Origin of the sequence: Pseudomonas sp. Tri1, assembly GCF_017968885.1 — a bacterium.
Taxonomy (GTDB): Bacteria; Pseudomonadota; Gammaproteobacteria; order Pseudomonadales; family Pseudomonadaceae; genus Aquipseudomonas.
In genome coordinates this window covers 1,533,039-1,590,709 of sequence record NZ_CP072913.1, presented here as the reverse complement: position 1 = coordinate 1,590,709, position 57,671 = coordinate 1,533,039, and the positions used below count along the sequence as shown (strand labels likewise).

At 58.1% G+C, this 57,671-nt stretch carries 52 protein-coding genes, 1 tRNA gene and 2 pseudogenes (2 of these 55 cut by a window edge); 31 read left to right on the top strand and 24 right to left on the bottom strand.

All coding sequences use genetic code 11. The features are described 5' to 3' along the window. From J9870_RS07080 to J9870_RS07015, 14 genes and pseudogenes are all read left to right on the top strand, one after another. Window positions 1–67, top strand: the end of a protein-coding gene (locus J9870_RS07080) for an urea amidolyase associated protein UAAP2 (RefSeq protein ID WP_210643279.1). Its footprint begins 575 nt before the window's first position; 67 of the gene's 642 nt are visible here — the last part of the coding sequence; its start codon lies beyond the left edge, outside the window; its stop codon occupies window positions 65–67. Between the two features lie 293 nt (window positions 68–360). Beyond that, window positions 361–4,002 (top strand): urea carboxylase, encoded by a 3,642-nt coding sequence (gene uca, locus J9870_RS07075; RefSeq protein WP_210643278.1) that lies wholly within the window; start codon window positions 361–363, stop codon window positions 4,000–4,002. 22 nt (window positions 4,003–4,024) lie between these two features. Further along, window positions 4,025–5,802, top strand: a pseudogene (atzF, locus tag J9870_RS07070) (allophanate hydrolase). A 251-nt stretch (window positions 5,803–6,053) separates the two neighbouring features. Beyond that, window positions 6,054–6,671 (top strand): annotated as a pseudogene (locus tag J9870_RS07065) (GGDEF domain-containing protein); the annotation flags it as partial. After that, a complete protein-coding gene (locus J9870_RS07060) occupies window positions 6,664–6,882 on the top strand; it encodes a cysteine-rich CWC family protein (protein WP_210643276.1) in 219 nt (72 codons plus the stop codon). The pseudogene J9870_RS07065 and the gene J9870_RS07060, both read left to right, overlap by 8 nt. A gap of 35 nt (window positions 6,883–6,917) precedes the next feature. Then, window positions 6,918–7,610 (top strand): pseudouridine synthase, encoded by a 693-nt coding sequence (locus tag J9870_RS07055; RefSeq protein WP_210643275.1) that lies wholly within the window; start codon window positions 6,918–6,920, stop codon window positions 7,608–7,610. A gap of 308 nt (window positions 7,611–7,918) precedes the next feature. Beyond that, window positions 7,919–8,803, top strand: coding sequence for an alpha/beta hydrolase (locus J9870_RS07050; protein WP_210643274.1), 885 nt, complete (start codon window positions 7,919–7,921; stop codon window positions 8,801–8,803). 162 nt (window positions 8,804–8,965) lie between these two features. Further along, window positions 8,966–9,039, top strand: a tRNA-Gly gene (locus tag J9870_RS07045). Window positions 9,040–9,427: 388 nt separating this feature from the next. Continuing rightward, complete coding sequence (locus tag J9870_RS07040) at window positions 9,428–9,706, top strand: hypothetical protein (protein ID WP_246883083.1); 279 nt, start codon at window positions 9,428–9,430, stop codon at window positions 9,704–9,706. 113 nt (window positions 9,707–9,819) lie between these two features. Beyond that, window positions 9,820–10,440 carry a hypothetical protein gene (locus J9870_RS07035; protein ID WP_210643273.1) on the top strand — a complete coding sequence of 207 codons (621 nt, stop codon included), beginning with the start codon at window positions 9,820–9,822 and terminating at the stop codon, window positions 10,438–10,440. Beyond that, window positions 10,430–11,527 carry an ImmA/IrrE family metallo-endopeptidase gene (locus J9870_RS07030; protein ID WP_210643272.1) on the top strand — a complete coding sequence of 366 codons (1,098 nt, stop codon included), beginning with the start codon at window positions 10,430–10,432 and terminating at the stop codon, window positions 11,525–11,527. Before J9870_RS07035 ends, J9870_RS07030 begins: the two co-directional genes overlap by 11 nt. A 475-nt stretch (window positions 11,528–12,002) precedes the next feature. Then, window positions 12,003–12,824: a hypothetical protein gene (locus J9870_RS07025; protein ID WP_210643271.1), complete on the top strand. Its 822-nt coding sequence runs from the start codon at window positions 12,003–12,005 to the stop codon at window positions 12,822–12,824. 545 nt (window positions 12,825–13,369) lie between these two features. After that, a complete protein-coding gene (locus tag J9870_RS07020; RefSeq protein ID WP_210643270.1) occupies window positions 13,370–15,088 on the top strand; it encodes an AAA family ATPase in 1,719 nt (572 codons plus the stop codon). Further along, entirely contained in the window at window positions 15,075–16,463 is a 1,389-nt protein-coding gene (locus tag J9870_RS07015; RefSeq protein ID WP_210643269.1) for a UvrD-helicase domain-containing protein, read from the top strand. Before J9870_RS07020 ends, J9870_RS07015 begins: the two co-directional genes overlap by 14 nt. A gap of 331 nt (window positions 16,464–16,794) precedes the next feature. Here J9870_RS07015 and J9870_RS07010 read toward each other — a convergent pair whose 3' ends face one another. From J9870_RS07010 to J9870_RS07000, 3 genes are all read right to left on the bottom strand, one after another. Then, window positions 16,795–17,637: a hypothetical protein gene (locus J9870_RS07010; protein ID WP_210643268.1), complete on the bottom strand. Its 843-nt coding sequence runs from the start codon at window positions 17,635–17,637 to the stop codon at window positions 16,795–16,797. Continuing rightward, on the bottom strand, window positions 17,634–19,148 hold the full coding sequence (locus tag J9870_RS07005) for an AAA family ATPase (RefSeq protein ID WP_246883082.1): 1,515 nt from the start codon (window positions 19,146–19,148) through the stop codon (window positions 17,634–17,636). The genes J9870_RS07010 and J9870_RS07005 overlap by 4 nt, the downstream gene beginning before the upstream one ends. Window positions 19,149–19,346: 198 nt before the next feature. Continuing rightward, complete coding sequence (locus J9870_RS07000) at window positions 19,347–20,204, bottom strand: hypothetical protein (RefSeq protein ID WP_210643267.1); 858 nt, start codon at window positions 20,202–20,204, stop codon at window positions 19,347–19,349. 1,232 nt (window positions 20,205–21,436) lie between these two features. Here J9870_RS07000 and J9870_RS06995 point away from each other — a divergent pair. Then, window positions 21,437–21,736 carry a DUF3077 domain-containing protein gene (locus tag J9870_RS06995; protein ID WP_210643266.1) on the top strand — a complete coding sequence of 100 codons (300 nt, stop codon included), beginning with the start codon at window positions 21,437–21,439 and terminating at the stop codon, window positions 21,734–21,736. A 116-nt stretch (window positions 21,737–21,852) separates the two neighbouring features. Here J9870_RS06995 and J9870_RS06990 read toward each other — a convergent pair whose 3' ends face one another. Beyond that, a complete protein-coding gene (locus J9870_RS06990) occupies window positions 21,853–22,335 on the bottom strand; it encodes an Lrp/AsnC family transcriptional regulator (RefSeq protein WP_134923166.1) in 483 nt (160 codons plus the stop codon). 143 nt (window positions 22,336–22,478) lie between these two features. On the opposite strand from J9870_RS06990, the gene J9870_RS06985 reads away from it, so the two are divergent. The 3 genes from J9870_RS06985 (at window position 22,479) to J9870_RS06975 (ending at window position 24,018) form a co-directional block, all read left to right on the top strand. Next, window positions 22,479–23,108, top strand: a complete 630-nt coding sequence (locus J9870_RS06985) for a LysE family translocator (protein ID WP_210643265.1) — start codon at window positions 22,479–22,481, stop codon at window positions 23,106–23,108. Window positions 23,109–23,390: 282 nt separating this feature from the next. Next, complete coding sequence (locus J9870_RS06980; RefSeq protein ID WP_210643264.1) at window positions 23,391–23,606, top strand: type II toxin-antitoxin system HicA family toxin; 216 nt, start codon at window positions 23,391–23,393, stop codon at window positions 23,604–23,606. Window position 23,607: 1 nt separating this feature from the next. Then, window positions 23,608–24,018: a type II toxin-antitoxin system HicB family antitoxin gene (locus tag J9870_RS06975; RefSeq protein WP_210643263.1), complete on the top strand. Its 411-nt coding sequence runs from the start codon at window positions 23,608–23,610 to the stop codon at window positions 24,016–24,018. 120 nt (window positions 24,019–24,138) lie between these two features. Here J9870_RS06975 and J9870_RS06970 read toward each other — a convergent pair whose 3' ends face one another. Further along, window positions 24,139–24,285 (bottom strand): hypothetical protein, encoded by a 147-nt coding sequence (locus J9870_RS06970; RefSeq protein ID WP_210643262.1) that lies wholly within the window; start codon window positions 24,283–24,285, stop codon window positions 24,139–24,141. A 174-nt stretch (window positions 24,286–24,459) separates the two neighbouring features. On the opposite strand from J9870_RS06970, the gene J9870_RS06965 reads away from it, so the two are divergent. Further along, window positions 24,460–24,864 (top strand): low affinity iron permease family protein, encoded by a 405-nt coding sequence (locus J9870_RS06965; protein ID WP_210643261.1) that lies wholly within the window; start codon window positions 24,460–24,462, stop codon window positions 24,862–24,864. A gap of 48 nt (window positions 24,865–24,912) precedes the next feature. Here J9870_RS06965 and J9870_RS06960 read toward each other — a convergent pair whose 3' ends face one another. The 4 genes from J9870_RS06960 to J9870_RS06945 all read right to left on the bottom strand — a co-directional run bounded on the left by J9870_RS06960 (window position 24,913) and on the right by J9870_RS06945 (window position 28,615). Beyond that, on the bottom strand, window positions 24,913–25,821 hold the full coding sequence (locus J9870_RS06960) for an SDR family oxidoreductase (RefSeq protein WP_210643260.1): 909 nt from the start codon (window positions 25,819–25,821) through the stop codon (window positions 24,913–24,915). 76 nt (window positions 25,822–25,897) lie between these two features. Continuing rightward, window positions 25,898–26,401 carry a DUF4142 domain-containing protein gene (locus J9870_RS06955; protein WP_210643259.1) on the bottom strand — a complete coding sequence of 168 codons (504 nt, stop codon included), beginning with the start codon at window positions 26,399–26,401 and terminating at the stop codon, window positions 25,898–25,900. 277 nt (window positions 26,402–26,678) lie between these two features. Then, window positions 26,679–28,028, bottom strand: coding sequence for a diguanylate cyclase (locus J9870_RS06950; RefSeq protein ID WP_210643258.1), 1,350 nt, complete (start codon window positions 28,026–28,028; stop codon window positions 26,679–26,681). A gap of 170 nt (window positions 28,029–28,198) precedes the next feature. Further along, complete coding sequence (locus tag J9870_RS06945) at window positions 28,199–28,615, bottom strand: VOC family protein (protein WP_210643257.1); 417 nt, start codon at window positions 28,613–28,615, stop codon at window positions 28,199–28,201. A 305-nt stretch (window positions 28,616–28,920) separates the two neighbouring features. On the opposite strand from J9870_RS06945, the gene J9870_RS06940 reads away from it, so the two are divergent. Together J9870_RS06940 and J9870_RS06935 are read left to right on the top strand one after the other, a co-directional pair. After that, complete coding sequence (locus tag J9870_RS06940; RefSeq protein WP_210643256.1) at window positions 28,921–30,156, top strand: aminotransferase class I/II-fold pyridoxal phosphate-dependent enzyme; 1,236 nt, start codon at window positions 28,921–28,923, stop codon at window positions 30,154–30,156. A gap of 13 nt (window positions 30,157–30,169) precedes the next feature. Then, window positions 30,170–31,333, top strand: a complete 1,164-nt coding sequence (locus J9870_RS06935; protein ID WP_210643255.1) for an MFS transporter — start codon at window positions 30,170–30,172, stop codon at window positions 31,331–31,333. Here J9870_RS06935 and yiaY read toward each other — a convergent pair. Further along, on the bottom strand, window positions 31,330–32,478 hold the full coding sequence (gene yiaY, locus J9870_RS06930; RefSeq protein WP_210643254.1) for an L-threonine dehydrogenase: 1,149 nt from the start codon (window positions 32,476–32,478) through the stop codon (window positions 31,330–31,332). The genes J9870_RS06935 and yiaY overlap by 4 nt on opposite strands. A gap of 140 nt (window positions 32,479–32,618) precedes the next feature. Here yiaY and J9870_RS06925 point away from each other — a divergent pair, with 140 nt between their 5' ends. Then, on the top strand, window positions 32,619–33,638 hold the full coding sequence (locus tag J9870_RS06925; protein ID WP_210643253.1) for a DUF4917 family protein: 1,020 nt from the start codon (window positions 32,619–32,621) through the stop codon (window positions 33,636–33,638). Window positions 33,639–33,800: 162 nt separating this feature from the next. Here the strand turns inward: J9870_RS06925 and J9870_RS06920 are convergent, their stop codons facing one another. The 6 genes from J9870_RS06920 to J9870_RS06895 form a co-directional block, all read right to left on the bottom strand. Continuing rightward, window positions 33,801–34,145, bottom strand: a complete 345-nt coding sequence (locus J9870_RS06920; RefSeq protein ID WP_210643252.1) for a YegP family protein — start codon at window positions 34,143–34,145, stop codon at window positions 33,801–33,803. Between the two features lie 81 nt (window positions 34,146–34,226). Beyond that, window positions 34,227–34,808 (bottom strand): DJ-1/PfpI family protein, encoded by a 582-nt coding sequence (locus J9870_RS06915; RefSeq protein ID WP_210643251.1) that lies wholly within the window; start codon window positions 34,806–34,808, stop codon window positions 34,227–34,229. A gap of 232 nt (window positions 34,809–35,040) precedes the next feature. Further along, a complete protein-coding gene (locus J9870_RS06910; protein WP_210643250.1) occupies window positions 35,041–36,258 on the bottom strand; it encodes an SAM-dependent methyltransferase in 1,218 nt (405 codons plus the stop codon). A gap of 196 nt (window positions 36,259–36,454) precedes the next feature. Then, entirely contained in the window at window positions 36,455–37,072 is a 618-nt protein-coding gene (locus J9870_RS06905; protein WP_210643249.1) for a TPM domain-containing protein, read from the bottom strand. 28 nt (window positions 37,073–37,100) lie between these two features. Continuing rightward, the gene (locus J9870_RS06900) at window positions 37,101–37,853 is read right to left on the bottom strand and encodes a TPM domain-containing protein (RefSeq protein WP_210643248.1); all 753 of its coding nucleotides are present in this window, start codon (window positions 37,851–37,853) and stop codon (window positions 37,101–37,103) included. Window positions 37,854–37,896: 43 nt separating this feature from the next. Then, entirely contained in the window at window positions 37,897–38,505 is a 609-nt protein-coding gene (locus J9870_RS06895) for a LemA family protein (RefSeq protein ID WP_210643247.1), read from the bottom strand. Between the two features lie 251 nt (window positions 38,506–38,756). Between J9870_RS06895 and bglX the strand changes: the two genes are divergently transcribed. Beyond that, complete coding sequence (gene bglX / locus J9870_RS06890; protein ID WP_210643246.1) at window positions 38,757–41,048, top strand: beta-glucosidase BglX; 2,292 nt, start codon at window positions 38,757–38,759, stop codon at window positions 41,046–41,048. A gap of 33 nt (window positions 41,049–41,081) precedes the next feature. Here bglX and J9870_RS06885 read toward each other — a convergent pair whose 3' ends face one another. The 6 genes from J9870_RS06885 to J9870_RS06860 all read right to left on the bottom strand — a co-directional run bounded on the left by J9870_RS06885 (window position 41,082) and on the right by J9870_RS06860 (window position 46,690). Beyond that, entirely contained in the window at window positions 41,082–42,044 is a 963-nt protein-coding gene (locus J9870_RS06885) for a transposase (RefSeq protein WP_210639263.1), read from the bottom strand. Window positions 42,045–42,349: 305 nt separating this feature from the next. Then, on the bottom strand, window positions 42,350–43,507 hold the full coding sequence (locus J9870_RS06880; RefSeq protein ID WP_210643245.1) for a phosphatidylserine/phosphatidylglycerophosphate/cardiolipin synthase family protein: 1,158 nt from the start codon (window positions 43,505–43,507) through the stop codon (window positions 42,350–42,352). 1 nt (window position 43,508) lies between these two features. Then, on the bottom strand, window positions 43,509–44,099 hold the full coding sequence (locus J9870_RS06875; protein WP_210643244.1) for a YceI family protein: 591 nt from the start codon (window positions 44,097–44,099) through the stop codon (window positions 43,509–43,511). Window positions 44,100–44,240: 141 nt separating this feature from the next. Next, window positions 44,241–44,549, bottom strand: coding sequence for an amidase (locus J9870_RS06870; RefSeq protein WP_210643243.1), 309 nt, complete (start codon window positions 44,547–44,549; stop codon window positions 44,241–44,243). Further along, complete coding sequence (locus J9870_RS06865; RefSeq protein ID WP_210643242.1) at window positions 44,546–45,640, bottom strand: serine hydrolase; 1,095 nt, start codon at window positions 45,638–45,640, stop codon at window positions 44,546–44,548. Before J9870_RS06865 ends, J9870_RS06870 begins: the two co-directional genes overlap by 4 nt. Before the next feature lie 165 nt (window positions 45,641–45,805). Continuing rightward, window positions 45,806–46,690, bottom strand: a complete 885-nt coding sequence (locus J9870_RS06860) for an acyl-CoA dehydrogenase (RefSeq protein ID WP_210643241.1) — start codon at window positions 46,688–46,690, stop codon at window positions 45,806–45,808. A 142-nt stretch (window positions 46,691–46,832) separates the two neighbouring features. On the opposite strand from J9870_RS06860, the gene olsB reads away from it, so the two are divergent. Then, complete coding sequence (gene olsB, locus J9870_RS06855; RefSeq protein ID WP_210643240.1) at window positions 46,833–47,588, top strand: L-ornithine N(alpha)-acyltransferase; 756 nt, start codon at window positions 46,833–46,835, stop codon at window positions 47,586–47,588. After that, window positions 47,588–48,382, top strand: coding sequence for a lysophospholipid acyltransferase family protein (locus J9870_RS06850; protein ID WP_210643239.1), 795 nt, complete (start codon window positions 47,588–47,590; stop codon window positions 48,380–48,382). The genes olsB and J9870_RS06850 overlap by 1 nt, the downstream gene beginning before the upstream one ends. Before the next feature lie 115 nt (window positions 48,383–48,497). Here the strand turns inward: J9870_RS06850 and J9870_RS06845 are convergent, their stop codons facing one another. After that, on the bottom strand, window positions 48,498–49,082 hold the full coding sequence (locus J9870_RS06845) for an ACP phosphodiesterase (protein ID WP_210643238.1): 585 nt from the start codon (window positions 49,080–49,082) through the stop codon (window positions 48,498–48,500). Between the two features lie 156 nt (window positions 49,083–49,238). Here J9870_RS06845 and J9870_RS06840 point away from each other — a divergent pair, with 156 nt between their 5' ends. The 4 genes from J9870_RS06840 (at window position 49,239) to J9870_RS06825 (ending at window position 52,624) form a co-directional block, all read left to right on the top strand. After that, window positions 49,239–49,541, top strand: coding sequence for a metalloregulator ArsR/SmtB family transcription factor (locus tag J9870_RS06840; RefSeq protein WP_030138446.1), 303 nt, complete (start codon window positions 49,239–49,241; stop codon window positions 49,539–49,541). A gap of 18 nt (window positions 49,542–49,559) precedes the next feature. Next, entirely contained in the window at window positions 49,560–50,726 is a 1,167-nt protein-coding gene (locus J9870_RS06835; RefSeq protein WP_210643237.1) for an MFS transporter, read from the top strand. 38 nt (window positions 50,727–50,764) lie between these two features. Next, window positions 50,765–51,814, top strand: coding sequence for an alkene reductase (locus J9870_RS06830; protein ID WP_210643236.1), 1,050 nt, complete (start codon window positions 50,765–50,767; stop codon window positions 51,812–51,814). Between the two features lie 183 nt (window positions 51,815–51,997). After that, a complete protein-coding gene (locus J9870_RS06825; protein ID WP_210643235.1) occupies window positions 51,998–52,624 on the top strand; it encodes a hypothetical protein in 627 nt (208 codons plus the stop codon). A 198-nt stretch (window positions 52,625–52,822) separates the two neighbouring features. On the opposite strand, the gene J9870_RS06820 is transcribed toward J9870_RS06825, so the two are convergent. Further along, window positions 52,823–53,455: a TetR family transcriptional regulator gene (locus J9870_RS06820; RefSeq protein ID WP_210643234.1), complete on the bottom strand. Its 633-nt coding sequence runs from the start codon at window positions 53,453–53,455 to the stop codon at window positions 52,823–52,825. Window positions 53,456–53,719: 264 nt separating this feature from the next. On the opposite strand from J9870_RS06820, the gene J9870_RS06815 reads away from it, so the two are divergent. Then, window positions 53,720–54,877 (top strand): efflux RND transporter periplasmic adaptor subunit, encoded by a 1,158-nt coding sequence (locus J9870_RS06815; protein WP_210643233.1) that lies wholly within the window; start codon window positions 53,720–53,722, stop codon window positions 54,875–54,877. A 3-nt stretch (window positions 54,878–54,880) separates the two neighbouring features. Continuing rightward, window positions 54,881–57,671, top strand: partial view of an efflux RND transporter permease subunit EmhB gene (gene emhB / locus J9870_RS06810; protein ID WP_210643232.1) — the 5' portion only. The gene runs 374 nt beyond the window's last position; only the first 2,791 of its 3,165 coding nucleotides appear in the window; it begins with the start codon at window positions 54,881–54,883; its stop codon lies beyond the right edge, outside the window.

Here is a 57,671-nt window from a genome sequence, read left to right as displayed (position 1 = left end):
CCCGCAACTGAACAACCCATGCAACGCCTACAACCCCACGCCAGCGGAGCTCTTGATATGGAACTGAAACTCAGCCGCCTGCGACGCTGGCTGTTTGTGTTGTGCCAGAGCCGGTCGGGGCAGTGCATTAAATAGCTTTTATCAACGCCCACGATCCATGTGGGAGCGAGCTTGCTCGCGATTGCGGTCTGTCAGTTACATCAATGTTGGATGTGCCGCCGCTATCGCGAGCAAGCTCGCTCCCACAGGGAAGAAGGTGTTTGGAGGTTTGCCGCCAGGGACGACCCCGGCGGCCATCGAAAACTGCGGGACGGCCCGCATCCCAGTTCAGGCAGCGCTCATGCCTGAGGGGGCAATGCCATGTTCGAAAAAATCCTCATCGCCAACCGTGGCGCCATCGCCTGCCGCATCCTGCGGACCTTGGGCGAACTTAAGGTCCAAGGCGTCGCGGTGTACTCCCAAGCCGATGCCGCCAGCCTGCATATCCTGCAAGCCGATGAAGCCCACTGCCTGGGCGAAGGCGCAGCGGCCACTACCTATCTGGCGGTGGACAAGCTCCTGGCCGTCGCCAAAAGCAGCGGCGCGACGGCGATTCATCCCGGCTATGGCTTTCTCTCGGAAAACGCCGCTTTCGCCGAAGCCTGCGTGGCTGCTGGTATCGCCTTCATCGGTCCGACGCCAGAACAATTGCGGGTGTTCGGCCTCAAGCACACCGCCCGCGACCTGGCGCGCCGACACGGCGTGCCGCTGCTCGAAGGCACCGAACTGCTCGACAGCCTCGACGCCGCGCTGTTGGCCGCTACCCAGATCGGTTATCCGGTGATGCTCAAAAGTACCGCCGGCGGTGGCGGCATCGGCATGCGCGTATGCCGCACTGCCGGCGAGCTGAGCGAATCCTTCGAAGCCGTGAAGCGCCTGGGCCAGAACAACTTCAGCGATGCCGGGGTGTTCATCGAGAAGTACATCGAGCGCGCCCGGCACCTTGAGGTGCAGGTGTTCGGCGACGGCCAGGGCCAGGTGATCGCCCTGGGCGTGCGCGACTGTTCGGTGCAGCGGCGCAATCAGAAAGTCCTCGAGGAAACCCCGGCGCCGAACCTGCCCGAGGGCATGGCCGACGAACTCTGCGCCGCGGCGATCCAACTGGCCAAGGCCGTGAACTACCGCAGCGCCGGCACCGTGGAGTTCGTGTTCGACAGTGATGCCGGACGCTTCTATTTCCTGGAGGTGAACACTCGACTGCAAGTCGAGCATGGTGTCACCGAACAGGTATGGGGCGTGGACCTGGTGCGCTGGATGGTGCAACTGGCCGCCGGAGACCTGCCGCCACTGAGCGAGTTGAGCCAGGGTTTGAAGGCCGAGGGTCACGCGATTCAGGCACGGTTGTATGCCGAAGATCCGGGCCGGGATTTCCAGCCGAGCCCAGGGCTGCTGACGGCGGTGCAACTCCCGCAATGCGATGGTAAACAACTGCGCATCGACACCTGGGTCGAGGCCGGTTGCCAGATCCCGCCTTACTTCGATCCGATGATCGCCAAAGTCATTCGTTGGGCACCCACTCGCGAGCAGGCGCGCCTGGGCTTGCATCAAGCACTGGATGAAAGCCTGCTGTACGGCGTGGAAACCAACCGCCAATACCTGCAACAGATTCTCCTCGACGCACCGTTCGCCAGCGGCCGGCCTTGGACGCGTTGCCTGGAGTCGCTGGTCTACCGCGCCAACACTTTTGAAGTCCTCAGCCCTGGCACCCAGACCAGCGTCCAGGACTATCCCGGTCGCCTCGGTTATTGGGCGGTGGGTGTACCGCCGTCGGGACCGATGGACAGCCGCTCGCTGCGCCTGGGCAATCGCCTGCTGGGCAACGAAGAAGGCGCAGCAGCGTTGGAAATCACCATGAGCGGGCCGCTGTTGCGCTTCAACTGCGCTGCCCGGGTGGCCGTGACCGGTGCGGTGATTGCCCTGGCTCTGGACGGTGAAGCCGTGCCGATGAATACAGTGTTATCGATTGGGGCCGGCGCCACCCTGGCGATCGGCACCATCACTGGGGCCGGGGCGCGCAGTTACCTGTGCCTGCAAGGCGGCGTGCAGGTGCCGGACTACCTGGGCAGTAAAAGCACCTTCACCCTCGGCCAATTCGGCGGTCACGGCGGACGGGCATTGTGTACCGGCGATGTACTGCATCTGACTGAACTGGATGAACACGCCGCGCTGCCACAACAGAGCGCGCCGATCCTGGAGTTGCCGCCGCAACGGCAGATCCGGGTGATTTATGGCCCTCACGGCGCACCGGAATATTTTACCGAGCGCTACATCCAGACCTTCTTCGACACTGCATGGGAAGTGCATTTCAATTCCAGCCGCACCGGCGTACGCCTGATCGGGCCAAAACCCGAATGGGTACGCGCCGACGGTGGCGAGGCCGGCCTGCATCCTTCCAACATCCATGACAACCCCTACGCCATCGGTGCCGTGGACTTTACCGGCGACATGCCCGTCATCCTCGGCCCCGACGGTCCGAGCCTGGGCGGCTTCGTTTGCCCGGTGACGGTGATCGAGGCGGATCTTTGGCAACTGGGGCAACTCAAGGCGGGGGACAAGGTGCGGTTTGTACCGGTGGATGTATCGACCGCCCGATCTCTGGCCTTGAAATGGGATCAATGTGGGAGCGAGCTTGCCCGCGATAGCGGTCTGTCAGTGTCATCACGGTTGGATGTGCCGCCGCTATCGCGAGCAAGCTCGCTCCCACAGGGGATGGGGTCGCCTGTGGTGTTGGATATCGGGCAGGACGCTACCCGCCTGGTGGCGAGATTGGCCGGCGATACCCATCTGCTGCTGGAAATCGGCGCCCCCGAACTGGACCTTGTGCTGCGCTTTCGCGCCCACGCCTTGATGCAAGCCCTGGAACACAAAGAGCTACACGGGGTGATCGACCTCACGCCGGGCATTCGCTCGCTGCAAGTGCATTATCAACCCGAGCAAATGCCCCTGGTCGACCTTCTGACAATCGTCGCCGGTGAATGGGACGCGGTGTGCGCCGCACAGGATCTGCAAGTGCCGTCGCGCATCGTCCACCTGCCGCTGTCCTGGGATGACCCGGCGTGCCAGCTGGCCATCGAAAAATACATGACCACGGTGCGCAAGGACGCGCCCTGGTGCCCGAGCAACTTGGAGTTCATCCGGCGTATCAACGACCTGCCCAACCTCGACGAAGTGCAACGCACCGTGTTCGACGCCAGCTACCTGGTGATGGGCCTGGGGGACGTCTACCTCGGCGCGCCGGTGGCCACGCCGCTGGACCCACGGCATCGGCTGGTGACCACCAAATACAACCCGGCCCGCACCTGGACTGCGGAAAACTCGGTGGGCATCGGCGGCGCCTATATGTGCGTGTACGGCATGGAAGGTCCGGGTGGCTATCAGTTCGTCGGGCGCACTTTGCAGATGTGGAATCGTTATCGGGACGTCGCGGCCTTCGACGGCAAGCCTTGGCTGCTTAGGTTTTTCGACCAGATCCGCTTCTATCCAGTCAGTGCCGATGAACTGCTGCGCATCCGCCGGGATTTCCCCCTGGGCCGCTTCGATCTGAACATCGAACACAGCCAGCTCAACCTCGCGGATTACCAGCATTTTCTGGCGCAGGAGGCGAACAGCATCGCCGCATTCCGACAGCAGCAACAAGGCGCCTTCAATGCCGAGCGCGAGCGCTGGATCGCCAGCGGCCAGGCTCACTTCGACAGCGAAGAACCGACACCCGCGCCAAGCGAAGACTCATTGCTGGACGAACATCAACTGAGCGTCGACAGCCACATTGCCGGCAACCTCTGGCAGGTCCAGGTGGAGCTGGGCACTCGGGTCGCCGTCGGTGATGTGCTGGTGATTCTGGAGTCGATGAAGATGGAAATCCCGGTACTGGCGCCCGTGGCCGGGGTGGTGCGCGAAGTTCGCGTCCAGCCAGGTTCGGCGGTGCGCGCCGGACAGCGCGTCGTGGTGCTGGAACGTGACTGAACTCAATCAAAGGATCAATGCCATGAAGCTCTCTTTACGCCTGGACGACCTGCGCGACGCCTACCGCAGCGGTGAACTGACGCCCCGCCAATTGCTGTTGGACCTGCGGGAAAAAGCCGCCGCACTCAACCCGGACTATCACCTGTTCATCCACCTGCTGACGCCCGAAGAGCTGGAACCCTACCTGATCGCACTGCAAGACCAGGACTTGGAAAGCCTACCGCTGTACGGCGTACCTTTCGCCATCAAGGACAACATCGACCTGGCCGGTATTCCTACCACCGCCGCCTGCCCGGCATTTGCCTACGTACCGCAGCGCTCGGCCACCATTGTCGAGCAGCTATTGGCGTTGGGGGCGATTCCGCTAGGCAAGACCAACCTCGATCAGTTCGCCACCGGGCTCAATGGCACCCGCTCGCCGTATGGCGCCTGCCGCAACAGCGTGCTGTCCGACTATCCGGCGGGCGGTTCGAGCGCCGGTTCGTCACTGGCGGTGGCCCTGGGCGTGGCCAGTTTTGCCTTGGGCACCGACACCGCAGGTTCGGGTCGAGTGCCAGCGGCATTGAACAATCTGCTGGGATTGAAAGCGACCAAGGGCTTGATCTCCACCGCTGGCGTGGTACCGGCCTGTCGCACGCTGGACTGCGTCACGACCTTTACCGCAACGGCGCGGGAAGCCAGCCAGTTGCTGGCGCTGACGGCCCGTCTCGACCCTCGCGACGAATACAGCCGCAGCAACCCACTGTGGAACGACGGCTCAGCGTTCGGCGCCCCCCGACGCTTTCGCTTCGGCGTGCCTCGTCCTCAGGACCTGGCCTTTTTCGGCTGCGACGAAGGTCCGCAACTGTTTCTGGATGCCATCGAGCGGCTCGAACGCATCGGTGGCGAAGCGGTGGAACTGGACCTGTCGCCGTTCCTGGAAGCCGCACGCCTGCTTTATGAAGGGCCTTGGGTCGCCGAGCGCTACAGCGTCGCCGGCCAATTGATGGAGCGCGAGCCTGACGCCGTATTACCGGTGATCCGCGCCGTATTGGCGAAAGCGCCTAGCGTGGACGGCGTACAGACGTTCCGCGCCCAGTACCGTTTGCAAGCACTCAAAGCCCAATGCGACCGCATCATGGAAACGCTCGATTGCGTCCTCACACCCACCATCGGTCGGCCGGTGACCCTCGCCGAGTTGGCCGCCGAACCGGTGTTGCGCAATTCCGAGCTGGGTTACTACACCAATTTCATGAACCTGCTGGACTATGCCGCCGTCGCCGTTCCCAGCGCGTTCATGGCCAACGGACTGCCTTGGGGGGTGACGCTGTTCGGTCGAGCCTTCACTGATCAATACCTGCTCGGCGTGGCCGATGCCTTGCAGCGCCAGCAGGATCCGGCGTTGCCAACGCCAGCCAACCCGGCACGCCACGACCGGGCACGGCTGGTGGTGTGTGGTGCGCACCTGGACGGATTGGCGCTCAATTGGCAGCTCAAACGACGCGGTGCCCATCTGGTCGAAGCCACCCACAGTTCAGCCGACTACCGCCTCTACGCTTTGGCCGGCGGCCCACCCTTGCGCCCCGGCATGCTTCGGGTCAGTGACGGCGGCGTGGCGATTGAGGTAGAGGTCTGGGAACTGCCGAGCAGTGAACTGGGCTCGTTCCTGACCGGCATCCCCGCACCGTTGGGGCTGGGCAAGGTGCAATTGGCCGATGGTCGTTGGGAAAGCGGATTCATTTGCGAGGCGTATGGTTTGGAAGGCGCACGGGAGATCAGCCATTTGGGGGATGGCGGGCTTATCTGCGTAGCCTGGAATAAGGCCGACCCCGTGGCGAGGGAGCAAGCTCCTTCGCCACGGTCCTACAAACCTGCAAATTCGACTGTCTTTTCCCACAAGGCCACTAAACTGACTCCATTGGGTCTGTGCCAGGGGAATCGCCATGTCGCTCCGCTCACCGTTGTATGCCCAACGTTCACTGCTGCTGATGCTGGCGATTTTACTCGGTGTCGGTTTCCTGGTGACCTCACTACTGGGGTATTACGCCGCTGGCACTTCGATGCGCGAGAACGTCATCAAGGCGCTATACCTGAACCTGCTGATCGGCCTGCTCGTGACACTGGCCGCGCTGGCACTCCTTTATCGACTGATCGACAACTATGAACGGCGCATCGACGCCCAGACCATCCTCGACGGCCTGACCGAACTGCCGAACCGTCGCGGCTTCGATCTGTTGGCTGCGCAGGCCCTGCACGAAGCCCAGCGCGAGCCCAAACCCTTGACCGCGCTGTTGCTGGAGCTGGACGACTTCAAGACACTGGATGCCACCCACGGTCACATCGCCAGTGATCAACTGCTGACCGGGCTCGCACGCGACCTGACTGAAAGCCTGCGGCAATCAGACATTGTGTGTCGCTGGAGTACAGATGCCTTTGTCATACTGCTCAAGGACACCGATGGCCAGACTGGTCTGAAAATCGCTGAGAAAATTCGTCAGCACATCGAAAATCAGCGCTATTTCTGCAGTGGCAAACAATTGCTGGTGACCGTCAGCATTGGCCTCACCACCTTGCAAGACGAAGACGTCTTGCACAGCCTGCTATTGCGGACCGATCATGCGCTGCAACGCGCCCGGCAGACTGGGTGCAACCGAACCTGCGTGGAACTGCCTCACTCCAGCTATGAATAAACCCCAGCTTTGTCCAGCCTGCGGTGCCACCAACGATTGCACTTTGGCCAACCCGAAAACCGCCGACCATGCCTGCTGGTGTTTCGGCGTGAGTATCGACCCAGCTGTGCTTGAAGCATTGCCGGCCGAGTGGCGAGATCAATCCTGTCTGTGCCCGCGCTGCGCCCAGGTCGAAGCACAGTTGCAAGCCAAGCCCCGGCCGATCACGTAAGATGCGCGCCCTCCGCCCTCTTGCCTGCCCTGCCCATGCGCATTGACCGTTTCCTCAGTAATCTGCCCCGTTTCAATCGCCAACAGGTCCGACTGCTGCTGGTGGAACGTCGAGTGCGGATCGACGGCCAGGCAGTCAGCGATCCCCATGCGCAAGTGCGTGAGTTCAGCCGCGTCGAAGTCGACGACGACCTGCTGCAAGCAGGCCGAGCGGCGCGCTATTTCATGCTGCACAAACCACCCGGCTGCGTCAGCGCCACCCGCGATCCGCAGCACCCCACCGTCCTCGACTTACTGGACGAACCGGACAAGAACGACCTGCACATAGCCGGGCGCCTGGACTTCAACACCACCGGATTGATGCTGATCACCAATGATGGCAGCTGGTCGCGACGCCTGACCCAACCGCAGACCAAATTGCCCAAGGTCTATTACGTCGAGACCGAGCAACCCATCACAGCCGAATACGCCGCCACCTTCGCTCGTGGCCTGTACTTCGCTTTCGAAGACCTCACCACCCAGCCGGCGGAGTTGACGCTACTGGGCCCCAGATCGGCGCGACTGAGCATCGTTGAAGGACGCTATCATCAGGTCAAACGCATGTTCGGCCACTTCGATAACAAGGTATTGCGCCTGCACCGTGAACGCATGGGGCCATTGCTGCTGGACGCCCATCTAGAGCCAGGCCAGTACCGCGCCTTGAGCCCTGAAGAGATCCGCTTGATCTGAGCCCGCTACCGCTGGGCAGAAGTGTCGAACAATTTTCCAATCGGTACTTGCGCAACGGTCGGCCCCCTGCTTGAATCAAACCGTCGGCCGAAATGTGACCGATGAGTCACAACATACTTCCAAGAAACCTTTTGCCGGTTGGAACCCTCAGGTTCCGCCTTGCTCCCCGGCAAACTGCCCGCCTATAACAACACCCGTCGACCATTTTTCGGATCGACATGGGCCTTATCTTTCAGGCGTATGCCTACCTGTCACATTGCCCGTGCAATCTCATTGCGCGCATACCCGCTTGCCAGGAGTCTTATGACATGAGGCCAGAAATCGCTGTGCTGGATATACAGGGTCAGTATCGGGTTTACACGGAGTTCTATCGCGCAGACGCCGCACAAAAGACCATCATTTTGGTCAACGGCTCAATGGCCACGACTGCGTCGTTTGCACAGACCGCCAAAAACCTCTATCCGCAATTCAATGTCGTGCTGTACGACCAACCCTACGCGGGCAAGTCCAAAGCCCACAACCGACATGAGCAAATGCTGACGAAAGAGATCGAAGGTCAGATCCTTCTGGAACTGATCGACCACTTCGCCGCCGAGCATGTACTGTCGTTTTCCTGGGGCGGCGCCGCCACGCTGACTGCATTGGCAGAGCGTCCACGGCGCATCGAAAAAGCGGTGATCAGCTCGTTTTCACCGGTGCTCAATGCGCCGATGCGCGACTACCTGGAACGCGGTGTGGATTACCTCGGCAGCCTGGATGGCGACCGTGTCGGGCACCTGGTCAACAGCACGATTGGCAAACACCTGCCGCCGCTGTTCAAGCGCTTCAACTATCGCCACGTCAGCAGCCTGGCCGAGCATGAATACGGGCAGATGCATTTCCACATCAGCGACGTGCTCCACAGCGATCGGTTGTGCTACGTCAACGCAGCGAAAAAAATCAACGTGCCTGTCTTGTTTCTCAACGGCGAATGGGACGAATACACGGCGGCCGAAGACGCGAAGCTCTTTGCCGATCACGTGCAGCACAGCAGCTTCAGCACACTGCAAGCCACCGGGCACTTCCTGGACATGGAACACAAAGCCGCCTGCCGGGACAGCCGCAACGCCCTGCTGGATTTCCTCAAGCCGGCTCACCACGAAAGCCGACCGCGCTATAACTACGTACAGGGCTACCATGCACTGGCTATCTGAAACCGAGTCCTCGCGAGCAAGCCCCGCCCTGCGCTTTTGGCAACGGGGCTTGCCCGCGAACGACCGCTCTGGTTTGAGACTTGCGTAGACGACTGACCTCGCCGCGCGTAAAGAAAAACTTCAAATCCTTGCCCACATCTGGTACAAAGTCAGCCGCTCTGAGCGGGTGTCGTATAATGGCATTACTCCAGCTTCCCAAGCTGATAACGAGGGTTCGATTCCCTTCACCCGCTCCAAACGAATTCTGGTCTCACGTCGTGTGGTTTTGACGAGGGACGTAAAAAACCGGCTCTTGGTGGCCGGTTTTTTTTGGTCTGGTGTTTGTGAGGGTTCGCGGTGTTCTCGAATGCTGAGCTCCATCCAAGGCCTTTCTCCCTATTGGGAGTTAACTGGGCACTGAGCGTCCTTGCGTGATAGCACGACAATATTTCTTTGCACAAGAAATCTGATACCCAAGGAACGTAGCGTGCTGCTGACGGGATGTTTTGACTTCCTGTGCCCCGCGACGAGCCACGTCCTTATGAGGCTGGCGGAGAACGAGGGACACTGCGGGGCGGCAAGCGTGCCGACCAATCGGCTTTGGTGACTGTTGCCAAAGCGAGGTGTGCGACCTATGAGGATGAATTGGGTGTTGCCCACGTTCCGTTCTATGAGATCACCGAAGGGGCTCACGGGCAGATGATCGTGGTACATCAGTTCAATCAGTTGCCTTTGTTCGAGATTTTTGAGCTGCTGGCAGAGCCAGGAAACGTGGTGAATTTGGTTGCATTGGTCGATGTCGCCCTGCCGGCTGATGCAGCCGTCGAGCAGATGTCTCGCTACTTCCTAACAGTCGATGTCCGCGTACGCCAACAAGGTGAATCGACCGAAAGTCCCTTCGGCTCAGTAACCCACCTAGGGTGAAATGCTTTTTTCGGCTGAGTGGCCTCGGACCAGCCAGTTGACAAACCAATACTTCTGCACAAAAATGCCGGTTGACAGTATCAATAATTTGCACGGTTTTTGAGGTTATATCGATGCATGAAACCCAGCACCCAAGTCATTTCGCACCCGAGTTGCTCCCCGAATATCTGGATCTGGTCTGCCAGGAAGTGATCTCAGTTGCGTATCAGGCGCTGGCTGATGCATCTACACCAAACGATACCGCATACACTCGCGCGACCCTCCTCTACGGGCGTCTGCAGGGGCTCTGTAAAGCGTTGGGTACGGACGTGACCTTGCCATGGCTTGAGCTACGAAACGGCACCATGGACTTCACGATCAGCCTCAACGGCGTGCTCCTTCAGATCGTCACCGATGACCCAAATGCTCCTAAGAAGCTGCATAGGCTCAAGGCCAATCTGGTAGAGCTGCACCAACTGAGCCTCTTCGAGGCCTGCCCCGAGGTTTCCACCTGGAGACTGTTTGTTGATGGGAACAACGACCTCGAATTCCCCGAATTCAAAGCCACGATCGTGGGCTTCGATATCAACCAAAATATCCTTTGCCACTGGGCACATGAATACAAGGCCAGCGTGCCGGTCAGAACCAGCGATCTCCCTGCTCAAGTCGAGATCGAGGAACCTTTGGTGGTTCGCAGAAACAAAGACGCCGACACGAAAAACCCCGACGAACCTGGCAGCGTAGATGGACGATAGAACACAGCAACTGGCATTAGGCGACGAATTCTCCCCGGACAAGCTGCGCCTTGCGCGCTGCGCGTCCGGTTGGTCGCTTGCAGACATCGGTGACCTGCTTGGAGTTACCCGGCAGTATGCTCACAAACTGGAGGTGAATGGATTTCCCTCCGCCGTGCAGCTGGAAATGCTGAGCACGGCTCTGGGCGTCACTCAGGAGTTTTTCTTTGCGCCCAGACGCAGCTCCGTTGAACTTGAGCAATGCCATTTCCGAAGCGTGCGCGCCTCAACGGTGACGATGAAGAAATCGATTGCAGCTCAGGTTGAGCTTTTCGAACTGCTGATCGATGAGCTCGACAAAGAAGTCGCGTTTCCGGATATCAGCTTTCGGACACATGATGAACCAGTGACAAGGGTCGATACTATCGAACAGATTGCTGAGCGTTTTCGTAGAGAGCAATCGTTGGGGCTTGGCCCTCTCTCGAACGTCACCAAACTGGTCGAAAAAATTGGAGTGCTGGTCGTCAATATCGCTGAAGCGGATGATCGCATCGACGCGTTTTCCTTACACAACAAGCGCCCACTGATTGTTCGCAATACCGCGAAGCAGAACCCATGCAGGCAACGTTTCGACATCGCCCATGAGCTCGGTCACCTGGTGATGCACCAAGGTGTGGAAACGGGCTGCCGGCACACGGAAGATCAGGCCAACCAATTCGCAAGTGCCCTTTTGATGCCCAGGGCAAGCTTTGCAGGAGAATTCCCTGCAATGCGAGGCCGGTATCTCAACTGGCAAGCATTGGGTGAGCTAAAGCTGAGGTGGAAGGTTAGTTTCAAGGCTCTGATCTATCGGGCTCAGGCTCTGGATCTCATCAGCCAAGAGCAGGCCAAGTCAGGCTTCACATACCTGAATCGTAAGGGCTTCACACGGCGGGAAGATCTCGATGATCAGATCGAGATGGAGTCACCTCGACTGGTGCAGCGCGCGCTGGATTTGCTGGATCATGCGAGTTGGAGAAAGGCTCTCAAGGCTTGTGGGCTTACCCGCGAGATGGTTGAAAGCCGCTTCATGCTCACACCACCTGAGCCACCTTTGAGGCTGGTCTGAAGGATCAATTATGAGCCGGGTATAGAGCGAGAGGGAACTCGCTGTGTCCGGGTCTCGCCAGCCCCTCCAATCATCGAGGCCCAGCATGCCAAGGTTACTCAGGAGGTCTTCGACGCCAATCCGATGAAACAAGCAACGGTCCCGCGCACTATCGTCTACATCGCACTCTAGCGAGGTCACCCTCGTTGAGCTCGCTGCCGGCAGCAACTACACATCCAGTTGACCTGCTCATATCCATGAGTGCGGCAAGCCGCACCCATGCCGCTGTGGACTGTGGCATGCCACGGAGTAGTCTTGCCTAGCCTGTTTTCCCCCCTCCGTCCAAGGCGGATTCACGCCTGTAAATCTGCCTCGCTGCCTGGTTGTTTTCGGCCCTGTCTTGGCTTCTAATCTACTCTGAGGTCGTTTAGCCCTCACTTACCATCAAAAAATCAAACAGCCTCTTCAAGATGGACTGTGTATTTGAGGAATACGAATGACTGATGTTCAAACGGCGCCGCCTGACCCCTCCTTTCCGTCACTCCAAAGCTTCTGCGTTGACCTTCCGCTGTACGCCTTCTACAAAGTTACCGAGGAAAACTTCAACGACTTCTTAATGTTCACACAACGGGATGCCGTCATCGATTCATTTTGTCCTTATTGCTCAAAAGACAGCACCTTCAAACGTCAGGACAACGGCTACAATCAAGGCCGCACAACCTTAGACTCATGGTGGCAGTATTTTCCATTCATCGAATTCAGATTCAAATGCAGTCGCGATAACAATCACGCAATAAGTTACAGCTTTCAATTTGATGAAAACCAAGGCGTACAAAAAATCGGTCAATATCCATCCACTTATGACGTAGCAGCTCCAAGTGTTAAGCGCTACCGAAAAGTCTTAGGGGAAGATCGATGCCGCGAGCTGGTTAAAGCGATCGGGCTTTTTTCACATGGTGTGGGCGCCGGAAGCTTGATTTACTTAAGGCGACTCCTTGAATACTTGCTGGAAAAAGCACATTTGGAAGCCCAGCAGTCCGAGACCTGGAAGAAGACAAACAGTGTAGACTTTAGCAGGGCGTCGGTTGGAGAAAAAATTAAAGCGTTATCAGACTACCTACCAGAGTATCTAGTAAACAACAAAAAGATATATAGCGTGCTCAGCCTTGGAATTCATTCAGGCTCTGAAGAGGAATGCATGAAGCAGTTCCCGATCCTTAGAACAGCAATAGAACTTATCCTAGATCAGAAAATTGAAGATGCGAAGCGCAAAAGAAAAGAGAAAGAGATAACCACACTTCTTCACCAGCTCGGCTGACATTTCAGTTTAAAAATGCAAAATAGCTATCCGACCCATAAATAAAATATTTCGGGTAGCGCTGCACGACTATGGAATCCTCATGAGCATTGGAGAGGTTAAGAAGCCGCATTTAGTGAAAAATATAATAACAAAAAAACTCCTACTTTCAGACCAGTACTCCTTGCATTTGACCACTGGCCAACTCCAGCCTGATCTCCGATACATGAAGATCAAGAAGAGCATTAGTTAATTCTTCAAGGCACGACCGTAGCAGACCTCGAAATGCGTTTAATTATAATATGAATTTATGTAACAGGGGATATCGTAGTCTGTGAAGACAGCAGCGCTCGGCTTTCCCTAGTGGCCTCGACAGCTCCCATTGCCGCACCCTAGGCAATACCCAACGAGTACTCTATACATTTACAGGCACTTCTTTCCTAATCCTTCAAACCCAAGCGTTCTTCAACGCGCCGATACGAATCTGAAAAAATAACAAGCTAAACATTGAGTTATGTTTGAGCTCAGCTACCCTTGATTGCATTAGGCCACTTCTCGGGTGACGGATGCGCGTTGAGCAGTTGACTGTAAAGAATTTCAGGGGCATCAAGCATCTCGAATGGAAGCTGATGGGACAGTCCATTTGTTGCCTGATCGGCGTGGGCGACAGCGCGAAAACAACCGTGCTGGACGCTGTGGAGGCAGCCTTATCCCCACGGTGGATGACCTTCAACGAGGCCGACTTCCACCACGCGAACACCGCTGAAGACATCGAAGTGGAAGTCACTATCGGCGAATTGTCCCGCGCCCTGCTCTCTGATGGTCGCTTCGGTCTGTATCTTCGTGGCCTCTCCCCAACGGGCGAGCTCAACGATGAACCCGAGGACGCCGACACCCCCGTCCTGACAGTAAGGCTTTCGGTCGATGCGACCATGGAACCCGTTTGGTCTCTGGTCTGCGATCGCTATCCAGTTCCAAGAATCCTTTCGAACAGGGACAGGGCAATGTTTTGTCTTGTCAGACTGGCCGGTGACGAGGCACGCCATCTGACCTGGGCCCAAGGCTCAGTGCTTTCCAAGATGACTGAGGCCAACGATGAGACCGCGCAGATGCTGGCTCATGCTTATCGTTCTGCTCGTCAAAGTGCCAACCTGGGCTCCATCCCAGAGTTAGCCCAAGCTGCGGCCTCTGCCGAAACGGCTGCCCGCTCACTCGGCGCCTACATCAACCAAGCCTACGGCCCCGACCTTGAGCTCGGGCGAGGTGGGTTCAACTCCAGCTCGATCGCGTTGCATGACGGTTCCGTACCATTGCGGTTGGCTGGCCTTGGAACCAGGCGTTTGGCGACGTTGGCTGTTCAACGTTCTGCTATCAGCGAAGGCGCCATTGTCCTTGTTGATGAACTGGAGCAAGGCCTTGAGCCGCATCGCGTCCTTGGCGCAATGGCACAGCTCAAAAAATGGCAAAAGGAGGCAGAGAAGGCGAATCTGGCTAAAGGCCAAATTCTGATGACCACCCACTCCGATGTCGTCTTGGCTGAGTTGCCTCCACCTTCTCTATTCATAGTTTCCCGCTCGCCCGAGGCGGTTGCAGACATCAAACATGCCCTGGCAAGTGGAGATATTTCCCGAGTGTTGAAGGGGGCCCCACGGGCCCTATTCGCCCGGAAGATTTTACTCTGCGAAGGCGCAACAGAACTCGGAATGATGCTTGGATTGAGGGAGCGCTACCCCGACAGACACGATGGAGTGCCGATCGAGCAACTCGGCGCGGCCATTATTGATGGAGGGGGATCAGCAGGCCCGCCCCTGGCGCTCGCGCTCCAGGCGCTCGGGTACGAAGTGGGTCTTTTCAGAGATTCAGATAGAAAACTGGATACCCACTTCGCTGCCAAACTACAAGCTCAAAGCGTGCGCGTCATCGAGTATGGGGGTGGTCTGAACACGGAGAGGGCGGTGTTCCAATCAGCCACTGATACCCAAATAGACGGCCTACTCGACCTGGTGGCTGGCTTCATCAGCGAACCCACGTTAGTGGATCACTTAGAAAAGACCTTCGAAGGCCTTGATGTCGACGCCTGTTTTTGTGATTGGGATCTGGTCGGTGACAGCCCAAACCTTCGGCTACGCCTCAGTGATCTAGCCGCCGAAAAAAGCTGGTTCAAAAATGCTGAGCGCGGTCGCGCTATATCCGCTCTCATGATGCAAATTATCGACAACCCACATGGGTCGCCCATAGGCCTATGCCTCCGCACCGTAGAGAGCTGGCTTTATGGTAACGCCTGAGTCCATTCTCACGCTCAGCCGTCGGGCCGTCGTGGCTCCAGCGGGCCATGGGAAAACAGAACTGATCGCTAAGGTGGCCGCTCTGGGACGCCGAACCTTGGTACTGACCCACACGCATGCAGGGGTTCACGCAATCCGGGCTCGCCTCCAGCGAATGCACGTGCCCAGCGACAAGGTCGTCGTAGACACTATTGCATCGTGGGCTCGCCATTATGTACAGGCATTCCCCAGTCGTTCAGGAAGGCCTGCACTTCATCCCAACAAACCCAATTGGGATGACGTATACCTTGGTGCGGCTTCGATCTTGCAAAGCCCTGTCGTCCAGGAGGTCATCAAGGCCTCCTACGACCGCGTGCTGATAGACGAATATCAAGACTGCGAGCAGTACCAGCATTTGATCGCATGCTGGCTCTCCTGCATCGTTCCGACCGTTATTTTCGGGGATCCCATGCAGGGAATCTTTGAATTCGTCGAAACCAAAATCGGCTGGAACGACTCTGTCGCCAGTTACTTCGCCCACGCTTATGAACTTCAAATACCCCACCGTTGGGCCACAGCAAATACCGAGCTGGGTAAATGGATTGCGGAAGCTCGGAAGAAACTGATGACAGGGGAACCAATCGATCTGCGAGACGGGCCCATTAACTACATCCAGAGCAGTAACGCATTTGATATGTCGTTGTTCTTTGATGAGTTCAACTCCAGAACCGGCTCGACGGCAGCGATAAACTGCTGGAGAAACACCTGCAATGACTTAGCCAAGAGCACCAGGGGTGCTTTTCAATCCATAGAAGAAATAGCTGCAAAACGTTTGATGGATTTTGCAGAAATTTGGGATATATCAGTATCCGCGCCACAGGCACGCGCCAATGGGTTGAGATCACTAATTGATGATGCGATCACTCGTGCGCCAGCTGAGCCAGGAAAGCCATCGGATGCCAGCCTCGATATCGAAATATCCACTGCCTGGGCGCTACTGTCGATTAGTGGTTCAGCTGAAAGTGCTCTGGAGGTATTAAAACTAGAAAGGAGTCACCCCCTGTCGAGAACATTCCGAGGGGAGCTCATCGGTGATACCAGGCGGGCATTAAGTGAAATCATGGATGGCAGGCATCAGAGCCTTGTCGCTGCGTCGGAAGCAGTAAGGCAGCGTCTAAGCAGGACAGGACGAGCACCAGTGGCCAGGACAATTTCAACTCCCCTGCTCCTCAAAGGGCTGGAGTTCGACCACGTGTTGATTCCCGACGCGATCCACTACGCAAGGCAAAAATCTGCAGCTGCCAAGTCCTTCTACGTCGCCATTTCCAGAGCCAGGCATACCCTCACGATCTCTAGTAAAACTCCCATTCTGGAATTCCCTTTGCCGAACCTTTAGCGGATCCAACCATCAGCGCTATCATGATATCTAGGGAGCAATATGGAAGAAACACTATATGACGGTCGAGGTCGAGCCTCCCATGGTCGTCCGATTGGATATCATCATCCACGATTAATTTTCAGAGATCACAGCACTCTCTAACAGTTTGTTCCCCCTCATACACTTGGCCACGAAGCCAATAGGTCATCGCCGAAGATAGCGTGTTCCATTAGCAACACCTGAAAGCCCTTTGGGCTTCCCCCTCCTCGAACAGGAGCTCGACGTTCCGGCTTAGGCTAGGGTTTATCAAGTAACCAGCAACATCGCTGATAGGTCGCTGGTTACCCCCCTATCTAACGAGCCTGTTCAGACCGGGATAGTCGCTAAGCTTCAGCATTAACAAAGCAACCCAGTGGTTTTTACCCCACATAGACTGATAATCCCTTCCCGTTCTCTTGAGAAAGCCCCGAACATCAGGGTCACCACCTTCAAGATAAGCTTTCCCGCTAGCTAAAATATCTACAATCTCGTCATTGCAATATTTTGTGTATCGCTCAATCAGCTTAAGCCTTTCAAAATGCTTTTCAATTAATTTCCAGAGATTTTCGTCCATGCCTCTGGGTTTTGAAATAGAGAAAGAAGCTCCAACCCCTCTCAAAGGCGGGCGCTCCACAATCTCAACATTCAGAAATATCAAATCCGGAAGACTATCCATATAGGCATGAAGGTACTGGCGCCTCCCCTCACCACAAAGCCAATCATCATCTTTTGTAGAGTTACAACTAGAGCAACATGGAACCAGATTTAGGGGGTGAACCGAATACTCTGGAAAAATAACAGCCGGCATATAATGATCATAAGTGGTTGGGCGTGTAATACCACACATCGGGCAATTCTTAAGTCGACGTGGCGGCTGAGCAGAGTCAATGGCACCTTTCAATCTCTGCAGGGCCTTAGTTTTGATTTTATAACAAGCTCTAAGCTGGTCGCTCAGCCCAATGGCTTTATTCTTTTTTCTTATAAAAGCCAACCTATCAAACTTAAACCCCAACTCGTAAGAAGCATATCTTCTTATCAAAAAATCATGCACTGCCTCCAAGGCTGTACGAGTTGCAAGATTTTTGCTATCCCTAATCTTGATGTACCGCTCAATATATGTCGGCGCATTCGAAACCGCAACTAATTGCTTCACTTTCGCCCCGCCTTTCTAGCATACTGAGACAGGAGATAGGCTTCAGCACTTAAACTCAAACCATGTTCAAATCGAGAAGCCACTTCCTCCAACGATTCTCTGCTCGCTAGCCTTTTCAGCGTCTTACGGTAAACACTATCGACCTCAACCGTCTCGAAAACGTGCTTGGTAATCTCAGTAATACTCTCCCCAAAACTTTCGAGATTCAACGGTTCAGCATAGGTTTCATTCCCCTCTCGCTGAAAAACAACGACTCGCTTAGCCGGAATCTCTTGAATGACAACTGGAGAATGTGTTGCAACCACCGCGTATGAGTCATAGTCTTTCAGAATATTTGACAAAACAAGAAACAGATTAGCGACAGCATTGGGATGGAGATGCGTTTCAGGTTCATCAAATAAAACTATCGAGTTTGGTTGAATCCATGCAAGTATCGCAGTCACCAGGTGGGTGAGGATCGACTGCCCAGAACTCAGCCTAGTCAAGCCATATCCTTCATCCGGGGAGTACTCCCTGTCGTCATCAATATCCATAGCGGGATTAAATATATCATCATTCACATCGCCAATAACTTCCTTGACGTAATCCATCCATACATCTTCTAGATGACGATCACGTATCCTACTCAAGTTATCAAGGTACGCACTATTCAGCGAAGACCTCGACAGGCTGCCCTTGCTATTTCTGATTCCACAATATACATAACTTACACTACTATCTGCAGCTGGACGCTTAAACTGGTCAAACGCGCTATAAGAAATAGCTATTATCCTAGTGAACAAAGGCCGTCCTGTAGGAAATCTAGATTCTCTCTCTGTCAGCTTGGACTTCGAGGATTTCGATATCTGAGCCAAATCTTCACCGAGGCTTGCAAGGAATCTCGTTTTACCAACAGCATTTCGACCTATGATTGCTATAATTCTGCCAGGAACTGGATCTTCATTATCAAAATCAAAATCTACTTCTACCGCCGCATCGGCACCACGAATCGATCCGACATATGAAAAATCTAGAGACTCTTTAAACTTCCGTCCCTTCGCCAATTCACGACCGAATCGTTGCGTCCGCCGCGCACCATTTTCTCTCAGAAGCGCATTTCGATACGCAGTGCTAGACTCATACCTTTCGCCGAGCGACGGTGAGATCGCAATATCATTTAGCAATTTGAGGACCTCGACCGCCTTCCGACTACCAAACAATTTATGAAAATTCTTATAGTAATCATCACTTTGACCCAGCGAGATAAAGTTATCATCTAACGCCTCAAACTGCGCTGGAAGCTTGGTAGCCATGGACACATCCAACTTTCCATTTCCAGAAAGAACATGCTGAATAATCTTAACGGCACCAATACGAGTAATTTCGCCAGCTTCAGACACGTACTCTAAATGAAACTTAACTTTATGCCCATAATCATCCCAAGAGTCTGACTTTAGAAAAAAACCCTCTTTACCAATGGAGCGCGAAACACTCGACGAAGACTTGCTGGTAAAAATTATTTGCTCAGACAAAAAACACCTCACCACTCCATAAGTATAATTTTAAAATCAGACCCTAAACTACAGACCACTATATAACCCTTGACTTAAATCCTTATACGGAGTCAAGGTCGCATTTAGAAAATCTCTGCAATCCCTCATCACCATCGGCAAGGCCGCCCTGCCTTACTCTTCTAATCGCCACCATGAAATCTACATACTGCCCCGAAATCACCGATAATAACTATTCGACCCTTTCATAGCCGAACGGAAAGATCGAAACCTTGCTAAAGCTTCTTCGGACTGAAGCTGAGATCTTGAATAGTAGACATTATGAATCATCGTGTTAAAATCGGTATTTTGACCCATGACATTCGCAACACAACAGACTTGTATAGTAATACCATCAAAACAACCATTCGCAAGCTTACTATCAAAAAGCCCCTCATAATCTTTATACAGGTTACTGGCATTTTCATCTAATGTTGCTAAAATCTCAAGCGGATCATCTACTGCCATAGCTCCGTCATAATAGACGTGAGGCTCGAAATTCAGCGCGACAATCCCAACCCCCCTCCCCGCAATTTGAGAGGCAGCTGAGTCTAAATTTGTCTTGATGTTCTTGAGCGAATTGATGGACTTACAAGCGACAAGATAGTCACCTTGCGCAGTAGAAATAATGATATCTGGCTCACCTAGCCTCGCTTTTAATTTTCTGTGCCGCAGATACTGCAGAAACTCCAGCTCAAACACGGAGTTAAGCCCATGAGACCCACCCGGCGTTTTTGGCGCAAGAGGGGTGGCCTCGATCTGCGCAATCAGTCCCTTGAATGCTTTTCTTTCGTATACATCTGTTAAAAGCTTATAGCAGTCTACGATAGCAACGAGTATCCGCTGAGCATGGTGAACTTCAAGTCCATCAGCAACACTCAACGAATTCAGCCTTTCAGTTACGTTCTCACATAGCAGAAGATATTTATGCAAATCCGAGGAAGGTCTAATCTCCTTCTTAAACTCGGCATATATACCCGCAACCTCACTAGGTAGTTGTTCAATCCGATCATACGTCACGACAACATCTGGCTTCATGCTAACTCCTTGTAGCATTTAATTTTCCTACCGGCCATGATGATAACATCTATACCTTTCCCATCATGCGCTCGGGCAGGCCCGCCTGCTAATGTACACCTAACGTAGATGCTACCTACTTGGACGATCATGACATACGCAACAATTTGCAACAGGCCGTCGCCCTGTCACCTGCGAGGCAATGATGGTCGTAGCGTGTAAGCAGATTGCATCACCAATACGTGGCGATTTCACTCTTCGTCGCCATGCCCTGATCACAGCGTCCATTCTCGGAATCAGCATGGTTAAGGGACGCTCAAATTTGAGGTGGACACCTCGTGCACCATAGTGCACCGTGAGCAGCGCCCAGGGTCGCGAGTGATACTGCATTCGGCACCTACAGACGGCTACACGGATACACACTTTCTGGGTTTTTTGGCCAATAAAGGTTCGATTCCCTTCACCCGCTCCAATCGAATTCTGGTCCCGCGCTGTGTGTTGGCGAGGGATAAAAAAACCGGCTCTTGGTGGCCGTTTTTTTTGGTCTGGAGTTTGTAGAGTTCAGTTTGCCTGAGCGGAGGCCCGTGCAACTTTGATAGCCTCCGCTTTCTGCACAACATCACGTTGAGAGGCGTTAGCCTTGCCAATGATGCCCATCAAGGTCTCTTTTCTAGTCTCGGCGGGGGTGTTGGTGAAAAACTCAGTCAAAGCGCTGGTTTTCCTGTCCCTATCTGCACACATCGGTTTTTACCTTCTTAGCGGCTCAACGATCTGACCTCATCATGGGCTGGGAAATCAGCACAACTGACAATATCGTAGGGCTCCCATGGATATTTGTAGGCAAAATCCGAGAATTACGTAGGGGGTACGCTTACTTCGCTTTTCGGCGAGTTTTCGCCTTGTTGCCCTTGTCCTTCGGTGGCTACTCTCCCAGACGTCGCTGCAAATTCAGCGACCGGGCCTAGGAACCCGTTGAACTCAAGGCGCACAGCGCCCATAAAATTGCAGGCGCTTTTTGTGTTTGCGATGATGTTTTATGGCGGCTGTGCGTGGGACACCCTCGGGTGTGCCGGGTGCCTTGATTCCCGGTTCCTAGCCCACGTACGGCCGCCACCCGAATCTAGGAAAGGATGGCGGCGGTTTCTCAAGTCAAGGAGTGAAACTATGCGAAACGCAATTCCATCCTATTTCCGCTCTTACCGAACCAAGCTTCAGCTTCGGGCCAACGACCTTCCGATCCTCGGAGGTAGGCCATGAACGAAAACACTGAGCTAAAAACCATCGGCTACACCCCCTTCAACTATTCCGCTGATCGAGCGCTGTTCCGTGTCAACGGCGGCGTACCCATCCAAGAGGCATTGGAACGGGCGTCGGACCTTTTGCATCTCGCTCACCGGTTGGCCGAAGACGCGGCGTTTGAAAAGAGCACCGACCGCTACGCCTGGGCTGCGCATTTTTTGTTGGAAATGAGCAAGGCGGTGATTGATGACGTTGTGAAAGTCATTACGCCTAGACAGGAAGTTGAAGTTAGAAAAAAAGCCGAGAAACAATAGATAGACCGTACGTTTGAGAATGGGAGTCGCAACATTCCCCACCTAACGACAAGACAAAAAGCCCCGGTGTTTTTCACAGCGGGGCTTTTGGGATCTTGGCCGCCCACTTGTGTCGTTCATTGCTCAGTGCCCGGTAAATGCCCCAAGGGCAACGCCCCCGGCGTCTTCACCGTATGAATCGCAAAGTTGCTGCGGATATCGCTCACCCCCGGCAGTTTCAGCAGCCGCCCTGTGAGGAATCGGTCGTAGGCCCGCAGGTCCGGCACCACCACTTGCAACAGAAAATCCGATTCACCCGACACCAGAAAAGCCGAGATCACTTCCGGCAACGACGTAACGGCCTGGCGAAACGCTTCGGCTTGTTCGTCGTTGTGCCGTTCAACCTTCACGCCGACAAAGATCGTCAGTCCGAGCCCCACTTCATCACGGTCCAGGATGGCTTGATAACCGCGAATGACACCGGCCTCTTCGAGCATCCGCACCCGGCGCAGGCAGGGTGACGGGGACAGGCCGATTTCTTCGGCCAGTTGCACATTGCTCAGGCGACCATCGCGTTGCAGCGCGGCGAGGATTTTGCGGTCGAAGGCGTCTAGCTTCATGAATTGGTAGATTCCAATTTATTACCGTGAATATGTAGCAGGTTATGCTAATTTCATTGGCTATAGAAGCTGACTTCGCAACCACCTGCCCTCCCCATCGGCCCTAGACTGGCACCACCGAATCGTCGATGAAGGGGAGTGACATGGCAGAGCTCTGGTTGTTCTTGATGGCCTTGATGGTGGTGTATGTGCTGCCCGGGCCGGACATGATTCTGCTGCTGCAAACCGGCGCCCGTCAGGGTAAAGGCGCGGCGCTGGCAACGGCGCTGGGGCTCGGCGTTGCTCGGGGCTGTCATGTTGCGCTGGCGGCGTTGGGGCTCTCGGCGTTGTTCAAGACAGCGCCATGGACCTTTGATGTGGTGCGTCTGGCCGGTGCGGCTTATTTGTTATGGATTGGTTTTCAGTGCCTGCGGACCACGTTGTTGCCGAGTATTGACGATGCCGGTGTGGAAGCCGCAAAGCGGTGTTGGCACCAGGCGATTCGGCGTGGGCTGCTGACGAATCTGCTCAATCCCAAGGCCTTGCTGTTTTGCTCGGTGTTGTTGCCGCAGTTCATCGACCCACAGGGCGGGCCGGTGCTGGGGCAGTTTGCGACCCTGGGCGTGGTGTTGGTCAGCGTCGGTTTCTTGTTTGATAGCGCCTACGCGCTGGTCGGTGTGACGCTCGGACGCTGGCTTCAGCGTTCCCCTTCGGCCCAGCGCGCGCAGCAGTGGTTGTTTGGGAGTCTTCTGATCGGGTTTGCGCTGCGACTGACATTTGTGCAGCAGTCATAGCGACTGAAGTTTCGCGAAGCAGCTGCTGATATTTGAGCTGTAAACCCAGGGGTTGCTTCGCCCCCCAGCGGGAGCAAGCTCCCTCGCCACCCAAGCATTTGCGCCCTGTTTCACATCCCGAAATAGACCCACCCCGCCTCGCTGCCGCCCTTGTGCGACGCTGCTTCCAGACTTCGCTACGATGACTGCGCTTGCCTACCGATCTCGCCCTCGGTGGTTATAGTGTTGATCATTGAATCTTAGTAGGTATAGTACCTACCAAGCACACCACACGGAGGTGATGTGAATAGCCGATTTCTGATAAGCCAAATTATTGCGGACGGTTGGTATCTGGTGCGGGTGCGGGGCAGTCATCATCACTTCAAGCATCCGACCAAACCGGGGCTGGTGACGGTGCCCCATCCAAAGAAGGACCTGCTCAAAAAAACGGCCATCAGTATTTTGCAACAGGCCCTGCTTCAGACGGCCAGTTGCGCTACGTCTGCGGAGGACGATTGAAATGCTTTACCCGATTGCGATTTCCATGGGCGATGAAAAACACGCCTGGGGCGTTGAAGTGCCGGATATTCCCGGCTGTTTTTCCGCTGGCGACGACCTGGACGAGGCCATGGCGATGGCCCGTGAGGCCATTGAGGGGCACTTCGAGATTTTGGCTGAGGACGGTTCGGCGATTCCGCCGGCCAACACCGTCACCTTGCATGCGGCGAATCCAAAATATGCCGGCTGCACCTGGGCGCTGGTGGACATCGATGTGACCAAATACCTGGGCAAGGCGCAAAAACTCAACATCACGTTGCCTGGCTACCTGCTCAATCGTATCGATGAATATGTGTTGCACCATCCTGAGGAAAAAAGCCGCTCAGGCTTTCTGGCTTCGGCGGCGCTGAAGGTGTTGCAGCAGGGGCGCTGAAAAACCTGTGGGAGCGGACTTGCGCGCGAAGCCGGTGTGTCATGCTGCAGATACACCGCTTTCGCGAGCAAGCCCGCTCCCGCATGGCTCGCGTACCAAGGGGCGGCCGTTTCTTAACCGCTATTTTTTCTCTGAGCCAGACTCCTGCATCTGCACTGAAGACTTGGTGCCATCGGTGTTGTCCTTGGTCTCATTGTCCGAGTTGTCGAAGCAGCCTTGCAGGGCGAACAGGCAACAGGCAAGGCAGAAGGTGCGGGTGAGGTTCATGGTGTACTCCGGTCGAGGGCGTTAAGGAGTGACCCGTGGATACGGCAAATGTTGCGATGGTCATCTGGCAGGGCGATAAACGTTCGCCAAAAGACTGCAGCTCAAATGTGAGCAGAATTTTCACTGTGTCGTCGCTGTCTCACCAGACAGGTGCATCCCACAAGGAAAACAGCAATGACCTTCGCAAAAATCGCCCAAAAACTGGCCCTCTGGGCGGGGAGCCCCAAGACCTTTTTGGGGGCCATCGTGTTATTGGTGCTTTGGGCCCTCAGCGGGCCTCTGTTCCAGTTCAATGACACTTGGCAACTGATCATCAATACCTCAACGACGATTATCACCTTCCTGATGGTGTTCCTGATTCAGAACACGCAGAACCGCGATACCGACATCTTGCACCTGAAGATCGATGAGCTATTGCGAGCAACCAAGGATGCACAAAATGCGATGCTCGGGCTCGAATCGCTAGACCTCAAGCAACTGGAGGCGTTGAGGAAGCATTACCAGGACATGGGGCAAGGCGAAGTGAAAAACCTTGAAGGCCTGGAAGAAAAAACCAAGATCGACCTGAACCAGTGTTAAGCGGGGAGCGCGAGTGGTGATGTACCACTCGCTCGGCCCGGCCAAGGATCAAGGCAACGGATTGCCGCCGGTCACGCCGAACACTTCCCCGGTGATGTAGCTCGACTCCTGGGACGCCAGCAATACGTAGAGTGGCGCGCACTCGGCGGGTTGGCCTGGACGTTTCATCGGCACCTGTGAGCCAAAAGTGGGAATTTTCTCCTGAGGTTGCCCACCGCTAGGTTGCAGCACGGTCCAAATCGGCCCGGGTGCCACCGCGTTGACGCGGATGCCCTTGCTGATGACCTGCCCCGCCAGCGCCTTGGTGAACGCCACGATGGCCGCTTTGGTGGTGGCGTAGTCCAACAATGTCGCGGACGGATCATAGGATTGGATCGATGCAGTATTGATGACCGTCGCGCCCGCCGGCATCAGCGGCAGCGCCGCCTTGCAGAGCCAGAACATCGCATAGATGTTGGTTTTCATGGTGTCATCGAACTGCGCGGTGGTGATATCGGCGATATCTTTTTGCGCTTGCTGTTTGCCGGCGACATTCACCAAAATATCCAGCCCACCCAATTGCTCGTGGGCGCTTTTCACCAATTGGACGCAGAAGGCTTCGTCCTTGAGGTCGCCCGGGATCGCAATCGCCTTGCGGCCTTCGGCTTCGATCAGTTCAATGACTTGCCGCGCATCCCGCTCTTCACTGGGCAAATAATTGATCGCTACGTCAGCGCCCTCGCGAGCATAGGCGATGGCGGCGGCACGGCCGATGCCCGAGTCACCACCGGTGACCAGTGCCTTGCGCCCTTCCAGGCGCCCGAAGCCTTGATAACTTTTTTCGCCATGATCGGGCTTGGGCACCATGTCCTGATCAATGCCCGGCGGCGATTGCGGCTGGTCGGGAAATGGCGGACGAGGATACTGGGTCAACGGGTTCTGCATCGCGTATTGGTTGGGTTCTCGACGTGTGGACATCGAACTTCTCCTTTTTTGCGGGCGAGTTGAACCAGGGCGTGAACGCCCCGGTCCTGAATTCAAGAAGTGATACGAATCAGCGACTGGCCTGCAGCGCCCTGGCCATCTGGAGATGAGTCTGCAATTTAGGCAGGGTTTCATCGGCGAAGGCTTTGATTTCCGGCACTTCGGTCGTCTGGGCCTGCTGCTGGATCTGCGCAATGGCTTCCTCGGTGGCCTTGACCTGGCTGGCAGCATAAGCGGCTTCGAACGACTCCCCTTCCTGCACCTGTGGCATCAGGGCCTTGGCCTTGTCAGCCACTTCCTCTCTGGGCGCAACGGGCAAGTCGAGCTTTTTCGCAATCTTGGCCAGATGTTGATTGGCCGTGGTGCGGTCGTTGATCACCATGATGGTGTAATCCTTGACCTCCCTGGACTCGGCTTTCCCGTGGGCCAAGCGACTGGCCTCGATGTCGGCCATGCCTTTGGCCGAGGCGTCGTTGATGAATTCGACAGGCGATTGGGCCCAGGCACTGTTGGCACCCAGGCCCATCAACACGACAAGACTGGTGGTGCGAAAAAAGCTGGCCATACGGCTCATGGTCGCGCCCTCCTCTGATAAAAGTTCTGGCGGGTGTCCCGCCTCTGAATCAGAACCACCGGTGAAAAATCAGCGAGACGTCTGTCCCGTTAACGGCCAGATTCGGCTGTCACGGTGCTCGCGATGGTGGTTCTCCCACTTTTGCGACCCGCATCAAACACCTTCGTTCGATCGTGGGTCATCTTTCCGGCGAGTGGGACTCGCCCTACATCCGAAAGGAACAAGGCCTGAAAGGTTTGAAAAAACATCCAATACCACGACGAACGGTGGCGCGTGGTCAGTTACCGAACGCCAGGTGATTGCGACGCTTGGCGGCATACATTGCCGCGTCCGCGTGGCGGAACAGGTCCACATCTTCAGTGCCATGGTCAGGAAAACAGGCCACACCAATGCTCGGCTCGATGCTCAGGCAATGCCCGTCCAGGCGCAGCGGCTGGGCCAGCGCATGGCGGATTTTTTCCTGTACGCGATGGGCGTCTTCCAGATCCTGGATGCTATGGAGCAGGACCACGAACTCATCGCCGCCAATGCGCGCTACGGTATCGGTGTCCCGTATACATCCCTTGAGACGACTGGCCACCGCTTGCAGCAGCATATCGCCCACTCCGTGACCGTAGGTGTCGTTGATCTGCTTGAAGCGATCGAGGTCGATATACAACAAGGCCATGCGCCCTGACGCGGCGCGGGCGGTGATCAGTGCGGACTTGAACCGGTCACGCAACAATGCGCGGTTGGGCACCTGGGTCAGTTGATCGTACTGCGCCATGTGCTGCAACCGGGCGTGCAATTGCTGGCGCTCGACAGCGATGGTGATCTGCGCACAAACATACTGCAGCAGTTCCTTGTCCTGCTCGGTGTAGCGTTCGTGGTGTGGGGCGCTCTTTACAATCAGCGCGCCGATCGTGCCATTCTGGGAGTTCAATGGCACACCCAGCCAACAAGGCGCGTCCGGCTGCGCCACGAGGTCGCAGAAGCCTGGCGGCAACTGGCTGGAACCGGGGGTCAGCAGGATCGGCTGGCCGCTGCGAATCACCTCGGCACACAACCGCCCGGTAACCGTGCCCGGCAACTCAGGTTGTCGCTCGAGGTCGTCGACGTGGTAAGGAAAGTTCAGTTGCGCGCATTGCTCGTCATACAACGCTACCGAAAAGTTCAGCGCCGGCAGCCACTCGCCAATGATCAGGTGGATGCGTTTGAACAACGCCAACAAGTCCGCCGCGGCATGAGCGGCTTCGGAAATCGCGTACAACGCCGCTTGTCGGGACTCAGCCTGCTTGCGCTCGGTGATGTCCCGCGCCACGGCGATGCGTAATTGATCCACCGCAGACCAGCGCGCCGACCACAGGATATGCACCACCTGACCGTCCTTGCGCAGGTAGCGGTTCTCGAAATTGAGCTTGGGTTCGCCGTCCATGATCTCCCGCGCCGCTTCGAGGGTCCGTTGGCGGTCGGCAGGGTGCACCAGATCGATCATCGGCCGGCCGATCAATTCCTGCGGGGTGTAGCCGAAAATGCGTTCGCAGGCGGCACTGACGAAGACAAACCGCCCTTGACCGTCGACGGCACACACAGCGTCCAGCAGAAGGTCGATGTAACTGGCCAACGGCGCGGAACTTCGAGTGTCCATGGGGCTGGAGGTCATCCGGATAATGCTGCGGTGAACGAAACCTTGTGTGCCAGGCGATACGAGACGTACGGCCCGTTACCCATGAGGATAGCGTATGCGATCGGATGAATACTGGAGGAGCTCACCTGTACCGTCACTCTACTCGGCCGAACGTGACACCACATCAAGCGTCACGGATCCGTAAAAAACTCCATAGCGGCATAAGGCGCCTGCCGACAGGCGTTCAGCCGCGACGCCAGGTCTCCCACATGGACTTCAAGCTTGTGCCCATCCGGATCCAGAAAATAAAACGAGTCGCCTTCGCTGCGATTGTCTCGCCATGGAGTGACCTGTGCGGCATTAAGCCGCGCCACCAGCACCGGGAAAAGCTCGGCACTTATGCTGAATGCGTAATGAGTGTAGTCCGCCGCCGGCTCGGTTTTACGCAAAGGGTCCAAAGACAGGCACAACCATAGCCCAGGCAGCGACAGGTAAGCGCCGCTGGCCCACTTGGCCTGGAGATGAAGCTGCAATAACCCGTGATAAAACCCCACGCTCCGGTCCAGGTCGGTGACGGCAAGGGTCAGATGATTCAAGCCTGAGAGCATGGACAAGCACCCTTGAGAAAAATATCGACGTTACGCCGCCAACCGATGGCCTGACCGCCTCGCCGGCACAGCGAAACGCAGCAGATTCGGGGGTAGAAGCGGCACTTCACTGCGCTCCGACAGCGCAAATGGATTCCCCGCCCAAGCCCTTGGGCAAAGTCCTACACAGAAGTCTCCGGTAACACTCAAGCACACCAGAAACAGCCGATTCAAAGCCCTGTACAACGATCTGTAAAGTCTGGAAACACACAGATATTGAAACACCCCACGGACAGCACCAATCAACCAAGGAATGTAATCGCGCCATGAACCAGACTGCACAATCGCCCCATCACTTCACCAACTACCGCAAGGTGATTTCCCTCGCAGACCCGGACTGGCAAAGCGCCGAAGTCGGAAAAATCTCGGGCCTGAATGTCGATGTCAAGACCCCCAATGTCCTGGTCGACCAATACGGCCGGACCTTTCATCACTTCTGCACCACGTCCTACCTGGGCCTGGATTACCACCCCGCGCTGCTGGATGGCGCCATGACCGCCCTGTGGGAAAGCGGGACCCTGCGTGTCGCCAACTCTAAAAATCGCTGCAAGCTGGCGATCCTGGACCAATACGAAACCCAATTATCAGAGTTGTTTGGCGCCAGTTGTCTCAGTGCCTTGTCTTGCAGTGCAGCCAGCGCCGGGATTTTACCGTTACTGGCCAGCGGTGTGCTGACCGGCAATCGACCGCCCGTGATGGTGTTTGATAAGCACGCCCATTACTCGATGAACCACATCAAGGCAGCCTGCGCCGATGAAACCCAAGTCGTCACGTGCCCACATAACGACATGGATTTCCTCGAAGACCTGTGCAAACAGCAACGCAACGTGGCCTACGTGGCCGATGGCGCCTATAGCATGGGCGGCGTGGCGGATCTGGATAGCCTGCTGTATCTCAAGCATCGTTATGGTCTGTTTCTCTATCTGGACGACTCTCATGCGCTGTCCACCATAGGACAGTGCGGCGCCGGCCTGGCCCGCTCGCGCCTCCATGCGGTAGACGAACGCACCCTGATTGTCGCCTCATTGGCCAAGTCATTCGGGGCCAGTGGCGGGCTGGCAATGTTTGGCAGTGAACGGCACAAAGCGCTGGTGCAGCGTTACGGAGGGCCGAGCAACTGGTCGCAAAGCCTCAACGCAGCAGCGATTGGCGCTGGCATGGCTTCGATCCGCCTGCATCGCAGCCGGGAATTCAGCGCCTTGCAGGAGCGTTTACAGGCTAATATCCGCTTCTTCGACAGCCTCGTTCGTACCGAACAGCATGGCAATTCCATGGCGATCCGCCTGATGCCCTGCGGTGAGGCAGCCCTGGCCAACAGCGTGGCGGTCGAACTGGCCGAGCTGGGGTATTTCACTTCAGCGGTCTTTTTCCCCGTGGTGCCGCAAGGCAAGGCCGCAATCCGTATCACTCTGCGTGCCGACATGGAGCCCAACGTGATTCGCTCGTTTTGCGAAAAAATCACCGACCGGCTGCTGGCCCACGGGCGTGACATCCGCCCTTGAAAAGAGCCCCTTGATGAAGCCCCGTACAACCCTGATCGTCACCTGCACCACAGTCTTCCTGGCACAACTGGGCATGAGCATCTACTTGCCGGCCCTGCCTGATATCGCCCGGGATCTGGGGGCCGATGCGTCCCGGGTATCCTGGGGGCTGTCGGTGTACCTGATCGGCATGGCCCTGCCCATGTTGTTATGGGGCAGCCTGGGCGAGCGCCTGGGGCGCAAACCGGTTCTGCTGGCGGCATTGGGGCTGTACGGCCTGGGCAACCTGGCCCTGCCGCTGGGCACTACGGTGGAAGCGTTCCTGACGCTCAGGTTGATCCAGGGCATCGGCGCCAGCGGGATCTCAGTGATGGCGCGGGTGTTGATTCGCGACAGTTTCACCGGTGACCTGCTGGCCAAGGCCCTGTCCTGGATCTCCATAGCCTTCGTGATTGCTCTCGGCATCGGCCAGTACCTGGGCTCGCTGATCCAGGCCGCTTTCGGGTGGGAGGCGATCTTCCAAGGGTTGGGCGCAGTCAGCCTGATCATGGCGGCAGTCGTGTCTCGGGCCCGGTTCGCGGCACTGGCACCAAGCGGCAACGGGCAATCGGCGTGGCGCATCTACGGACAGATCCTCACGCGCCGTGGTTTTTTGTTGCCGGCATTGGCGGGTGGGCTGGGTTACGGCGTGATCGTGGCCTTCAATACCGCAGCGCCGCTGATCCTGCAGGAAAGTTTTCGCTGGTCGCCCATTGAATACGGTCTCCTGGGTTGGCCAATCAGTGTGGCCTATCTGCTGGGCGCGCTGGCGGTGAACGCGTTTGTGCTGCGCACTGGCCAACGACGGATGATGCGCTGGGGCATCGCACTGGTGCTGGGCGGGAGCGCGACCATGCTGGCAGGCAGCCTCACCCTGGGCAGCGTCGCACTGCTCTTCTGGCTTCCGTATTGCTTTGCGGTGTTCGGCCAGTCGTTGAATTACCCCATCAGCCTGTCCCTGGCCAACGAAGGTTCACCCGTGGCCGGTGCTTATGCCATGGCGTTGAGCGGCTTTGTGCACCAACTGATGGCGTCGGTGATCGGCGCCATGGCCAGCCTGTTGGTGAGCCAACAGGCCTGGCCGCTGGCGGCGTTGTGCGCGCTGCTGGGGGTGGCGGCAATGCTATGTGTGAGGTCCATGCCGCCCCGAGCCGCTTAAAACGCGCTGCGGAAAATTTCCTCGATCTGCCGCTGGTCCGCCGCCCGTGGGTTGGTCAGGCCGCACGCATCTTTCAAGGCGTTGGCGGCCAACACCGGCACGTCGTTGAGGCGTACACCCAAGTCACGCAAACCGGCTGGAATATCCACGTCATGAGCCAGGCTGCGAATGGCCGCAATGGCGGCCTGGGCGCCCTCTTCCGGGCTGAACCCGCGCGTATCGACCCCCATGGCCAAGCCCACATCCGTCAGACGAGCAGCGCACACCGAGGCATTGAAGCTCTGCACGTGAGGCAGCAACACCGCGTTGCAGACGCCGTGAGGCAAGTCGTAAAAACCACCCAACTGGTGCGCCATCGCGTGCACGAAACCCAGCGATGCATTGTTGAACGCCATCCCCGCGAGAAACTGCGCGTAGGCCATATTCTCCCGTGCTGTCAGATCATTACCGTCGCGCACGACCAGACGTAGGTTGTTGCTGATCAGGGTGATGGCTTTCAGCGCGCAGGCATCGGTGATCGGATTGGCGGCGGTGGACACATACGCCTCGACCGCGTGGGTCAACGCATCCATGCCCGTGGCGGCGGTCAGGCCCTTGGGCATCGCCACCATCAGGGCCGGGTCGTTGACCGACATGAGCGGGGTCACGTTGCGGTCGACAATCGCCATTTTCACGTGGCGGGTTTCGTCGGTGATGATGCAAAAACGGGTCATCTCGCTGGCGGTGCCCGCCGTGGTGTTGATGGCGATCAAAGGCAATTGCGGCTTGCTCGAGCGGTCGACGCCTTCATAGTCACGGATCTGCCCGCCGTTAGTGGCGCACAGGGCAATGCCCTTGGCGCAATCGTGAGGCGAACCGCCACCCAGCGACACCACGAAATCGCATCGGCTCTCCTTCAGCAGGCCCAATCCAAGCTCGACATTGGCAATGCTCGGGTTGGGCTTGGCACCGTCGAAGATCACCGAATCGATGTCTTGCAGCGCCAGTTGTTCGGCCACCATATTCGCGACACCGGCCTTGGCCAGCCCCACGTCGGTGACGATCAGCGCCTTGCGAAAGCCGTAGTTGCGGATGGCGGTCATCGCTTCATCGAGGCAGCCCAGCCCCATGATGTTCACGGCGGGAATGAAAAAAGTACTGCTCATGGGGTCACGCTCCTGGTTGAGGCCGGATCGGCAGGGCCTACAGAATGACCGAGTAGTCATGGCGTATCTTGATCTGGCTCAAGACTGGGTCGTGATAAAGTCGCGCCCTGCCTTTTGCCACGTTTTGGATGAGCTTCGCGATGACCGATTTCCAGGAATATGACGCCCGGCTCGAAGATTGGGAGGCCGTGCGCGCCAATACCCTCTTCAGCGGCTTGCTGGTGGGTAATGGCGCCAGCCGCGCCGTATGGGACGATTTCGGCTATGACTCGCTGTTCGAAAACGCCCGCACCGTCGAAGAGAAACCGCTTAGCCCGTCGGAACTGAGCGTATTCGAGGCGATGCAGACGCGCAGTTTCGAACAGGTGCTCGGCGCGCTGAAAACCACCAGCCGGGTCAACAAAGCCCTGGCCGTCAGCTCCGCCGCGCCGCGCAACCGCTATTACGCGATAAAAGAAGCGCTGATCAACACCGTGCACGCTGTGCATATCCCGTGGCGACTGGTGCAGCCGTCGACCCTGGCAACGCTCAACCAGGAACTGAGCCGCTACCGCACGGTGTTCACCACCAACTACGATTTGCTCAACTACTGGGCGATCCAGCACGCGAGCGAGAATCTCACCGACTTGTTCTTCGGCAGCGATCACAGTTTTGACCTGAGCCAAGTGGCCACGGATAAACCGCGCCTGCTGTACCTGCACGGTGGCCTGCACCTGGTGCGCAACCAGGACGGCACCGCGCGCAAACTCACCTCTACCGAAGGCACGCTGCTGGGCAGTTTCGCCATCAACAACACGATCAAGACCCTCGACGACGTGCCGCTGTTCGTCAATGAAGGCCCGAGCCAGGACAAGCTCAAGACCATCCGCAGCTCCGACTACCTGTCGTTCTGCTATGACCAACTGCTGCACCACGCCGACAACCTGTGCCTGTTTGGCCATGCCTTGGGCGAGCAGGACAGCCACATCGTGCAGGCCCTGCGCCTGGCTGCACCAAAAACCGTGGCGATTTCGATCTACCCCCGTAGCCAGGCGTTCATCCAGCACCAGAAGCGCCATTACGCCAAAGTGTTCCAAGGATTGGAGGTGCAACTGCGGTTCTTCGATGCCAAGAGCCATCCGCTGGGCGATCCTAAGCTGTCGGTGCCAGTGGAGGTTTAGTCTCGGGCTACATGATCTGGAAACTCAACGCCCGATCAGCGCATGAGTGTGGGCTCGGCTGCGAAGCAGTCGTCATTTGTGAGCCTGCTATGGGGACCGCTTCGCGGTCCAGCGGGAGCAAGCTCCCTCGCCACAGCAAGCTCGCTCCCACCGGGGGAAAACTCAAAGCGCCGCCACGGTCTTGTCCTTGATGACCGTTGTCGGCCCATTGGCCTTGACGCTGGCAATGCCTTTGTCTCGGACGGCGTCCGAGGAATAGGCCTCGCTGCTGCCGATCACTTCGTGGTTGGCAGCCTTGAGATTGAAGTACGGATGGCCGTCCTTGGTGTTCTTGAGCTCGTAGCGCTCGGCCAACGGACTGTTTTTCTGCACCGAAGCGATGCCGCCGTCCGCACCGCTGCGGGTGGCATACAGCTCGCTGGTCAAAATCGTCTCGGCGTTGGCCGCCTTGAGCACGAACCGAAACTGGCCGTTGCTGCTTTTGCTTATTTCGTACCATCCAGACATAGGAGTTCTCCTCAGGCGCGCAAATAGTTGCCCAAGCAGTAAAGACCCGCTGTGCGTGTTCTGCCAGTCAGGCCCGCCGCGCTACAGGGTGATGGCCGTGCCCAGCAGGGTGAGGAATCCCGCCAGCCATTTCGGGTGCGCCGGCCAAGCCGGGGCGGTCGCCAGGTTGCCTTGGACGTGGCCTTCGGTCACGGCAATGTCGATATAGGTGCCACCCGCCAGGCGTACCTCCGGTGCGCACGCCGGGTAGGCGCTGCATTCACGGCCGTCCAGAATCCCGGCCGCCGCCAACAGCTGCGCTGCATGGCACACTGCGGCAATCGGCTTACCTGCCAGGTCAAAATCGCGCACCAGTTGCAGGACATCTTCATTCAGGCGCAGGTATTCCGGCGCACGACCGCCCGGCACCAGCAGCGCGTCGTAGTCAGAGGCCTGGACACTGGCAAAGTCATGATTGAGGGCAAACAGGTGCCCCGGTTTTTCACTGTAGGTCTGGTCGCCTTCGAAGTCATGGATCGCCGTGCGCACGGTTTGCCCGGCAGTTTTGTCCGGGCAGACTGCATGCACGGTGTGGCCGACCATCTGCAACGCCTGGAACGGCACCATGACTTCGTAGTCTTCAACGTAATCGCCGACCAACATCAGGATTTTCTTAGCGGCCATGGATGGGCTCCTTTGGGAATGCGTGAGGGGTGAACGCATTAAAGGTAGTCCGGTAGGCCGGTAGACGTGGGATAAGCGGTGATTACCTGACGGGCTGCATAGGAATGAGGTTGCAGAGAGTCCTGTGGGAGCGAGCTTGCTCGCGATTCAGGCGACGTGATCTTTCAGACACGCCGCATAATCGTTCATCGCGAGCAAGCTCGCTCCCACAATGGATCGGCGTAAGCCGTTGTCAGGCGAGGTAACCGTCCGCCCGCAACAGCGTTTCCAGGCAGTGCTCGGTGACGTGGTAGAACGCCTTGAGCTCCTGGATTTTCGCCAGCAGTTCGGTCGAATCCATCGGTTCGGCGCGCTTGACGGCCAGGATCATCTTGTTCTTGTTGGTGTGGTCCAGGGAGATGAACTCGAACACCTTCGTTTCGTAGCCGCACGCCTCCAGAAACAGCGCCCGCAGGCTGTCGGTGACCATTTCCGCCTGCTGGCCCAGATGCAGGCCATATTGCAGCATCGGCTTGAGCAAGGCCGGGCTCTGGATCTGCAGGCGGATCTGCTTGTGGCAGCACGGCGAGCACATGATGATCGAGGCGCCCGAGCGAATGCCCATGTGGATCGCGTAATCGGTGGCGATGTCGCAGGCGTGCAAGGCGATCATCACATCCACCGCGCTTGGCGCCACGCTGCGCACGTCACCGTGCTGGAAACTCAGGCCCGGATGTTCCAGCCGCGCGGCGGCTTCGTTGCACAACTTGACCATGTCTTCGCGCAACTCGACACCGGTCACCAGGCCTTCGGCCTGCAAGGTGTTGCGCAGGTAATCGTGGATGGCAAAGGTCAGGTAACCCTTGCCCGAACCGAAATCCGACACCCGTACCGGTTTGTCCAGGGCCAGCGGCGAGGACGTCAGCGCATGGCTGAAGACTTCGATGAATTTGTTGATCTGCTTCCATTTGCGCGACATCGCCGGAATCAGCTCGTGCTTGTGGTTGGTCACGCCCAAATCAGCCAGGAACGGCCGGCTCAGATCAAGGAAGCGGTTTTTCTCGCGATTGTGCTCGGCCGAGGGCACTTCCCGCAGTTGCTGGGGCTTGCTCTTGAACAGCGAGCTCTTGCCCTTTTTGCTGTATTCGAGCTGCGCCTCGTCGGTGACCGCGAGCAAATGCGCGTTCTTGAACGATGCCGGCAACAGCGCGGCAACGGTCGCTACACCTTCGGCCAGCGGGAAATTCTTGGTGATGTCGCGGGTCTTGTAGCGGTAGACGAAGGACAGGCACGGCTGGTCCTTGACCGTCAGTTGCTTGATGATCAGCCGTTGCAGGTCCGTTTCCTCGCCGACGTACTTGGCCAACACCAGCTTGATGAAAGCATTTTGTTCGAGGCTGGTGCGCAGCAGCTCGATGAACTGGGCGTGGTGATCCGGCGCAGGACGGGCGGGGGTGGCAGTGACAGACATGAAAAAAGCGGCCTCGGGGCGGGCGGATCGGGAATGGCGGGTATTTTAGGGGGGATGGGGTGAGAGGGCACGGGGAAATTCCCCAATGGTGCAAAATCCGCGAGATACCCTCTCGATCATGAGCAATCTCTTGCAAAGGGACTGGGCTTTTGTGGCGAGGGAGCTTGCTCCCTCGCCACAATGGTCCGGCAGGAAATCAGCCCAGAACCACCAACCGATTCGGCAGTTCATTGCGCTCGTGAGTCACCGGCACATGCACTTTGAGCAACTCGCCACAGGCCTCGATGCAGGTCACGAAGCCCTCCAGCGTCTGCCCCTGGCGGACCTGCTGGGTGAACGCCGCGACGATGGCATCCCAACGCTTGTTGTCCAGACGCTTGGAAATGCCTTCGTCCACCAGGATCTCGACATAGCGCTCGGCCTCGCAAACAAAAATCAGCATCCCCGTGCTGCCCACGGTGTGGTGCAGGTTCTGTTCGAGAAACTGCCGACGCGCCAGGTTCGAGGCCCGCCAGTGGCGCACGGAACGAGGGATCAGGTGCGTGGTGATCCTGGGAATGCGGAACACCAGGCACAGCACGACGAAGCTGACCCATTGCACCAGCAACAGGCTGTGCATGGCCAGCCAACCTGTCAGGTAATGCACCACGCCAGGCACCACCAGGGCCAACAGGCTGGCCCACAGCAGCGGAATGTAGGCGTAGTCGTCAGCGCGGGCGGCGAGCACCGTGACCAGTTCGGCATCGGTATCGCGCTCGACCCGGGCAATGGCCTCGGCGACCTTGCGTTGTTCGTGTTCAGTCAGTAATGCCATGGTTAGAAATGCCTGCTCATTATTATTGTCACCAGCCGCCCGACGAACCGCCGCCCCCGAAACTGCCACCGCCGCCGCTGAAACCGCCGCCGCCACCACCGCCAAAGCCTCCCCCTCCGGATCCGCTTGAGCCGCTGGAGCCACCCCGTCCCGCAGGCAGGATACCCAGCATCTGGCAAATGAATATCGTCACGATAAACAGCAGCACCAGGAAGATGAACAGCCCAGGATGACGCTCGACGAAATCCCCCTGCTCCTGCTCCCCGTCCGCACTGTACACCGGCGCCGGCTCATCCAGCGGGCTGCCGCCCAACACCACCAGCATCGCCGCCACGCCGTCGCTGATGCCTTTGTTGAAGTTACCGGTCTTGAACGCCGGGGTGATCACCTGGTTGATGATCACCGAGCTCTGGGCATCGGTCAGGCGATCCTCCAGGCCATAGCCCACTTCGATCCGCAGTTTACGGTCATCCCGGGCCACGATCAGCAACGCACCGTTGTTCTTATCTTTTTGCCCGATGCCCCAATGCCGCCCCAGCTGATAGCCGAAGTCTTCGATGCTGGTGCCTTGCAGGTCTGCCAGGGTGACGACCACCACTTGTTCGCCAGTGGCCTGTTCATGGGCCTTGAGCTGCGCGTCCAGTTGGCCACGCACCGATGGATCGAGCATCTGTGCGGTGTCCACCACCCGCCCGGTCAGCGCCGGAAATTTCAATTCGGCCTGGGCCGTGACTGCAAACACCCAGAGCAACAGCACCAGGCCAATTTTCAACACGCGCATTGGAACCTCATCCGTGGTAACGCCACAGCCTGTGGAGCATTGATCAGAACTTCACTTCAGGCGCTTTCTCGGCGTTGGGGCTGGTGGCCTCGAAGGTTTCGCGGATCGGCAGGTCGCTATACATCACGCTGTGCCACAGGCGACCGGGAAAGGTGCGGATTTCAGTGTTGTACTTCTGCACCGCCAGGATGAAGTCACGGCGGGCCACGGCGATGCGGTTCTCGGTGCCTTCGAGCTGCGATTGCAAGGCCAGGAAGTTCTGGTTGGCCTTGAGGTCCGGGTAACGCTCGGACACCACCATCAACCGGCTCAACGCACCGGTCAACTGATCCTGGGCCTGTTGGAATTGCTTGAGTTTTTCCGGGTTATCCAGGGTGCTGGCATCGACCTGGATCGAGGTGGCCTTGGCCCGTGCTTCAATCACCGCGGTCAGGGTTTCCTGCTCATGCTGGGCATAGCCCTTGACGGTTTCCACCAGATTGGGAATCAGGTCGGCACGGCGCTGGTATTGGTTCTGCACCTGGCCCCAGGCGGCCTTGGCCTGCTCGTCCAGGGTCGGGATGTTGTTGATACCGCAACCGGCCAGCAGCGTGGTGAACAGCATCAGGGCCAGCATTTGCAGGCCTGTGCGGTGGTTCAGTCGTAGATTCATCGGGTGAAGCTCTCCCTTGCGATACATTGGAAAAAACACTGCCACCTATCTCACCGGCGTCTGGGGCATAATCTGCCGCCGCACTGGATTGAATCGGGTCGATGGGCTAAAAGATGCGCAGTGCGAAACTAAGTTCAGCCCAATGGTTCGAAAGTGTGCTGCATTTAACCGAACAACAATAGCCGCTCCTCACATTTTGGCTGACCGGCGTGTCCTGATTACCGCCCTTTAGGCTTGCGAGAAAACTATTCATGAAGAAGCTGTGTTTGCTGGGCCTGTTTGTCAGTCTGGCCAGTCAATCCGTATTAGCCGACAACCTGCCTGCCCCCATAGAGAACAAGGACGCGTTCATCAGCAACCTGATGAAGCAGATGACCCTAGAGGAAAAGATCGGCCAATTGCGCCTGATCAGCATCGGCCCGGAAATGCCCCGGGAGATGATCCGCAAGGAAATCGCTGCCGGCAACATCGGCGGCACGTTCAACTCCATCACTCGCGCTGAAAACCGTCCGATGCAGGACGCGGCCATGCGCAGCCGGCTGAAGATCCCGATGTTCTTCGCCTATGACGTGATCCACGGCCATCGCACCATTTTCCCGATCCCCCTGGCCCTGGCCTCGAGCTGGGACATGGACGCCATCTACCACTCCGGCCGCATTGCCGCCCAGGAAGCCGCGGCTGACAGCCTGGACATTACCTTCGCGCCGATGGTCGACATTTCCCGCGACCCACGCTGGGGCCGGACCTCCGAAGGTTTTGGCGAGGACACCTACCTGGTGTCGCGCATCGCCGGGGTGATGGTCAAGGCGTTCCAGGGTAATGGCGCCAACGCGGCCGACAGCATCATGGCCAGCGTCAAGCACTTCGCCCTCTACGGCGCAGTGGAAGGCGGCCGGGACTACAACACCGTGGACATGAGCCCGGTGAAAATGTACCAGGACTACCTGCCGCCTTACCGCGCCGCCATCGACGCCGGAGCCGGCGGGGTGATGGTCGCGCTGAACTCCATCAACGGCGTGCCCGCCACCGCCAACACCTGGCTGATGCACGACCTGCTGCGCAAGGAGTGGGGCTTCAAGGGCCTGGCCGTGAGTGACCATGGCGCCATCTTCGAGTTGATCAAGCACGGTGTCGCCAAGGACGGTCGCGAAGCGGCGAAGCTGGCAATCAAGGCCGGCATCGACATGAGCATGAACGACTCGCTCTACGGCAAGGAGCTGCCAGGGCTGCTCAAGGCCGGTGAGATCGAGCAGAGCGACATCGACAACGCGGTACGGGAAGTGCTCGCGGCCAAATACGACATGGGCCTGTTCAAGGACCCGTACCTGCGCATCGGCAAGGCCGAGGACGATCCGGCCGACACTTACGCCGAAAGCCGCCTGCACCGCGCCGATGCCCGTGACGTGGCACGCCGCAGCCTGGTGCTGCTGGAAAACCGCAACCAGACCCTGCCCCTGAACAAAAACGCGAAAATCGCCCTGGTCGGCCCGCTGGCCAAGGCACCGATCGACATGATGGGCAGTTGGGCCGCCGCCGGGCGCCCTGCGCAGTCGGTCACCTTGTTCGATGGCATGACCCGCGCCCTGGGTGCTGAGTCGAAGCTGATCTACGCCCGTGGTGCCAACATTACCGGCGACAAGAAGGTGCTCGACTACCTGAACTTCCTTAACTTCGACGCACCGGAAGTGGTGGACGACCCGCGCCCGGCCCAGGTGCTGATCGACGAAGCGGTCAAGGCAGCCAAGGATGCCGATGTGGTGGTAGCCGCCGTGGGTGAGTCCCGTGGCATGTCCCATGAATCCTCGAGCCGCACCGACCTGAACATCCCGGCCAGCCAGCGCGAACTGATCAAGGCCTTGAAGGCCACCGGCAAGCCGTTGGTGCTGGTGCTGATGAATGGCCGTCCGCTGTCGTTGCTCGAAGAAAAACAACAGGCCGATGCCATCCTGGAAACCTGGTTCAGCGGCACCGAAGGCGGCAACGCCATCGCCGACGTGCTGTTCGGCGACTACAACCCATCGGGCAAGCTACCGATTACCTTCCCACGCTCAGTAGGACAGATTCCGACCTACTACAACCACCTGAGCATTGGCCGGCCGTTCACACCGGGCAAGCCGGGCAACTACACCTCGCAATACTTCGATGACACCACCGGCCCGCTTTATCCGTTCGGCTACGGCCTGAGCTACACCGAGTTCAGCCTGTCGGACATGGCCCTGTCGTCTACCACCCTGAACAAGACTGGCAAGCTCGACGCCAGCGTGACGGTGGAAAACACCGGCAAGCGTGACGGCGAAACCGTGGTGCAGTTGTACATCCAGGACGTGACCGGCTCGATCATCCGTCCGGTGAAGGAACTGAAAAACTTCCGCAAGGTGATGCTCAAGGCCGGTGAGAAAAAAGTCGTCCACTTCACCATCACCGAAGATGACCTGAAGTTCTTCAACGCTCAGCTCAAATACGCGGCTGAGCCGGGCAAGTTCAACGTGCAGATCGGCCTGGACTCCCAGGAAGTGAAGCAGCAGAGTTTTGAGTTGCTCTGACCCTCAGGCAACACAAAACCAGCGTGGGAGATTCTATGTTGCAGGGGAACCCTGCAACCGTGAATTTGGTTGGTATTCGCTCTGATTTTTCATCAGGGCGAATGCTACCCGACACAACTTGCGGGCAAGGATAACCAAGGCCTGAGTTCTGGCCAGGCCTCGTGCCAAGAAGGCCTCATAGTAAGGTTTCCAGGCAGGAGACCGACAGGCCGCCATCGCGGCGTTGTGCGCCAGGCGTCGTAGCTCCCCGTCCCCTTTTTTGCTCAAGTGACGAGGACTGTGCTTCTTCCCTGAGTCTTTTGGACGCAAATCCATCCCCAAGAAAGCAATGAATGCATCGCCACTGACAAAGTGACCGCGCATGAATGCGGTCGCCAAGCCAATGGCCGTCAGTTCACCAATCCCTTCAATGGCTTTGCAGCGGTTGATGTTTTCAGTGATCCCTACCGCTTGGCTGGCCTCACGCATTAGCTTCTGAATGGCCTGATCGGACTCTTTGAAGACCTCCAACTGCCGGGCCAAGATGTCCTTTAGGCACGGTTCGTTCGAAAAACTCAGCACGATACTGACACGGGCCTTGATGAGTGCCGCACGTTTTCTAAGCAGGTTTTTTAACACTTTGTAGGCTTCTGGAGGTGGGCTCCAGATACGCAGCCTTGCTTGCTCGTTCGTTAGATAACGAGCCAGCAAACGCGCATCACAAGGATCAGTTTTAGCCCGCAGCCCAATACTTTCACGGTAATGGGCCACCCGATAAGGATCCACAACGTAAACATGAAACCCCATTCCATGGGCCAGCTCAGCTGTGTCCAGGTGATAAAAACTGGTGGCTTCCAGCGCAATCGAGCTTTGGGCTGGTAGCGTTTTGAGCCACCGGCCAAGAGCTTCGCGATTGTTGGCGATGGCTTGAGTGATTTTCAGGTCTTCGCGGTAAACGACGATTTCGGCCTTCGCTACATCGATACCAATAACCGTTGGTGAGTTAAGGATTGTCATGACGAATCCTCGGAGCTAGGGTTTAGGTGCTTGTCGGGGTCTACCTTTGCGCTGGCTTGCCTCTATCGTCGGTTTTACCGATGAATTCCTTATCGGCGCTTTAGGTAGAAAGGGCGGAACGAGAAGTCTCCCACGGTCCGTACTGGCTAGAGTCGGAATCGAGCTTTTAGTCCCGCCCACCCCTTCAAGTCTAAACATACAAGCGAGCTTGCTCGCGATAGCGGCTTAACATTCAACTCAGATGTTGAATATCAGACCGCCATCGCGAGCAAGCTCGCTCCCACAGTTGTATCTGGGTGTTCGGGCTAACCCCGCCGATCCAACAGATTCACCACCACCCGATCCACCCACCCCCACAACCGCTGCTTGACCCGCTTCCACAGAGGTCGACGCTGCCAGGCGTCGAGGCTGACCTGCAGGCTCTGGGCGAAGTCCCGTTCGAAACTCGCCGCCACCGCACTGCTGAGCCCGGAATCCAAGGCTTCAAGGTTCGCTTCCAGGTTGAAACGCAGGTTCCAGTGATCGAAATTGCATGAGCCGATGCTGACCCAATCGTCCACCAACACCATCTTCAGGTGCAGGAAACATGGCTGGTATTCGAATATTTTCACCCCGGCCTTGAGCAGTCGAGGGTAGTAACGGTGCCCGGCGTAGCGCACGGAGGGGTGGTCGGTGCGCGGGCCGGTCAGCAACAGGCGCACGTCAATACCGCGGGCAGCGGCTTTGCGCAAGGAACGGCGCACGTTCCAGGTCGGCAGGAAATACGGCGTCGCCATCCAGATCCTCTTCTGACCACTGTTCAACGCCCGAGACAACGATTGCAGAATATCGCGATGCTGGCGGGCGTCGGCATACGCCACCCGGCCCATGCCCTCGCCCATTGGAGGCACGCGGGGCAAGCGCGGCAAACCAAAGTTGGAGGCCGGTTTCCAGGCACGGCGATGACGGTTGGCGAGCCATTGGCGATCGAACAGTAATTGCCAGTCGAGCACCAGCGGACCGACGATTTCCACCATCACTTCGTGCCACTCACAGTGGTCATCGAGGGGGTTCCAGAATTCATCGGTCACACCCGTGCCACCAACCACTGCCAGACGCTGATCCACCAACAACAACTTGCGGTGATCGCGGTAGAGGTTGCGTACCCAGCGGCGCCAGCTCAAGCGATTGTAGAAACGCAGTTCGACGCCAGCCTCGATCAGGCGGTTACGCAAGCCAAGGGTAAACGCCAGGCTGCCGTAGTCATCGAACAGACAGCGCACCCGTACCCCACGCTCGGAGGCCTGGACCAGGGCCTGGACCATCGCCTCGGCGCAGGCCCCCGCCTCCACCAGGTACAGTTCCAGTTCGACCTGTTCCTGGGCACGGGCGATTTCCACCAGCATGCGCGGAAAGAACTGCGGGCCGTCGATCAATAGTTCGAAGCGATTGCCTTCACGCCAGGGAAATACCGGGCCGCTCATGTCAGCGCGCCGTAAAAATCAGTACCGCATTCACCGGCACCGACAGACTGATGGCCGACAACCCAGCCAGGTTACGCAGCTTCTCCAGGCCCGGCGCCAAGTCGAAATCCGCGGCGTTGAGCACCAGCGGCTCGAGGGTCACCACTTGGAAGCGTCGTTCATCAAGGCGTGTCGCCAGCAGTTCAACGTTGTATTCATGCTGCTTGCCGTGCAGGTTCACCGTCAGCGGCAGGCGCAATTCCAACTGCGCTCCGTTGGCCAGGTCCTGGATCGGCACCAGGTCGATTTGTGCAGTGATGGTGGCTTCGGCAAATTGCTTGATCTCGAACAGCTCGGCGCGCATGCGTTCGTCCCGCAGGGGAATGCCACTGTTGATGGAGTCCAGCTCCACTTCCAGGCGAGCCAATCCGTTGGGCTGGACTTGGCCATGAAGCACCAGGAAGCGCTGGACTTCGGAGACATTGCCGTTTTTGCTACTGATGAACGACAGCCGCGACGATTCACCGTCCAGGTACCAATCGGCCTGGGCCGGCAACGCGGCGCAAGCCAGCAGCAAAGTCGCGACAGCGTGAGAGAAAGACCGCTTGAACATACACACTCGGAGGGCAGATAAACCTGTGGCGAACCTTAACCGCGCCGAGAGCGCTTGCAAACTGTCCGTTTCAACAACTGCTCAGAAATACAGGGAACCTGTGGGCAAGCCTTGCTCCCACAATAGAATCGGGGTCCGGCCTTACTCCAACCGACACCCCTGCCGCGCCCCCATCCACCGCGCGCTGCTGCTACGCCCCAACCCGCTGACGGTGACGCGCTTCGCTTCGGGGGTATCGAGAAAGTCACTGATGGGCACCGACTGCTTCACATAGCCACGGCAATAATCAGCCGGTTGCTCCATCACGTAACGGCACGAGCAGTACTCCTTGGCGGTGTAGGCACTGATGATGTCGGGAAAGGCCCGCAGCGCCACCCGTTCAAGCCAGACCCAGCCCAGCAGAGCGATGAGAAGCGCCAACGCCAGAGTGAGCAACAGTTTGCGTCTCATGGCTGCACCGCCCCGGCGAACACCGCCATGACTCGCTTGAGCAGTTCATTGTGGCGGTAGCTGCCGTCGCGGTCATCGCCGTAGCGCACGATCACCAGCCTGGCGCTGGGGATGATGTACAACACTTGGCCCCAATGGCCCAACGCGGCGAATGTATCCGTTGGCGCATCGGGCCAGGGGCGGATCGCCGGGTCGACGGCGCGGTTGAGCCACCAATGCCCTCCGGGGACGGCCTCGTCCTGGCCGGCCTGGAAGCGGGCGAAGGGCTGGCGATTGAAGGCGACCCAATCCTTGGGGATCAACTGCCGTTCCCCCCAGCGACCGTCCCGTTGCATCAACAACCCGACACGCGCCAGGTCCCGCGCCGTGAGGTAGGCATAGGACGAACCGACGAACGTGCCGCTGGCGTCGGTTTCCCAGATGGCGTGGCGAATGCCCAAGGGTTCGAACAGGGCCGTCCAAGGGTAATCGGGATAGCGCGCCGGGCCGACGATGTTTTTCAGCGCCGCGGCCAGCAGGTTGCTGTCGCCGCTGGAGTACCGAAACGCCTGCCCCGGCGGGCTGAAGCCTTCATGCTGCGCGGTGAACGCCGCCATGTCGTGGCGGCCCCGGGTATACAGCATCGCCACCACCGAGGAGTTGAGCGGCGCGTATTCGTAGTCCTCTTGCCAATCCAGGCCCGAGGCCCAGTGAAAAAGATCGGCGAGGGTCATGTCCGGGTGCTTGCTCAGCGCCGGGTAGTATTTGGCCGCCGGCTCCTGCAGGCCAAACAGCTTTTGACCATAGGCCACGCCAAACACCGTCGCCATCAGGCTTTTGCTGACGGACCAGGTCAGGTGCGGGGTGTCGGCAGAGGTCGGCCCGGCGTAGCGTTCATAGACCAGCCGACCGTCCTGGATCACCAGCAGCGCGTCAGTGCGGATGCCTTGCCGGGTGACATCGTCCCGGGGTGGGAAGGCGTATCGCTCCAGGGCTTCGATGGCCGGCCCGGTGGGGCGCGGACCGGTTGGCCATTGCTCGCCGGGCCAATCTTCAGCGTGGACATTCAGGGTGAGCAGCAGGAGCGGGATCAGGAACCAGCCTTTGAACATGCTTGGGGCTCGAAGGGTTGAACTTGCTGAGCCTAGTCAGACTTGATGACAGTTTCGATATTTGTGCCGTTTATAAGGGCCTCATCGCGAGCAAGCTCGCTCCCACAACGGACTCATGTGCGACAGAGATCCCGTGTGGGAGCGAGCTTGCTCGCGATGAGGCCTTCAAACCAATGAAGATTCCAGCGCCTTGGCCAACCGCTTGGCCCGCGCGCCCGCCGCCATCTCCATCACTGCCTTGTCCCGCGTCCACATCTCGCGCCACGTTGCAGGCCCGGCAGCCAGTGCGTCATTCAGCTCGCCAGCGAGCCCTTCAAACTGGGCGAACAACCCACCCAGCAGGACATGCCCGGCAGCACTGGACGGGTTGTGACGGCTCACCTCGGCGCAGCCTGCCAGCAACGCCAGCAGGCGCAACTGCAAAGGCTGCGGCCAGCCACATTCCTGCCCCAGGCCATACAACCAGGCGGTCATGGCGCTGAGTACGTAAAGGTCTTCCAGGGTGCGGAACGGTTTGACATACGCATCCCAACCGTCGCCCGCCAGCAATTCGCACAGCGCACCGTCTAGCAGTACGCGGCCATGGCTGATGTCCGGCATCAGGGCAATGGCCGGGAGCTTTTCCAGGGTCACGCCAGGCTCGCCGGGGTAGGCCACCGCCAGGTTCAGCCGTGGCGCTTCACCGGGTGCTTCACTACGGGCGGCGATCAACAACCATTCGGCAGCATCGCCGGCGGTGACGAAATCCTTGCGCCCGCTCAGGCGCAAATCACTGAGGCGGGTCTGCATGTCCGCCGGGCGCAGGCTGCGTTGTTCGGTGGCACACAAGGCGCCAAGGCTCTGCGGCGCACTCGGCCACAGCACCCGCAGTGCCGCCTGATACCCCACCAGGAACGCCAGCCCCGGCGTTGCCATCAACCGCCCCCCGGCCACGGCCAGCTCGAATGGTGTGACCGGCCCCAGGCGCTGCAACAAGGTCGCATAACCCTCAGCCAGGTCCGACTGGGCGGGCAGGCGCTCACCACGTTCGATCAGGGTTTGCCAGGGCATAAGAGGCTCCTCGAGGGCTGTCATATAAGCATCACCAAAGCTTCATGGCGATGACACCGGGGCTACATAGCCTGACTTTGCACAACATGGCTGCATAAAGAAAGTCGATTGGCTGCAACTGAACAGCCCACGGAGATTCGCTATGACTCAGATCGCCCGCATCAGCGACACCGGCAATGAACGCCGCCTGCAAGCCGAACGCCTGATCGGCGCCACGGCCTTGCAAGAAGCCCAGGCCCTGCGCTTCAACGTCTTCAGCGGCGAATTCAACGCCAAGCTCAAAGGCGCGGAAGTGGGTCTGGACATGGATGATTATGATGTTCACTGCGCCCACATCGGCGTACGCGACCTGAACACCGGCCGTCTCGTGGCGACCACCCGCCTGCTCGACCACCAGGCCGCCAGCAGCCTGGGCCGGTTCTACAGTGAAGAAGAATTCAGCCTCCACGGCCTGGTCCATCTCAAGGGCCCGATCCTGGAAATCGGCCGTACCTGCGTCGACCCGGCCTACCGCAACGGCGGCACCATCGCCGTACTGTGGGGCGAGCTGGCCGAAGTCCTGAACGAAGGCGGCTACAGCTACCTGATGGGTTGCGCGAGCATTCCGATGCAGGATGGCGGCATCCAGGCCCAGGCGATCATGCAGCGCCTGCGCGAACGCTACCTGTGCACCGAACACCTGCAAGCCGTGCCGAAAAAACCGTTGCCGAACCTGGACGTCCCCTCCAACGTCATCGCCGAGATGCCACCGCTGCTCAAGGCCTATATGCGCCTGGGCGCGAAGATTTGCGGTGAGCCGTGCTGGGACGAAGACTTCCAGGTGGCCGACGTGTTCATCCTGCTCAAGCGCGACGAACTCTGCCCGCGCTACGCCCGCCACTTCAAGGCAGCGGTCTGATGAGCCGGCTGCGGGTGTACGCGCGAATCGCGCGAGTGTTGCTGGTGGTAGCGCTGGGCCTGAGCATGGCTTGCCTGTTCGGGTTGTTCGAACGCCTGGGGATTGCCAACTCCATGGTGCGTCGCCAACGCTGGTCACGGTTCTTCATGGCGCGGTTGAGCCATGCCCTGCCGTTTTCCGTGACGGTTCATGGCCAGTTGCCGCAACTTCCGATGCTGTGGGTCAGCAACCATGTGTCCTGGACCGACATCCCGTTGCTGGGCATGCTCACCCCGCTGTCGTTCCTGTCCAAGGCCGAAGTGCGCACCTGGCCCGTGGCCGGATGGCTGGCCGCCAAGGCCGGCAGCCTGTTTATCCGGCGCGGTTCGGGTGACAGCCAGTTGATCCGCAAACAGATGAGCCGCCACCTGGAACAGGCTCATCCGCTGCTGATGTTCCCCGAAGGGACCACCACCGATGGCCGTTCGTTGCGCACCTTCCATGGTCGCCTGTTGTCAGCCGCCATCGATGCCGAAGTGGCGTTGCAGCCGGTGGCGATCCGTTACCTGCGCAATGGCGAACCGGACTCGCTGGCACCGTTCATTGGCGATGACGACTTGCTGTCGCATCTGATGCGCCTGTTTGCCAATGATCGGGGCGATGTGCACATTCACCTGCTGCAACCGATCGCCTGCCACGGCCAGGAACGTGCGGCCCTGGCATTCCAGGCGCAACAGGCGGTGCACAAGGCATTGTTCGGCGAGATCCCGGAGAAACAGCAAGCCCCAATGCGGCCTGCTGCCATTGCGGCCTGATCCGGACAACCTTGTGCAATCTCTTGTGGGAGCGAGCTTGCTCGCGATAGCGGCTTAACATTCAGCAGAGATGTTGACTGGACCACCGCTATCGCGAGCAAGCTCGCTCCCACAATTAGTCCTGCGGCGTGACTTGGCTTTGAGCAAAATCCTGAAGCTGTGGGTAGAACAGCCGGAAATCTTCGCTCAACGGCTCATAGAGCCTGATCAACTCCTGCATCGCTCCCGCCAGTTCTTCTGGCCGGGACAGGCGCCTGGAGATTCCCCGAAGCACCTGCCCAAGCACCTCGAATTCCCGATAGGAACCCAGCCAATCATCCGCCGCCATATAGGGCGCGATCTGCGCCAGGCGCCCCGGCAGCTGTGGCTCACTGGTCAGCACCTGATACACGCGAGAAGTGAAATCCACCAGCGGACCATCGCCGTACAACCTCCAGTCCCGGGCCAGGCAATGGTCGAAAAACACATCGAGCACGATCCCGGCATAGCGCCGGCGCACCGTGGAAAACCGCGACAGGGCATTGTCCACCAAGGGATGGCGGTCGGTGTACATGTCGATGCGTCGATGCAGGGCTATCGCCGCTTCGATCTGCGGATCGTATTGCCCTTGCAGCGGCCCTTTGACGAAATCGCCATAGAGGCTGCCAAGCAGTTGTTCCCGGCCAGGGCCGCCGAGGTGCAGGTGCGCGAGATAATTCATGGCAGGCAGCTTAGCACCGCCACGCCCATATCGTTATAACCCGATATAGCGATTTGTTCGCCCCTCAGATCGAATCCATATTTGTATATCGCGAAATAACGATTTAAGGTTCGCCTCATCGCGATATAGCGTTTTACTCATCACGAGCTGCCCCCAATGCCCCTTGACCTCGACGAAATAATAAAAGCCCTGGCACACCCAGTACGGCGAGACATCCTCAACTGGCTCAAAGACCCCAAGGTCCAGTTTCCCGAACAACTGCACAACCACGAATTCGGCATTTGCGCCGGACAGATCGACCAGCGTTGCGGCCTGTCGCAATCCACGGTGTCTGCGCATTTGGCGGTGTTGCAACGGGCGGGGCTGATCACCAGCCAGAAGGTCGGTCAATGGCATTTTTTCAAACGCAACGAGGAAGTGATCCAGCAATTCCTCAAGCAAATGAGCCAAGAGCTCTGACCTGACAAGGACTCCATCATGCCCCTCTCACTCCTCATCCTGGCCCTGAGCGCCTTCGCCATCGGCACCACCGAGTTCGTCATCATGGGTCTGCTGCCCGATGTGGCGGCCGACCTGGGCGTGTCGATCCCCGGCGCCGGTTGGCTGGTGACCGGATACGCCTTGGGCGTGGCCATCGGTGCGCCGTTCATGGCCCTGGCCACCGCGCGACTGCCGCGCAAGGCCGCCCTGGTGGCGCTGATGGGGATTTTCATCGTCGGCAACCTGCTTTGCGCCATCGCCAGCGACTACAACGTACTGATGTTCGCCCGGGTCGTCACCGCCCTGTGCCACGGCGCGTTCTTCGGCATCGGTTCGGTGGTGGCCGCCGGCCTGGTGGCACCCAACAAGCGCGCCTCAGCCGTGGCCCTGATGTTCACCGGCCTGACCCTGGCCAACGTGCTCGGCGTACCGCTGGGCACCGCGTTGGGTCAGGAAGCCGGCTGGCGCTCGACTTTCTGGGCCGTGACCGTCATCGGCGTCATTGCCCTGATCGGCCTGATCCGTTTCCTGCCGGCCAAGCGCGATGAAGAAAAACTCGACATGCGTTCGGAACTGGTAGCCCTCAAGGGCGCAGGGCTGTGGTTGTCCCTGAGCATGACCGCGCTGTTCTCCGCCTCGGTGTTCACCCTGTTCACCTACGTCGCCCCGCTGCTGGGTGAAGTCACCGGCGTGTCGCCCCGTGGCGTGACCTGGACATTGGTGCTGATCGGCCTGGGCCTGACCCTGGGCAATATCATCGGCGGCAAGCTTGCGGACAAAAGCCTGGCGAACACGCTGATGGGCGTCTTCGTCACCATGGCCGTGGTGTCCACCGTGCTGAGCTGGACCAGCGCCGCGCTGATTCCCAGCGAAATCACCCTGTTTCTCTGGGCCACTGCCTGCTTCGCCGCCGTGCCGGCCCTGCAAGTCAACGTGGTGACCTTCGGCAAAGCCGCGCCCAACCTGGTGTCCACCCTGAACATCGGCGCCTTCAACATCGGCAACGCCTTGGGCGCCTGGGTCGGCGGCAGCGTCATCGACCAAGGCCTGGGCCTGACCTCCGTGCCCCTGGCCGCCGGCGCGCTGGCCGTGCTGGCGCTGCTGGTTACCCTGATCACTTTTCGCCAGGGCGGCAACGCCGACCTGGCACCGGCGACTCACTGACTTTTAACCACTCCCTGATTCTGACGAGGCTGTAATTCATGACGACTATTTTCGATCCGATCACACTTGGCGACATCGAACTGAAAAACCGCATCATCATGGCTCCACTCACTCGCTGCCGCGCTGACGCCGGTCGCGTGCCTAACGCGTTGATGGCCGAGTACTACGTGCAACGCGCTTCCGCTGGCCTGATTCTCAGCGAGGCGACCTCCGTCACGCCGATGGGGGTGGGCTACCCGGACACTCCCGGTATCTGGTCCAACGACCAGGTACGCGGCTGGGCCAACGTCACCAAGGCGATCCACGGCGCCGGCGGCAAGATCTTCCTGCAACTGTGGCACGTAGGCCGGATCTCCCACCCCTCGTACCTGAACGGTGAAATGCCTGTGGCGCCAAGCGCCATCCAGCCCAAAGGCCACGTGAGCCTGGTGCGTCCGCTGGCCGACTACCCGACGCCGCGCGCGCTGGAAACTGCTGAGATCGCCGACATCATCGACGCTTATCGCGTAGGAGCCGAAAACGCCAAGGCCGCCGGTTTCGACGGTGTGGAGATCCACGGTGCCAATGGCTATCTGCTCGATCAGTTCCTGCAAAGCAGCACCAACCAGCGCACCGACCAATACGGTGGTTCCCTGGAAAACCGTGCCCGCCTGATGCTGGAAGTGACCGACGCCGTCATCGAAGTCTGGGGCGCCGGCCGGGTTGGCATGCACTTGGCACCACGCGCCGACTCCCATGACATGGGCGACGAGAACCGCCTGGAAACCTTCAGCTACGTGGCCCGCGAGTTGGGCAAGCGCGGCATCGCTTTCATCTGCTCTCGCGAGAAGGAAGGCGAAGACAGCATCGGCCCGCAACTCAAGCAAGCCTTCGGCGGCCCGTACATTGCCAACGAACGTTTCACCAAGGACAGTGCCAACGCCTGGCTGGCCGAGGGCAAGGCCGATGCCGTCGCCTTCGGCGTGCCGTTCATTGCCAATCCGGACCTGCCGGCGCGCTTGAAAGCCGATGCGCCACTGAACGAGGCACATCCCGAAACGTTTTATGGCAAAGGGCCCGTGGGATACATTGATTACCCCGTACTCTGATCATTGACTGAAATACCCCAGCCCTGCCTCGAAAGAGCCAGGGCTTTTTTATGCCTTTAAATATTCGGTCAACTATCAGAACTTTCTAATCGCTCACTTCAATGCTCATATTCAGCCTGACGACAAAGCCAAACAGCCTGGTCGATCAAACTCTGATAACGCCCTATTGAAAAGGAATTCAACATGACAAACCCAGCCGAAACCCGCGATCAAGACGATAAGAGTTTTTACGAAAAGACACTTTCACAGTTCAACTATGCAGCGCCGGATGTTTTGTATAAATACATTGAGTCGCTGCACACGAAAGAACACACCGAGATCCTCAACGCCTTGATGAAACAAGCAAAACTGAACGACGACGCCAACCAGCAGATTCAAGCGTGGCAGCAAGAAAGCATTAACCCGAACCGCACCCGTCTTATCGTAAAGTTAATCAACCATACCGATCGGGCATTTGCCGTGGGTGAAAACGATATCGACCTGGACGCCGACGAACGAGACTTCTTGAGTGTTATTCCTTGGGACATCCTGGCCTTCAAACTCGATTTCAAGTACTCCAGACAACTGGGCAGCCGCAGCAAGGACATGTACAAAAACTTCATTGTATTTGGCGACAAGGATTGCGGCTTCGTCTTTAACTTCGGTTTGCGTGTCAACACGTCTTTCGGAGTGATTTCGTCGACGCTGACACCCGTCCGGACAAACAAAGTGACCTCTATAGGCGCCACGCCAATCAAGTGCTCGACCCGAATCACTCGCGCGGCGAATGATGAACCCTATGGGTTCACCGTGGAAATCACGCTGGCTTGAAATGTGGCCCCGCCAGGTTCATCTGGCGGGGCATCCAGCGACCCGCTTGGACGGTCTGTTCATACACGTTCACAAGTGCGAAACAAATCACCTACAAAATTCGCCACCGATTCCCTATCAACCAAGGCGACGTCAGTTTATAAAAGCAACCTTGGTCCACAGCTATTGACACAAACCGACGCAATTACGCATTTTGTTTCATTTGCGCAGGTTGGGGCTCAAGCGCAGCATATCCAGCCCGGCTTCCACCCAGCGCTCGGCCTCACCGGCCAGGGCGAAGCTTTCAGGGGCCAGTAGCCACTGATACAAAATGCCGTCGATATAAGCATGAATAGCGATCGCAGCCTTTTCAGGGTCCAGATCGTCCGGCAACTGGCCGCGATTTATCGCGTTGCGCAACGACAGCGCAATACGCACATTGCAGTCCAGGCTGACCTCGCGCCGCTGCTGGCGCAGATCGCACATTTCATCGGTGAATTCGCACTTATGGAACAGAATCTCATTAATGCGGCGGGTTTTCGGGTCCAGGGCCACCTGCCGGAACAACTGGACCAGCAGTTTGCGAATACAGCCCAGCGGATCAAGCTCTTCTTCTCTTTCACTGGCACGGGCCAGTTCATCAAGGGGCTCGTGCAAGGTGTCGAGCATGGCCTGGAGCAGATCGGCCTTGTTGCTGAAATGCCAATAGATGGCGCCACGCGTCACACCGGCCAATGTTGCGATATCGGCCAGCGTCGTGCGCGCCACGCCTCGCTCGAAAAAGGCTTTCTCGGCCGCTTCGAGTATCTGGCTGCGCGTCTCCAGGGCTTCCTCTTTGGTACGACGGACCATGGCAATGAACACCTCAATCAGGATGAATCAGCAATGCGTAGGGATCAGCTGAGCGAATATGAGGCGGCGCGTCTCGAAACGCGTCCCGACCTCCGGATGCCTTTGTCAGGCTTTTGTAAATACAGATGGTACGCAATCTGGCTGTTTACAAACAACCATGTACGTAAGTATATTTCTTAGCATCCTACTAATTGCGTATCTCGCTCTTTTTTCACTTTCCACCTTTCGAGTGCGCCTGTTGCGCGCCTGGACCCGAGGATTTCCATGCAATTCAAGCCAGCTGTTACCGCTCTGGTTACCGCCATCGCCCTGGCATCGCTGCTCAGCGGATGCAAAAAGGAAGAGGCTGCACCTGCTCCTCCCCCTCCTCAGGTCGGCGTCGTAACGCTCAAGACCCAGCCCTTCACCCTGACCTCGGAGCTTCCAGGACGCACCAGCGCGTTCCGTGTCGCGGAAGTTCGTCCACAGGTCAATGGCATCATTCTCAAGCGCCTGTTCAAGGAAGGTGCCGACGTCAAGGCCGGCCAGCAGCTGTACCAGATCGACCCAGCCGTCTATGAAGCGAGTCTCAAGAGCGCCGAGGCCAACCTGCGCTCCACCAAATCGATTGCCGATCGCTACAAGCAATTGGTGGACGAACAAGCCGTCAGCCGCCAGGAATACGACACCGCCGTGGCCAATCGCCTGGAGTCGGAAGCCAATCTGCAGACTGCCCAGATCAATGTGCGCTACACCAAGGTCTACGCGCCGATCTCCGGCCGTATCGGTCGTTCCTCGGTAACCGAGGGCGCCTTGGTAAGCAACGGTCAGACCGACGCCCTGGCGACCATCCAGCAACTGGACCCGATCTACGTCGATGTGACGCAGAGTTCGGTCGAGTTGCTGCAACTGCGCCGCGAGCTGCAAAGCGGTCGTCTGCAGAAGGCCGGCGACAATGCCGCCATGGTCAAGCTGACCCTGGAAGACGGCAGCCAGTACCCACACGAAGGCAAACTGGAATTCTCTGAGGTGTCGGTCGACCAGACCACCGGTTCCGTGACCTTGCGCGCCGTGTTCCCGAACCCGGACCACACGCTGTTGCCGGGCATGTTCGTCCACGCACAACTGCAGGCTGGCGTGAACAGCGCGGCGATCCTCGCCCCGCAACAAGGCGTGACCCGCGACCTCAAAGGCATGCCGACTGCCCTGGTGGTAGGCCCGGACAACAAGGTCGAGCTGCGTCAGCTCAAGGCCAGCCGCACCGTCGGCAGCCAGTGGCTGATCGAAGACGGGCTCAAGGCCGGCGACCGCCTGATCACCGAAGGGTTGCAATACGTACGGCCCGGGGTGGAAGTCAAAGCCACCGAAGCCACCAATGTCGATGCCAAGAACCCGGCCCCCGCTCAGGCAGCTGATAAAGCAGCCGGCGGCAAAGGGGAGTAAACCATGTCGAAATTTTTTATCGACCGTCCGATTTTCGCTTGGGTGATTGCCCTGGTGATCATGCTGGTCGGGGCTCTATCGATCCTCAAATTGCCGATCAACCAGTACCCGAGCATCGCGCCACCGGCCATTGCGATCCAGGTGACCTACCCAGGTGCATCCGCACAAACCGTGCAGGACACCGTGGTGCAAGTCATCGAACAACAGCTCAACGGTATCGACAACCTGCGTTATGTGTCCTCGGAAAGTAACTCCGACGGCAGCATGACCATCACCGCGACCTTCGAGCAGGGCACCAGCTCCGATACCGCGCAAGTCCAGGTCCAGAACAAGCTGAACCTGGCCACCCCGCTGCTGCCGCAAGAAGTGCAGCAGCAGGGTATCCGCGTAACCAAGTCAGTGAAGAACTTCCTGATGGTGATCGGCGTGGTGTCGCGCGACGGCAGCATGACCAAGGACGACTTGGCCAACTACATCGTGTCCAACCTGCAGGACCCGATCTCGCGTACCGCCGGTGTCGGTGACTTCCAGGTCTTCGGTGCGCAGTACGCGATGCGGATCTGGCTCGACCCGGCCAAGCTGAACAACTTCAACCTGACGCCGGTGGACGTGAAAAACGCCATCTCCGCGCAGAACGTCCAGGTCTCCTCCGGCCAGCTCGGCGGCCTGCCCGCCCTGCCCGGCCAGCAACTGAACGCCACCATCATCGGCAAGACTCGTTTGCAGACCGCCGAGCAATTCAAGGCGATCCTGCTCAAGGTCAACTCGGACGGCTCGCAAGTGCGCGTCGGTGACGTTGCCGATGTCGGCTTGGGTGGTGAAAACTACAGCGTCAGCGCCCAGTTCAACGGTGCCCCGGCCTCGGGCCTGGCGGTAAAACTGGCCAACGGCGCCAACGCCCTCGACACAGCCAAGGCCCTGCGCAAGACCATCGACGACCTCAAGCCGTTCTTCCCGCAAGGCATGGAAGTGGTATTCCCGTACGACACCACGCCAGTGGTGAGCGAATCGATCAAAGGTGTGGTTGAAACCCTGGTCGAAGCGGTCGTGCTGGTGTTCCTGGTGATGTTCCTGTTCCTGCAGAATTTCCGCGCCACCATCATCACCACGATGACCGTGCCGGTGGTACTGCTCGGTACCTTCGGGATCCTCGCGGCGTTCGGCTTCAGCATCAACACCCTGACCATGTTCGGCATGGTGCTGGCCATCGGCTTGCTGGTGGACGACGCCATCGTCGTGGTGGAAAACGTCGAACGGGTGATGAGCGAAGAAGGCCTCTCGCCCAAGGAAGCCACCAAGAAATCCATGGGCCAGATCCAGGGCGCCCTGGTGGGTATCGCCCTGGTGCTCTCGGCGGTACTGCTGCCGATGGCGTTCTTCAGCGGCTCCACCGGCGTGATCTACAAGCAGTTCTCCATCACCATCGTCTCGGCCATGGCCTTGTCGGTCATGGTGGCCTTGATCTTCACCCCGGCGTTGTGCGCCACCATGCTCAAGGCGATTCCCAAAGGCGAGCACGGAACACCCAAGCGCGGTTTCTTCGGCTGGTTCAACCGCAATTTTGACCGTAGCGTAAGAAGCTACGAGCGCGGCGTGGGCAATATGCTCAAGCACAAGGCCCCGTACCTGCTGGCCTACGTGATTATCGTGGTTGGCATGGTCTGGCTGTTCACCCGCATCCCGACAGCGTTCCTACCCGAAGAAGACCAAGGTGTACTGTTTGCCCAGGTGCAGACGCCGGCCGGCTCCAGTGCCGAGCGCACCCAGGTGGTAGTGGACAAGATGCGTGAGTACCTGCTGCGTCCGAGCAAGGACGGCGGTGAGGGCGATGCCGTGGCCTCGGTGTTCACCGTGACCGGCTTCAACTTCGCCGGTCGTGGCCAGAGCTCCGGCATGGCGTTCATCATGCTTAGGCCGTGGGACGAGCGTAACGCCGACAACAGCGTGTTCAAGCTCGCGGCGCGTGCCCAGCAGCACTTCTTCGCCTTCCGTGACGCGATGGTGTTCGCCTTTGCTCCACCCGCGGTACTGGAGTTGGGTAACGCCACTGGTTTCGACGTGTTCCTGCAGGACCGCGCCGGCATCGGCCACGACAAGTTGATGGAAGCCCGCAATCAGTTCCTGGGCATGGCCGCGCAGAGCAAGATCCTCTCGCAGGTACGTCCGAATGGCCTGAATGATGAGCCGCAATACCAGTTGGAAATCGATGACGAGAAGGCCAGCGCGCTGGGCATCACCTTGTCAGACATCAACAACACCCTGTCGATTGCCCTGGGCAGTAGCTACGTGAACGACTTCATCGACCGCGGTCGGGTGAAGAAAGTGTACGTGCAGGGTCAACCCGGTGCCCGCATGAGCCCCGAAGACCTGAAGAAGTGGTACGTGCGCAACAGTGCCGGAACCATGGTGCCGTTCACTGCGTTTGCCAAGGGTGAGTGGGTCTACGGCTCGCCGAAACTGGCCCGTTACAACGGCGTGGAAGCCATGGAAATCCTCGGCACCCCGGCGCCTGGCTACTCCACGGGTGAAGCCATGGCCGAAGTCGAGGCCATCGCCAAGAAGCTGCCGGCCGGTGTCGGTATTTCCTGGACGGGCTTGTCCTACGAGGAACGTCTCTCGGGCTCCCAGGCGCCAGCGTTGTATGCCCTGTCGCTGTTGATGGTGTTCCTGTGTCTGGCGGCGCTGTATGAAAGCTGGTCGATTCCGATCGCGGTCATGCTCGTGGTGCCGTTGGGCATTATTGGTGCCCTGATGGCAACCAGCCTGCGCGGCTTGTCGAACGACGTGTACTTCC

Excerpts from the sequence above, each read along its gene's own strand:
- J9870_RS06950 (WP_210643258.1), bottom strand. The coding sequence starts at position 28,028 with ATGGACACTCGAAGTTCCGCGCCGTTGGCCAGTTACATCGACCTTCTG.
- J9870_RS06955 (WP_210643259.1), bottom strand. The coding sequence starts at position 26,401 with ATGAGCCGTATGGCCAGCTTTTTTCGCACCACCAGTCTTGTCGTGTTG.
- J9870_RS06895 (WP_210643247.1), bottom strand. The coding sequence starts at position 38,505 with ATGAATCTACGACTGAACCACCGCACAGGCCTGCAAATGCTGGCCCTG.
- J9870_RS07020 (WP_210643270.1), top strand. The coding sequence starts at position 13,370 with ATGCGCGTTGAGCAGTTGACTGTAAAGAATTTCAGGGGCATCAAGCAT.
- J9870_RS06830 (WP_210643236.1), top strand. The coding sequence starts at position 50,765 with ATGACGACTATTTTCGATCCGATCACACTTGGCGACATCGAACTGAAA.
- J9870_RS07015 (WP_210643269.1), top strand. The coding sequence starts at position 15,075 with ATGGTAACGCCTGAGTCCATTCTCACGCTCAGCCGTCGGGCCGTCGTG.
- J9870_RS07035 (WP_210643273.1), top strand. The coding sequence starts at position 9,820 with ATGCATGAAACCCAGCACCCAAGTCATTTCGCACCCGAGTTGCTCCCC.
- J9870_RS06965 (WP_210643261.1), top strand. The coding sequence starts at position 24,460 with ATGACCTTCGCAAAAATCGCCCAAAAACTGGCCCTCTGGGCGGGGAGC.
- J9870_RS07030 (WP_210643272.1), top strand. The coding sequence starts at position 10,430 with ATGGACGATAGAACACAGCAACTGGCATTAGGCGACGAATTCTCCCCG.
- J9870_RS06820 (WP_210643234.1), bottom strand. The coding sequence starts at position 53,455 with ATGGTCCGTCGTACCAAAGAGGAAGCCCTGGAGACGCGCAGCCAGATA.
- J9870_RS06880 (WP_210643245.1), bottom strand. The coding sequence starts at position 43,507 with ATGAGCGGCCCGGTATTTCCCTGGCGTGAAGGCAATCGCTTCGAACTA.
- J9870_RS06815 (WP_210643233.1), top strand. The coding sequence starts at position 53,720 with ATGCAATTCAAGCCAGCTGTTACCGCTCTGGTTACCGCCATCGCCCTG.
- J9870_RS07025 (WP_210643271.1), top strand. The coding sequence starts at position 12,003 with ATGACTGATGTTCAAACGGCGCCGCCTGACCCCTCCTTTCCGTCACTC.
- J9870_RS06945 (WP_210643257.1), bottom strand. The coding sequence starts at position 28,615 with ATGCTCTCAGGCTTGAATCATCTGACCCTTGCCGTCACCGACCTGGAC.
- J9870_RS06825 (WP_210643235.1), top strand. The coding sequence starts at position 51,998 with ATGACAAACCCAGCCGAAACCCGCGATCAAGACGATAAGAGTTTTTAC.
- J9870_RS06870 (WP_210643243.1), bottom strand. The coding sequence starts at position 44,549 with ATGAGACGCAAACTGTTGCTCACTCTGGCGTTGGCGCTTCTCATCGCT.
- bglX (WP_210643246.1), top strand. The coding sequence starts at position 38,757 with ATGAAGAAGCTGTGTTTGCTGGGCCTGTTTGTCAGTCTGGCCAGTCAA.
- olsB (WP_210643240.1), top strand. The coding sequence starts at position 46,833 with ATGACTCAGATCGCCCGCATCAGCGACACCGGCAATGAACGCCGCCTG.
- J9870_RS06900 (WP_210643248.1), bottom strand. The coding sequence starts at position 37,853 with ATGCGCGTGTTGAAAATTGGCCTGGTGCTGTTGCTCTGGGTGTTTGCA.
- J9870_RS06835 (WP_210643237.1), top strand. The coding sequence starts at position 49,560 with ATGCCCCTCTCACTCCTCATCCTGGCCCTGAGCGCCTTCGCCATCGGC.
- yiaY (WP_210643254.1), bottom strand. The coding sequence starts at position 32,478 with ATGAGCAGTACTTTTTTCATTCCCGCCGTGAACATCATGGGGCTGGGC.
- J9870_RS06885 (WP_210639263.1), bottom strand. The coding sequence starts at position 42,044 with ATGACAATCCTTAACTCACCAACGGTTATTGGTATCGATGTAGCGAAG.
- J9870_RS07060 (WP_210643276.1), top strand. The coding sequence starts at position 6,664 with ATGAATAAACCCCAGCTTTGTCCAGCCTGCGGTGCCACCAACGATTGC.
- J9870_RS07050 (WP_210643274.1), top strand. The coding sequence starts at position 7,919 with ATGAGGCCAGAAATCGCTGTGCTGGATATACAGGGTCAGTATCGGGTT.
- J9870_RS06960 (WP_210643260.1), bottom strand. The coding sequence starts at position 25,821 with ATGTCCACACGTCGAGAACCCAACCAATACGCGATGCAGAACCCGTTG.
- J9870_RS06970 (WP_210643262.1), bottom strand. The coding sequence starts at position 24,285 with ATGAACCTCACCCGCACCTTCTGCCTTGCCTGTTGCCTGTTCGCCCTG.
- J9870_RS06840 (WP_030138446.1), top strand. The coding sequence starts at position 49,239 with ATGCCCCTTGACCTCGACGAAATAATAAAAGCCCTGGCACACCCAGTA.
- J9870_RS06910 (WP_210643250.1), bottom strand. The coding sequence starts at position 36,258 with ATGTCTGTCACTGCCACCCCCGCCCGTCCTGCGCCGGATCACCACGCC.
- J9870_RS06935 (WP_210643255.1), top strand. The coding sequence starts at position 30,170 with ATGAAGCCCCGTACAACCCTGATCGTCACCTGCACCACAGTCTTCCTG.
- J9870_RS06875 (WP_210643244.1), bottom strand. The coding sequence starts at position 44,099 with ATGTTCAAGCGGTCTTTCTCTCACGCTGTCGCGACTTTGCTGCTGGCT.
- J9870_RS06915 (WP_210643251.1), bottom strand. The coding sequence starts at position 34,808 with ATGGCCGCTAAGAAAATCCTGATGTTGGTCGGCGATTACGTTGAAGAC.
- J9870_RS06940 (WP_210643256.1), top strand. The coding sequence starts at position 28,921 with ATGAACCAGACTGCACAATCGCCCCATCACTTCACCAACTACCGCAAG.
- J9870_RS06990 (WP_134923166.1), bottom strand. The coding sequence starts at position 22,335 with ATGAAGCTAGACGCCTTCGACCGCAAAATCCTCGCCGCGCTGCAACGC.
- J9870_RS07055 (WP_210643275.1), top strand. The coding sequence starts at position 6,918 with ATGCGCATTGACCGTTTCCTCAGTAATCTGCCCCGTTTCAATCGCCAA.
- J9870_RS06925 (WP_210643253.1), top strand. The coding sequence starts at position 32,619 with ATGACCGATTTCCAGGAATATGACGCCCGGCTCGAAGATTGGGAGGCC.
- J9870_RS07000 (WP_210643267.1), bottom strand. The coding sequence starts at position 20,204 with ATGAAGCCAGATGTTGTCGTGACGTATGATCGGATTGAACAACTACCT.
- J9870_RS06995 (WP_210643266.1), top strand. The coding sequence starts at position 21,437 with ATGAACGAAAACACTGAGCTAAAAACCATCGGCTACACCCCCTTCAAC.
- J9870_RS06845 (WP_210643238.1), bottom strand. The coding sequence starts at position 49,082 with ATGAATTATCTCGCGCACCTGCACCTCGGCGGCCCTGGCCGGGAACAA.
- J9870_RS06985 (WP_210643265.1), top strand. The coding sequence starts at position 22,479 with ATGGCAGAGCTCTGGTTGTTCTTGATGGCCTTGATGGTGGTGTATGTG.
- J9870_RS06865 (WP_210643242.1), bottom strand. The coding sequence starts at position 45,640 with ATGTTCAAAGGCTGGTTCCTGATCCCGCTCCTGCTGCTCACCCTGAAT.
- J9870_RS06860 (WP_210643241.1), bottom strand. The coding sequence starts at position 46,690 with ATGCCCTGGCAAACCCTGATCGAACGTGGTGAGCGCCTGCCCGCCCAG.
- uca (WP_210643278.1), top strand. The coding sequence starts at position 361 with ATGTTCGAAAAAATCCTCATCGCCAACCGTGGCGCCATCGCCTGCCGC.
- J9870_RS06905 (WP_210643249.1), bottom strand. The coding sequence starts at position 37,072 with ATGGCATTACTGACTGAACACGAACAACGCAAGGTCGCCGAGGCCATT.
- J9870_RS06920 (WP_210643252.1), bottom strand. The coding sequence starts at position 34,145 with ATGTCTGGATGGTACGAAATAAGCAAAAGCAGCAACGGCCAGTTTCGG.
- J9870_RS06975 (WP_210643263.1), top strand. The coding sequence starts at position 23,608 with ATGCTTTACCCGATTGCGATTTCCATGGGCGATGAAAAACACGCCTGG.
- J9870_RS06850 (WP_210643239.1), top strand. The coding sequence starts at position 47,588 with ATGAGCCGGCTGCGGGTGTACGCGCGAATCGCGCGAGTGTTGCTGGTG.